Genomic DNA, 54,605 nt, shown 5'->3' with positions numbered 1-54,605 from the left:
GCTTCAATCGTTAATGTTCTCTGACCCCATTCAGCGCAGACCAAGATGGGCGTCGCCGCCGGCCACCAGGGGCGCGGCATCGGCCGCCGGCTTCTGGCGACGGCCATCGCAGGCTTTCGCGAACTGGGCGGACGCGAACTGTTCCTGGAGTCGAGCAGCAAGCTCGGGCCGGCACTGAAGCTCTACCAGAGCATGGGCTTCGAGCTGCAGCCGGGCATCAAGCCCGGCAGCCACTACCAGCGCGCCGACGTCTACATGATCTGGCGGGGCTAGCTACTGGGGACAGGTGCCATTTTTCAGTGTTAAATTGCCCCCTGCCCCACACCCCCCCACCCGGCAGCTAGGCCGCCAGCCCATAGCTGCGCAGAAGCGCGTCCGGATCGGGCTCGCGGCCGCGGAAGGCGACGAAACTTTCCAGCGCGGGGCGCGAGCCGCCGACGGCAAGGATCTCGCGGCGATAGCGGGCGCCGGTGTCGGCGTCGAACACGCCGGCCTGCTCAAAGGCCGAAAACGCGTCCGCGCTGAGCACTTCCGCCCACAGGTAGCTGTAATAGCCCGCCGAATAGCCGCCCGCGAAGATATGCGTGAAGGCATGCGGGAAACGGTTGAAGGCCGGCGGCCGGATCACGGCGACCTCGTCGCGCACCTCGTCCAGGATCTCGAGCGTGCGCGGGCCACGCGCCGGGTCGAATTCAAGGTGGATGCGGAAGTCGTAGAGCGCGAACTCGAGCTGGCGCACCAGGAACAGGCCGGCGTGGAAGTGCCGCGCCTTGAGCATCTTCGCGTACAGGTCGTCGGGCAGGCGTTCGCCGGTCCGGTAGTGCCTGGCGAACATGTCCAGCGCCTCGCGCTGCCAGGCGAAGTTCTCCATGAACTGGCTGGGCAGCTCCACCGCGTCCCATTCGACGCCACTGATGCCGCCGACGCTGGGCCAGTCCACCTCGGTCAGCAGGTGGTGCAGGCCGTGGCCGAATTCGTGGAACAGCGTGACCACGTCGTCGTGGGTCAGCAGCGCCGGCTCATCGGCGTTGGGCGGGGAGAAGTTGCAGGTGAGGTAGGCCACCGGCTTGTGCGCGCTGACGCCGTCATTCAAGCGCGCGCGGCACACGTCCATCCAGGCGCCGCCGCGCTTGCCGGCACGGGCGTAGTGGTCGAGGTAGACGCCGGCACGCACGCTGCCGTCGGCATCGACGACGTCGAAGAAATGCACGTCCTTGTGCCAGGCGTCGACACCCTTTCTTTCGACCAGGCGCACGCCGAACACGCGTTCGGCGACGGTGAACAGGCCCTGCATCACCGCCGGCAGCGGGAAGTAGGGCTTGAGGTCTTCCTCGCTGAAGGCGAAACGCGACTCGCGCAGTTTTTCCGACGCGTAGGCCACGTCCCAGGGCTGCAGGCCGGCGATGCCCAGCGTGCCGGCGGCGAAGGCGCGCAGCTCGTCCAGCTCGCGCTGCGCCACCGGACGCGCCTTGGCGGCGAGCTCGCGCAGGAAACCCAGCACGCGTTCGGGCGTGCCGGCCATCTTGTCGTCCAGCGATTCATGCGCGGCCGATGCGAAGCCCAGCAGCTGCGCGGCTTCGTGACGCAGCGCGAGGATCTGGCCGATGCGTTCGCTGTTGTCCCAGCTGCCGGCGTTCGGCCCCTGGTCGGAGGCGCGGGTGTTGTAGGCGGTGTATACCTCCTCGCGCAGCGCGCGGGTGTCGGCGAAGGTCAGGATCGCCTGCACCACCGGGCCCTTCAGCGTCGCCAGCCAGCCCTCGGCCTGCTTTTCCCGGGCCATCGTGCGCAGCATGTCGCGGGCGGAGGCCGGCAGGCCGGCGAGTTCGCTTTCCGCCACCGGGCGGGTCCAGGCGTCGGTGGCGTCGAGCACCGCTTCCTCGAACGCCGTCTCGAGCTTGCTAAGCTCGTTCTGGATCGCCTTGAATCGCGAGCGCGCCGGCTCCTCCAGCGCCACGCCGCTGAGCCTGAAGCCGCGCAGGCTGTCTTCGACCAGCGTGCGCTGCGGGCGGTCCAGCGTTTCGAAGGCCGGCGATTCGCGCAGCGCCTTCACCGCGGCGTAGAGGCCGCGGTGCTGGCCGAGCTCGGTGGAATGTTCGGTCAGCTTCTCCAGCGCCGCTGAATACGCTTCGCGCAGTTCCGGCGAATCCTTCACGCCGTGCAGGTGCGAGACCGGCGAGAACGTGCGGCCCAGGGTTTCCTCCCAGCGCTCGAGCGGCGCCATCAGCGTGGCGAAGTCGCGCGCCTGCGGGTCGGTGGCCAGGCGCTCGACCTCGGCGCGGAAGCCCGCCAGCACCTCGTCGATGGCAGGGTTCACGTGGTCGGGCGTGATGGCGGAGAACGCCGGCAGTTCGGCGTCGGCGAGCAGGGGGTTGGTGTCGTTGGTCATGGAAGCCTCATGGCGTCGGCGACGCCTCAATTCAAGCCTGTAGGAGCGCCTTCAGGCGCGAATTTGTTCTTTGCTGCAGGCAAAGCCAAAAGATTCGCGCCTGAAGGCGCTCCTACACAAATCCTCAGCGGGTCAGGAACTTGACGACGAAGTCGGCCAGCTTCCCGAACGGCGGGTCGAAGATCTTCATGCCGTTGAGCCGCGACTGGTACATCACCGGCATCGGCTTGGTGAAAGCCATGAAACCGGCCTCGCCGTGGTACTGGCCCATGCCGCTGGGCCCGACGCCGCCGACCGGCAGCGAGTGCTGGCCGAACTGGATCAGGGTGTCGTTGACGCAGACGCTGCCCGTGACCACGCGCTCGAGCGTGTTGCGCAGGCGCCGGCCCTGGTTGTCGAAGGGATAGAACGCCAGCGGCCGGTCGCGGCCCAGGATGTAGTCGATCGCCGCGTCGTGGCTGTCGTAGGACTTCACCGGCAGCAGCGGGCCGAAGATTTCCTCCTGCATCACCCGGGACTCGTCGGGTGGGTCGAGCAGCACGGTCGGCGGGATCACTTCCACGCCCGGCGGCGGCGGATCGCCGTCGGGCCGGTGCTGGACGACGCCGACGCCGCGCTCGCGGGCGTCATCGAGCCAGCTGCGCAGGCGTTCGGCCTGGCGCGGATTGACGATCGCGGTGTAGTCGGGATTGCTCGCCAGGTTCGGGTAACGGCGGCGCACCGAGGCCATGTAGGCACGCACGAAGGCGTCGCGCTGGTCGCGCGGCACCAGCACGTAGTCCGGCGCCACGCAGGTCTGGCCGCTGTTGAAGCACTTGCCGGCGGCGATGCGGTCGGCCGCCTGTTCGATCGGGTAATCCGGCGCCACCAGGGCCGGGGACTTGCCGCCCAGCTCCAGCGTCACCGGCACCAGGTTGGGCGCCGCGGCCGCCATCACCGCGCGCCCGACCGTGGTCGAGCCGGTGAACAGCAGGTGGTCGAAGGGCAGCCGGCTGAAGGCCGCGCCGATTGCCGCGTCGCCCTGCACCACCGCCACGCGCTCGGCCGGGAACACTTCGGCCAGCAGCCGGGCCAGCAGCTGCGAGGTGCGCGGCGTGTGCTCGGACGGCTTGACCATGACGTGGTTGCCGGCGGCGATGGCGTCGGCCAGCGGGATCAGGGCCAGCTGGATCGGGTAGTTCCAGGGCGCCACGATGCCGACCACGCCCAGCGGCTGCCGGCGGATCTCGGCCCGCGCCGGCAGGAAGGCCAGGTTGACGCCGCGGCGCTCGGGCCGCATCCAGCGACGCAGGTGGCGGCGCAGGTGGCTGATCTCGTCCAGCGTGACCATGACGTCGGCGGCCAGCGTTTCGTGGCGCGAACGGCGGCCGAAATCGGCCGATACCGCCTTCACCAGTTCGTCCCGGTGCCGGCGCACGGCCTCGCCGAGACGCTGGAGATCGTCCATGCGCTGGCGGTAGCCGGGCACCTGGCGCTGGTGGGCGGCGCGCAGGTGGGCCAGCAGCGGGCGCAGGTCCTGGTCGGGGTGCGGGGGCGTGTCCATGGGGCCAGTGTAAAGCCTGCCATCCCCCTGTAGGAGCGGCTTCAGCCGCGAAGCCCCTCCTGGCCGAAGGCCAGGCAAAGATTCGCGGCTGAAGCCGCTCCTACGGGGCGCCCGGGCTAGAATGGCGGCATGAACCTACGAGCTTTCAAGGGCATCGTGCCCACCCTCGGCGCCCGGGCCTACGTGGACCCGGCCGCCACCGTCATCGGCGACGTTCACCTGGGCGAGGACAGCTCGGTCTGGCCCGGCTGCGTGGTGCGCGGCGACGTCAACCACATCCGGATCGGTGCCCGCACCAATATCCAGGACGGCACGATCATCCACGTCACCCACGAAGGCCCGTTTACGCGGCCGGGCGGCTGGCCCACGCTGATCGGCGACGACGTCACCATCGGCCACGGCGCCATCGTGCATGCCTGCACGATCGGCAACGCGGTGCTGATCGGCATGGGCGCGACGGTGCTCGACGGCGCCGAGGTGATGGACCACGGCTTCGTCGGCGCCGGCGCCGTGGTGCCGCCGGGCAAGAAGGTGCTCAGCGGCGAACTCTGGCTGGGCAACCCGGCCAAGCCGGTGCGCAAACTCAGCGACAAGGAAATCGAGCAGCTCTACTACAGCGCCAAGCACTACGTGAAGCTCAAGGACGCCTACCTGGCGCCCTGAGCCCCGCGGGCCGCGGCTCAGTCCGCGGTCTGCAGCGAATCGGCGCGCGCGGTTAGCGAGGCGAACACCGGGTCGGTGTCCGGGCGCTGCCCGTGCCAGATCGCGAAACTCTCGGCCGCCTGTTCCACCAGCATGCCGATGCCATCGAAGGCGTGTTCGCAGCCGGCGGCGCGCGCCCAGGCCAGGAACGACACCGCCGCTTCGCCGTAGCTCAGGTCCACGGCCAGCGTGCGGTTGCCCGCCAGCGAGAACGGCAGCTCGATGCCGCCGCCGCGTCCGGCCGAGGTGGCGTTGACGATCATGTCGAAGGCGCCCAGGTTGCCCAGGTCGGCCCAATAGCGCGTATGCACGCGGCCCGGCTCGCCCAGGGCGTCGGCCAGCGCGTCGGCGCGCTCGGCGGTGCGGTTGACCACCCACAGTTCCTCGATGCCGGCATCGAGCAGGGCCGGCGAGACGCCGCGGGCGGCGCCGCCGGCGCCCAGCATCAGCACCCGGCGGCCGCGCAGGTCCAGGCGACGGCGTTCGGTGAGGTCATGCACCAGGCCGGTGCCGTCGGTGTTGTCGCCATGCCACTGGCCGTGGCGCCGGCTCAGGGTGTTGGCGGCGCCGGCGCGGCGGGCGCGGTCGCTGGCTTCGGTGCAAAGCGCCAGCGCACGCTCCTTGTGCGGCAGCGTGATGTTCGCGCCCAGTCCGCCGCTGGCCGCGAAGGCGCCCAGGGCGTTGGCGAAGTCTTCGGGCGAGGCATCGATGGCGGCGTACTGCATCGGAATGCCCAGCTGGGTGCCGAAGGCGGCGTGGATGCGCGGCGACAGCGAGTGCACCACCGGGTGTCCGAACACGGCGTAACGGGCAGTCATGTCAGTCCTCCTTGAGCCAGCGCGCGGCATCGAGCGCGAAATAGGTGAGCACGCCGTCGGCGCCGGCGCGCTTGAAGCCCAGCAGCGCCTCGAGCACGCAGGCGCGTTCGTCCAGCCAGCCGTTCATCGCAGCGGCCTTGAGCATCGCGTATTCGCCGCTGACCTGGTAGGCAAACGTGGGCACGCCGAAGTGGTCCTTCACCCGGCGCACGATGTCCAGGTAGGGCAGGCCCGGCTTGACCATCACCATGTCGGCGCCTTCGTCCAAGTCCAGCCCGACTTCGCGCAGGGCTTCGTCGGAATTGCCCGGATCCATCTGATAGGTCTTCTTGTCACCCTTGCCCAGCGCCCCGGCGCTGCCGACCGCATCGCGAAAGGGCCCGTAGAAGGCCGAGGCGTACTTGGCCGAGTAGGCCAGGATGCGGGTGTTGACGTGTCCCGACTCTTCCAGCGCTTCGCGGATGGCACCGATGCGGCCGTCCATCATGTCGCTGGGCGACACCACGTCGGCACCGGCGTCGGCGTGCGACAGCGCCTGCTTCACCAGCGCGTCGACAGTTTCGTCGTTGGTGACGTAGCCGTCGGCGTCCACCAGGCCATCCTGGCCGTGCGAGGTGTAGGGGTCGAGCGCGACGTCGGTGATCACGCCCAGCTGCGGGAACTCGCGCTTGAGCGCGCGGATGGCGCGCTGGGCCAGGCCGTCGTCGGCCCAGGCCGCGGCGGCATCGAGCGACTTGGCCTCGGGCGCGGTGACCGGGAACAGCACCAGCGCCGGGATGCCCAGCGCCACGGCGTCAGCGGCGGTGCGCAACAGCTCGTCAACCGATTGGCGTTCGACGCCCGGCATCGAGGCCACCGGGGCGCGGCCCTGGGCCTCGTGGACGAACACGGGAAGGATCAGGTCGTCCGCGTGCAGCCGGTTTTCGCGCACCAGGCGGCGCGAGAAGTCGTCACGGCGAAGGCGACGCGGGCGGGTGTAGGGAAATGGCATGGCGGGAAACCGGTACGGGCGCCCTCGGCGCGACCCGTCGATTCTACCCCTGCCGAAAAGAAGACGGGGCCGGCAAGCCGGCCCCGTCGGTGACGCAGGTGTTGCCTTGGGATCAGCGCGGGAACAGGCGGTAGCCGTTCTGCACCGAGCACACCACCACGCGCGAGGCCTGCGTGTTGGTCAGCAGGCCTTCGGCCGCCGCTTCCTTGGCGTAGTCGAGCAGGCACTGCGAGTACTGCGCGCGGGTGCTGGACGTGGCTTCGCACAGTGCGGCCTGGCCGGCGACGCTGCCGCCGATCGAGACGCCGTCGGCGGACACGGCCGGGATACCCGTATCGCAGTTGCCGATGCGCGAGCTGGTGTTGAAGTTCCAGCCGATGTCCTTGAACAGCGCCGGCGTCAGGTCGACGTCCACGTCGGCCCGCAGGGTCGAGGTGATCGACGGCTCCATCAGCGCATTCGGCGTCAGCACGGTGTCGAAGTGCGAGAACGTCGAACCCGGGGCGACGGCGGTCGGGGCGTACAGGCGCACGCGTCCGTTGGCGTCGGCGCCCGCGCGGCGGGCCGGGTTCAGGCCGGTGGTGATCATCACGCCCGGGGACGCCGCGCGGATGGCCGCGCCCGCAGCCTGGGTGATGCCCAGGGTCGGGATGGCCACCGCCGGATCGAAGCCACCCGGCAGGGTGACGCCCGGCTGGTTGTTCGCGATCAGCACCGCCGTGGCACCCGCCGCCTGCGCGTTCAGCGCCTTGAGGGTGAAGTTGCAGACGCCACGGTCGACCAGGGCGACCTTGCCGGCCACCGCCGCCGAATTGGTGAACGGCGTGCAGCCGTCCGCCGGCGTCGCCGGGACCACTTCGCCGCGGAAGTTCGCCGACGTGGCCTCCGGACCGAAGCTCGCCGCGCCCACTTCATAGGCACCCGCGATGCCGGCCGGCGCGGTCACGTTCATCGTGAACAGCGGGGCCAGGAACTGCGTGGCCGCGCCGTTGACGTTGGCACCGGTCCAGACCGTGTTGCCGTTGTCGCGGAACGCCGCCTGGCGCTGCACGTCGGTCAGCGCCGGGATGCTGGCCGCGAACGTGTTGTTGTAGGCGTTGCGGTTGTAGACGTCCGGCAGGCCCTGGAACAGCGTGCCGCTGCTTACGTTGGAGAAGGCCGAGAAGCCCAGGCCGTGCGCGATTTCATGCATCACGACGTTGAGGAAGTTGATCTGGCCGGCCGGGGTCTGGCCGTCGAGGCCGTAGTACCAGCTCGAGCCACCCAGGCAGGCCGGGTCGCCGTTGATGCGGCTGTTGAACTGGGAAATGATGTCCAGCTGGCCCGGGGCCAGGTCGACGCCGGCACGGGCGTCGGCCAGTGCGGAGTGGTACCAGGTGCCGGCGACATGCGCGCCCGGGAAGTCGCGGAACACGAAGGTCGTACCGGCCGAGCCAAGCGTCGCGCTGCTGACGGTGCAGGTCTGCGGGATGAAGCGGGCGCCGACGAACACGGGCACGTTGCTCTGCAGCATCGAACCCCACATGCGCGCCGCGTACTGGTAGGCGAGCTGGCGCTGTTCACCGAGGGTGGTGCCCGGGTTACCGCCTTCCGGCGCCTTCGGCGTCGGGTCGTCGAGGCCGGCGCCGGTGCCGGCGTCGAGGTTGACCAGCACCAGGTCGGCGGCGCTCGCGGAACCCGCCGCGAAGGCGAGCGAAAGGGCCAGGGCCAGGAGGTTCTTATTCTTCATGCGCGTGCTCCGCGGCCGCTTCGCCGTGTCCGAGGATGATCTCGCCGTTGGCGCCGATGGTGGCGGTGGCGGAGGTGTGCAGGTTGGTCGGCAGGCGGGCCTGCACGGTGCCGTCAGCACGCTTGACGATGGTCAGCGCGGCTTCCTGTTCGTTGCGCGGGTCCATCACCTTGCCGCGCTTGCCGGGAGACGGCAGGGCGGGAGCGGCGGGGAGATTGGCGGCGTCGGCTTCAAGCGCGGCGCGCTCTTCGGCGGTCGGCGCGCGGAACTCGCCGGTGGCCTTGTCGTAAGTGACAACAGACGAATTGGTCGTGGCTTCTTCAGCCGCGACGGCGGCGCCGGCACCGGTCGCGAGGACCAGCATCAGCGGCAAAGCAAGGGAACTATGCATTTGAAACTCCGGACATGATTGAATGGCGCAGAGCCACCCTGCCCGGGAACCGGCACGATTATTCCGCCGCCCCCGAACGGCTGACCTCCACAGGTGTGAAGTACGACGGTCGATGTGAGCGCGTCGTGACCGGAGCATAACTTGAAATCTGGGAACTGGAAGACCCGCCTCGCCGCCATCCGTCGCTTCCCGCCGCTGGCGTCGGTCAGCCTTGTGATGATCGGCCTGCTGGTCGCGTTGTGCTGGGGCTTGCCCTGGCTGGTGCCGGGCCTGGACCCGCACCGTCCCGACTGGACTGCACTCTCGTCGCCGCCGTCGCTTTCCGGCGGGCACTGGTTCGGCACCGATGCGATCGGCCGCGACATCCTCGCGCGCACGCTGGCGGGCGGCCGCCTGTCACTCACCATCGGCGCCCTGGCCACCGCGGTCGCGCTGGTGATCGGCCTGGCCTACGGCGCGGTCGCGGGTTATGCCGGCGGTCGCACGGAGCGCGCGATGGTGCGCGCACTCGACGTGCTTTCCGCCCTGCCCTTCCTGCTGATCGTGATCCTGCTGCTGGCGCTGTTCGGTCGCTCGCTTTGGCTGCTGCTGGCGGCAATCGGCGGCTATGTCTGGATCGACCTGGCCCGAGTCGCCCGCGCCGAGGCCGCGCGCCTGCGCGAGATGCCCTTCGTGCTGGCCGCGCGCGCCGCCGGCGCCCGCTTCGACCAGGTGCTGCGCTGGCACCTGCTGCCGAACCTGCTGCCGCTGGGCCTGGTCTACCTGGGCCTGATCCTGCCGCAGGCGATCCTGGTGGAAAGTTTCCTGGGCTTCCTCGGACTGGGCGTCGACGAACCCGCCGCCAGCTGGGGCAGCCTGCTGGGCGAAGGCACCCAGGAGCTGGACGTCGCACCCTGGTCGCTGCTGTTCCCGGCCGGCTTCCTGGTGGCGACGCTGGCGGCCTTCCAGTTCCTGGGCGACGGCCTGCGCGACTGGCTCGACGAACGCCGGGACGTCGCGTGAGTTCCTTCGCGCTCAATGACCTGGAAGTCCACGCCGGCGAACGGCGGCTGCTGGGGCCGGTCAGCCTGTCCCTGCCGGCCGGCGAATGCCTCGGCCTGGTCGGCGAAAGCGGCAGCGGCAAGAGCCTCACCATCACCGCCCTGCTCGGCCTGCTGCCTCCCGGCCTTCGCGCGCGCGGCGAACTCGAACTCGACGGCCGGCGCATTCCGCTCGGCAGCGCCGCGCACGCCGCGCTTCGGGGCCGCGTGCTCGCCTGGGTGCCGCAGGACCCGCAGGCGGCGCTACACCCGCTGCGCACGGTTGGCGCGCAGCTGGAGGAATCGCTGCGGCTGCTGCAGGCCATCGACGCCGCCGCGGCGCGGCGCGAGGCGGTGGCCCTTTTCGAACGGCTGCAGCTGCCCGATCCCCCGCGCCTGCTTTCGCGTTACCCGCACCAGCTGTCCGGCGGCCAGCGCCAGCGCGTGCTGCTGGCCCTGGCCCTGGCCGGCAAACCACGCGTGCTGCTGGCCGACGAACCGACCTCGGCGCTTGACCCGCGCCTGGCCGACGAAGCGCTGGCGCTGCTGGACACGCTGCGCACCGACCTCGGCGTGTCGGTGCTGCTGGTCAGCCACGACCTGCCCCTGGTCGCCCGCCACGCCGGCCAGCTTGCAATCCTGCGCGCGGGCGAACTGGTCGAACACGGCGACAGCGCCGCCATCTTCGCCGCCCCACGCCACGCCTATACCCGCGAACTGCTGGCCGCCGACCAGCTGCCCGCCGCCGAACCCACGTCGCCGGGCGCCGAACTGCTGCGCCTGGAGGCCGTGCAGGTGACCTATCCCGGCCAGGCCCGGCCGGCCGTCAGCGGCGTCAGCCTCAGCCTGCACCGCGGCGAATGCCTGGCCCTGGTAGGCGAGAGCGGCAGCGGCAAGTCCAGCCTTGGGCGGGCCCTGCTGCGGCTGCTCCGGCAGGGTGCTTCGGGCCGCATCGAACTCGACGGCGAAGACCTGCTGTCGGCCGGCCGCGGCCGGCTGCGCGCGCTGCGCCGGCGCATCGGCGTCGTCTTCCAGGACCCCTACGCGTCGCTCGACCCGCGCATGCGGATCGCCGACCTGGTGGCGGAACCGCTGCGCATCCACGGCATCACCCCGGCCGGCGGCCGCGAGGCGCATGTCGCGGCCCTGCTCGAATCGGTGGGCCTGGCACCGGCGCTGGCCGCCCGCTTCCCGCACCAGCTGTCCGGCGGCCAGCGCCAGCGCGTGGCCATCGCCCGCGCCCTGGCCACCGGCCCCGACCTGCTGGTCTGCGACGAAGCCGTCTCGGCGCTCGACGCCCAGCACCGCGCCGGCGTGCTGGCCCTGCTGGCCCGGCTCAAGCGGGAACGGGGCCTGGCCCTGCTGTTCATCACCCACGACTGGCCGGCGGCGCGGGCGCTGGCCGAGCGCTGCGCGGTGCTCGAGGACGGACGCCTGGTGGCCATGGGTCCGACCGCCGCCGTACTGGCCGGCGGCCGCGCGACGGGCTGATATAGTCGGTCGACCTTCAGGGGAAGGGTTCGTCGTTTGAAGCCTCGCAGTCCGCTTTCGTCCAGCGCCGCCACCGCCTTGCCACCCGCCGGCCCCGTGCGCCTGCGCGCCGACGACCCCGCCGAGCTCGCGGCCGAGGTCCAGCGACTGCGCGTGGACGTCGAGCGCCTGGGCCGGGCCGAACGCCTGCAGCGCGCGCTGTTCGCCATCTCCGACCTGGCCAGTTCGGGCGAGGACACCGCGACGGTGATGCGCGGCCTGCACGAGATCGTCGGCCGGCTGATGTACGCCGAGAACTTCTACATCGTGCGCTACGCCCCGGAAACGGACACGATGCGCTTCATCTACTTCGCCGACAGCCAGGACCCGGTGTGTCCGGACCCGGACGAGGAAATCCCTGCGTCGGAGATGGGCAACAGCCTCACCCTGGCGCTGATCCGCCACGGCAAGCCGGTGCTGGGCCCATCGGTCGACGTGCGCCAGGAAATGGGCGTCGGCCGCGACGAGGCCCTGGGCCCGGACAGCGAGGACTGGCTGGGCGTGCCGATGGTGGACGAGGGCGTGGTGCGCGGCGCCGTCGTCGTGCAGAGCTACGACCCGGACACCCGCTACAGCGAAGACGACCGCGCCCTGCTCGGCTACGTGGCCCAGCACATCCTGACCGCGCTGGCCCGCCGCGACGCCCAGGAGGAACTGGAGCGGCGCGTCGACGAACGCACCAGCGAACTGCGCCAGCAGGTCGCCGAGCGCGAACGCAGCGAACGGCTGCAGGCGGCGCTGTTCCGCATCGCCGAACAGGCCGGCCGCAGCGAAAGCATCGAGGTCTTCTACGCCGAGGTGCACGGCATCGTCAGCGCCCTGCTCGACGCCCGCAACTTCTTCATCGCCCTGCTCACGCCCGACGGCCAGGAGCTGGACTTCCCCTACTCGGTGGATGAACGCGACCAGGCCCGCCCGCGCCGCAAGCTGGCCCGCGGCCTCACCGAATTCGTGCTGGCCACCGGCGAACCGCTGCTGACCGACCGAAACGGCATCCACAGCCTGGTTGCCGAGGGCAAGGTGCAGTCCTTCGGCACGCCGTCGGTGTGCTGGCTGGGCGTGCCGCTGCAGATCGAAGGCGCCGTCGCCGGCGTGATCGCGGTGCAGAGCTACACGCCCGATTACCTGTACACCAAGCGCGACCAGGAACTGCTGAGCTTCGTGTCCTTCCACATCGCCCAGGCGCTGGAGCGCCGGCAGGCGCATGAATCGCTGCGCGAGGCCTACGCCGAACTCGAACAGCGCGTGGCCGCACGCACCAGCGAACTGGCCGACGCCAACCGCGAACTGCTCGACCAGATCTCGGTGCGCGAGCGCATGGAGCACAAGCTCAAGCACGAGGCCATGCACGACACCCTGACCGGCCTGCCCAACCGCAGCCACCTGCTGGGGCGCATGGGCCTGGCGCTGTCGCGCTACCGCCACGACCCGAAGCAGCTGTTCGCGGTGCTGTTCCTCGACCTCGACCGTTTCAAGGTGGTCAACGACTCGGTCGGCCACCTGGTGGGCGATGAGTTGCTCAAGGAAGCCGCCCGACGCATCAGCCGCTGCGTGCGCGACCCCGACATGGTGGCGCGCCTGGGCGGCGACGAGTTCGCCATCGTGCTCGATTTCATCCATACCGCCGACGATGCCGTGGCGGTGGCCGAACGCGTCATCTCCTCGCTGGCCGAGCCGATGCGCATCGCCGGCAAGGAGCTCTACACCTCGGCCAGCATCGGCATCGCGCTGGTGGACGCGCGCTACCGCAGCCCGGAAGAACTGCTGCGCGACGCCGACGTCGCCATGTACCGCGCCAAGGCCAACGGCCGCCAGCGTTTCGCGATCTTCGACGAACACCTGCACGAGGCGGCGCTGAAGCTGCTGGAGCTGGAAGGCGACCTGCGCCGCGCGCTGCACCGCCAGGAGTTCGTGCCCCACTACCAGCCGATCCTGAGCCTGTCCGACGGCCACCTGGTCGGCTTCGAGGCGCTGATGCGCTGGCACCACCCGCAGCGCGGCCTGCGTGGCCCCGACGAATTCCTCGGCACCGCCGAGGAAACCGGCAGCCTCGAACTCATGGACTGGCAGCTCTACGACCTGGTGTGCCGGGACATCCGCCGCCTGTCGGTCGGCCGCGCCTACACGACGCTCAATGTCTCGCCGCGGCACCTGCGCGCGCCGGACTTCGACGAGCGCATGCTCGAACTGATGTCGCGCCACGGCGTGCGCCCGTCCTGCCTGCGGCTCGAGGTGACCGAGGGCGCGCTGCTCGAGCAGCCCGAACAGGTCCAGGCCTGCCTTGGCCGCCTGCGCGACGCCGGCGTGCTGACGCTGCTCGACGATTTCGGCACCGGGTATTCGTCGCTGAGCTACCTGCACCGATTCCCGCTGCACGGACTGAAGATCGACCGCAGCTTCGTGCATGAACTGCGCAGCGGCGAAAGCGGCGGCAGCACCGCGATCGTGCGCGCGATCCGGCTGCTGGCCGATTCGCTGGGCCTGGAAGTGATCGCCGAAGGCATCGAATCGGAAGAGCAGCGCTACCAGCTGCGACTGCTTGGACTCAGCCTGGGCCAGGGTTACCTGTTCTCGAAGCCGGCCTCGGCCGACGAGATCCTGGAACGATACGGTCTATCCGTGGACTGACCCCGCCGCGGCCGGCGCGTTATGGTCCGTGTATTGGTTCAGGACACGGAGAAAACCATGGGATTGCTCGTCGACGGCAAGTGGCAGGACACCTGGTACGACACCGACAAGAGCGGCGGCCGCTTCGAGCGGTCGCAGGCGAAATTCCGCAACTGGGTCACCGCCGACGGCGCACCCGGGCCTGATGGCGAGGGAGGCTTCAGGGCCGAACCCGGGCGCTACCACCTGTATGTCTCGCTGGCCTGCCCCTGGGCCCATCGCACGCTGATCTTCCGGCGCCTGAAAGGCCTGGAGAAGATGATCGGCGTGTCGGTGGTGAACTGGCTGATGGGCGACGAAGGCTGGACCTTCGAGCCCGGCCCCGGCGTGGTGCCCGACCCGCTGTTCGGCGTGGACCGCCTGTACAAGCTGTATCTCAAGGCCGACCCGAATTATTCGGGCCGCGTCACCGTGCCGGTGCTGTGGGACCGCGAGCGCGAGACGGTGGTCAGCAATGAATCGGCCGACATCATCCGCATGTTCAACAGCGCCTTCGACGGCGTCGGCGCCGCGCCCGGCGACTTCTACCCCGAACTGCGGCGCGCGGAAATCGACCAGGTCAACCGGCGCGTCTACGACGACATCAACAACGGCGTGTACAAGGCCGGCTTCGCCACCACCCAGGAGGCCTATGAAGACGCCGTGGTGCCGCTGTTCGCCGCGCTCGACTGGCTGGAGGAAAGGCTGGCGAAAACCCGCTACACCTGCGGCGATACGCTGACCGAAGCGGACTGGCGGCTGTTCACCACGCTGGTGCGCTTCGACGCGGTGTACGTGGGCCACTTCAAGTGCAACCTGCGCCGCATCGCCGACTACCCGAACCTGTCGGGTTTCCTGCGCGAGCTCTACCAGATGCCCGGTATCGCCGAGACGGTGGATTTCCGGCACATCAAGGGCCACTACTACCAGAGCCACGACATGATCAATCCGACCGGCATCGTGCCCAGGGGGCCGATCCTGGACCTGGAGGCGCCGCACGGGCGGGGGTGAGGCCGGGCCGTGGGCAGATGGGTGAAGTCCGTACCCGGGAGGAACCATAGGGTGCCCCGGATTTAGGCTTGTCAGTACGGACTATGCTTCTCTTGAAGCGGCATATTCCGTACGGGCCTTTTTATTCAATGGGTTAGGCGCCTTCCCAGTTCGAACTCCGGGATGCTGGCCGGCATAGCCCGTACGTTTTCGCCCCTCCCGCGGGCGCCTACCTGCCCGTCGAGATTCGATCGCCTCCGGACGAGTCGCAGCCGGTGAGAGTTCGACCAGCCAGTCTGAAGCACGCGGAGACTCTCCAGTGCGTCTCGCGGGCCGATGATACGGGGTCAGCTTCCTGAGCACGGCACGCTCTTCTTTCTCTCAAAGTGCGAAATCGGAGCAACATCATGTCAACACCAGAAGAACGGTTACGTGCGTTGGTCTGGGCCGGCGGGCTTCTCGTCGAGTTAGCGAAAGACGACAGCCTTCCTCGCTCTCTGCGGAGGCGGGCGGTTGTGATCGCCCGACACTTCCCGACCATCGAAGAACTGGCCGGCGCAGCTCGAGCAAACAAAGTGTTCGGAGGCGGACTGAACCTTGAGTCGCCAGATAAGATCCCTGAATGGTCTGAATCGCTGACCTCTGGCCCATTGCAGAATTCAACGCGGCTCGCAATTCCCGAGTGAAACGAACGAAGTCACGCTTATGGCGTCCGCTACCGGCCAGGTGCGGACCGGTGTGGAATCTCGGAGCGTCCATCTGCCGCAGTGTTGTCGCGGCACAAGATGCGAATTCAGGAGTGTCAACGATGGCGAACTATCGAATTGCCGTAACCGTTTCGGATGAAATCATTCGATCCCTTGACTCTGTAGCTCAGCCTCGCTCCATCGCTTTCGCTGAGCTACTACGGAAGGCGCTCACTCTCTACACCGCCGCGAAGAAGGCTCAACGAGATCACGGATTTGAAGTCTGTTTCTACGATCCAGGGAGCATGAAGATTGAAGTTGAAGTGATCAATCTTTAGTAGGAAGGACGCACGGGGGACAAGAATGCCTCTTGCCTGAATTCCAGTCTCCAAGGCGAATGGCTCTCGAAGTCGTCGCCGAGCAGATTGTTAGTTCGCGAATCCGGCGCCTCAAGAATCGTCCCACAGGAGCAGGTCACCGCCTTCGATTTGGGGGTCTCCGATGACTCGTAAACCTTCGCCTCGGGTTGGGATCCGACCAAGCAACATGGCTGGAATCGGCCAAGAGCGGACCTTGATCGCCCGCAACCAATGGCGATTCTTCAGATGGGGCGATGAACATCCTCGCGCTTTCTTGAGGAGGCTCGCGGCGCCGACTGTTGCAGCGCGCCCAAAATCGCGCAGGCCGCCCGGCGTCCGCCAGCGCATCCGGCGATGGTCCGCTCCAGTTCCCGGGCGATGCGGCGAAGCTCCTTCTGCCTCGCCTGGATCTCCGCCAGATGGTGGCGAGCGAGAGAGTCCACCTGTTCGCAGGAAAGCTCCGGATCTTCGGTCAACCGCAGCAGGCTGCGAATTTCGTCCAGGCTGAATCCCAGTTCCCGGCCTCGGCTGATGAAGCGGATGCGCGCAACGTCCTCGGCGCTGTAGGCCCGGTAGCCGCTGCCGGTTCGGCTCGGGCGGGGCAACAGGCCGATCCGCTCGTAGTAGCGAATCGTTTCCAGATGGCAGCCGCTGACGGCCGCCGCCTCACCAATCTTCATGGGACCCTCCAAGAGGCCTTGACCCTGTAGCAGCTACGGGCTTTACGGTAGCGCCAACAAGGAGAAGCCGCCATGTCTGGTTGCCATTGCAATGACGCCCCCTCGACACCTCAGGACAGGCCGGATCGCGCCCGACGCCGGGTGCTCTGGACCGTCCTGGCCATCAATGCCGGCCTTTTCTTCGGTGAATTCACGGCAGGCTGGTGGGCGGACTCCAGCGCGCTGCAAGCTGACTCGCTCGACGCCCTGGGCGATGCGGGCGTCTATGCCCTGAGCCTGGCGGTGGTGGGTGGCAGCCTTCGCCAACGCAATGGCGCCGCCGTGCTGAAGGGCGTACTGCAGGGCCTTTTCGGGCTGCTGGTGCTGGCCGAGGTTGTGCGCCGGCTCGTGGCCGGGGCCGAGCCATTGGCGCCGATGATGGCGGGCGTGGCAGCCATCGCGCTCCTGGCCAATCTGGCGTGCTTTCTTCTGCTGATGCGCTTTCGGGGAGATGACCTGAACATGCGCTCCGTGTGGCTGTGTTCCCGCAATGATCTGGCCAGTAACGCCGGCGTGATCGCCGCAGCGGGCATCGTGGCGCTCACGGAAAGCCCCTGGCCGGACGCCGCGGTAGGTACGCTGGTGGCGCTGCTCTTCCTGCACACCTCATGGCAGGTCCTGCGCGAAGCCTGGCCGGGGTGGCGAAACGCTGGAAACAACGATCCTCAGGACGTAAACCCATGAACATCCTCGCCTCCGCATTTTCCAAAGAATGGTCGCTCGCGGAAGCCGCGCGACGGGCGGGCGACCTCGACCTCGCCTTTCATCACCTCGAGCGCGCGCACATCCTGGGACAGCGCCGCACCTGGCTGCATGTGAAGAGCCACCTGGGCATGCTTCGGATTGGCTGGCAACGCCATGACTTCAAGGAGATCGCCGGGCAACTCACCCGAATCGCTGCAGCGGCGATTTTCTCGAGGATCTGGGTGCCGATCGGAAATACAGGCGGTGCGAACGTCAGCCCAACCCGGCCGATGCCGATGCCGGCCGACCTGCAGGTCGTGCTTGACGCGCAAGATCCCTGAAATTGTGTAACCACGACATGAGCCGGTACCCTCACCGCCGATGATCTCCCTGTTCCGCCCATCCCTGCGAGTCGCCAAAGCTCTTTTCTTCGGCCTGGCGCTCCTCTGCGTACTGGCGCAGCCCGTGCTCGCTGCAGGCCACGAGCTGCATGAGGCCGAACACGAGCGCGCGGCGTCGATGGCGGCGGAACATGGCGTAGCCCTGGAAGTAGATTCGTCCGAACCGGGAACCCTCGACGGTTTGCTGCACGTCTTCGACTGCTGCCTGCACGCCACGGCCGTGCCGGCGCCGGCCCTGGACTGGATTGCCCAGCGCCTCGAGGCATTGCCTCCACGGGAATGTTTGCCAACGCATACGCCATCACAGCCTTCCCGGTTCCTGCGTCCTCCGATAACGGCCTGACGCCCTGACGTCACCGGGGCCATGCCCCGCTTGCCCGTTTCCGGAGATTTCCAATGTCGAAGACCAAGGCGGCCCTGGCCGTCCTGTGGTGCTGCGCCGTGCTGGCCCTGCCGGCCCACGCAACGCCGTTACAACCGCCCCTGGACCTGCGCCAGGCCTTTGCGCTCACCCTGGAACGCCATCCCGACTTGCGGCGATTGCCGCTGCAGCAGGCCGCGCTGGGCGCCCAAGTCGACGAAGCGGCACAGAAGCCTGCCTGGGTGGTCGGCGCGAGCCTGGAGAATGCGCTGGGCTCGGGCGCATACCGCGGCGCCGACGAGACCGAACTGACCCTGAGCCTGGGCTCGGTGATCGAGTCGACGGCGCGGCGCGAAGCCCGTGTCGAAGTTGCCCGGTCACGCTTGTCCGCCCTCGACACCGAGCGCGAGGCGCGCCGCCTGGACCTGTTGGCTGAGGTCGCCAGGCGCTATCTCGACGTGCTCGCCTTGCAGGAGGAAGCGGCGGCATGGGACGCCACCTTGGCGCAGCGTCGTGACGCCGCTGATGCGGCCGGTAAGCGGGTGGCGGCTGGCGCCTCGCCACGGTCGGTCCAGCTCGGCGCCGAAGCGGCGGTCGCCCGCGCTGTACTCAGCCGCGCGCGCCTCGAGGCCGCCACCGACGCGGGCCTTCGTCGCCTTGCCCTCATGTGGGGCGGCGAAACGACCGGCCCTGTCGCCGGCAACCTGCTGGCCCTGCCCGAAACGCCGGGCTTCGAGCAGCTGGTGAAGCTGCTGGACAGCACGCCGGAACTGAAAGGGTTCGCCAGCGAAGCGCGGCTGCGCGAGGCCCGCCTTCGCCTTGCGCGTGCGCAGGCACGTCCGGACATCGAGTGGGAGATCGGCGTCCGCCGGCTGCAGGGCTCGGGCGATTGGGCCCTGATGGGCGGCGTATCGGTGCCCTTGGGCAGCCGACGCCGGGCCGAACCCGCGATCCGGGGTGCACAGGCCGAACTCGACGCGCTCTCCCTGGAACGGGAAGCAGGCGCCCTGGACCTTCGCGCCACCCTTGCCGACGCTCACGGCCGCATGCAGGCCGACGGCATCGCAGTCCGGCAATCCGCCTCGAAAGTGCTGCCTGCACTCGAACGCGCCGAGCGGGCGGCCGCCCAGGCTTATCGCGCCGGCGCCCTTAGCTACCTGGAATGGGCGCAACTGCAGTCGGAACTTCTTGACGCGCGCCGCGAACGCATTGCCGCCGCGCGCGACTTCCACCTCGCCCTGATCGAAATCCAGCGCCTGACCGCCGAGCCGTTCGTGCTTGCGGAAGTCGCCCCGAACGAGACCACGCCATGAGCCTGTACCGGATTCTTTTCCCCCTCCTGATCGGTCTGGCCGTGTCGGCCTGCGGCGGCGGCGACGACCACGCCCACGACGAAGATGGCGACCACGACGACCATGCGGCTGCCGAACCAGCCAAGGGCGAGCACAATGGCCGCCTGCTCACGGACGGACCCTACACCGTCGAGCTCGCCATCTTCGAGGACGGCGTGCCGCCCGAGTACCGCGCGTGGCTCTACAAGGACGGCGAACCGTTGCCGCCCGAAGCCGTCGAGCTTAGGGTCGTGCTCGCGCGCCTGGGTGGCACGACCGACACGCACGCGTTCACGCCCCGGGGCGACCACCTTGTGGGCAGTCTCGAGGTGTACGAGCCGCACTCGTTCGATGTCACGGTGACGGCACGCATCGACGGCAAGAACCTGTCCTGGACCTATCCGAGCTACGAGGGCCGCACGACGATCGCCGCCGCGGTGGCCGAGGCGTCCGGCATCGTCGTTGCGCCCGCCGGCCCTGGCGTGATTCGCGATGAGCACGAGGTGCAGGGCCTGCTGACGCCCATCGAAGGCCGCTATGCCCGGGTGGTGGCACGCTTCCCTGGGCCGGTGAAGGCGCTGCGCGCCGGCGTCGGCGATACCGTGCGGGCAGGCGAAACCCTGGCGACGGTCGAGAGCAACGTCAGCCTTTCGGATTACGCCGTGGCCGCGCCGCTGGCCGGCACCGTGCTGGCGCGGCACGCCGCGGTCGGCGACCTGGCGGGCGAGCAGCCGCTGTTCGAAGTCGCCGATCTGTCGGAGCTGTGGGTCGACCTGCACCTGTTCGGCACCGACGCGCAGCACATCACCCAGGGCCTGCCTGTCGACGTGACTCGCCTGAGCGACGGGGTATCCGTACAGACCACGCTCGACCGGGTATTGCCGGGCACCGCCACCGCCAGCCAGAGCACCGTGGCGCGCGCCACCGTTGTGAACGCGGACGGCCGCTGGCGGCCTGGTGCCGCCGTGCGTGCCCGCGTCACCGTGGCCGAACAGCCGGTGCCGCTGATGGTGCCGCTGGCGGCGCTGCAGCGCTTCCGCGACTGGGACGTCGTGTTCGTGCGCCATGGCGACGACTACGAGATCCGTCCACTCGAACTTGGCCGACGCGACGGCGTAAACGTTGAAGTGCTTTCGGGCCTGGAAGCCGGCGATCCGGTGGTGGTGGCGCAGAGCTACCTGGTGAAGGCCGACATCGAGAAGTCGGGGGCCTCGCATGACCACTGAAGAGCCAGGACTGCTTGAACGCTTCATCCGCCTATCGATCGCGCACCGCTGGCTGATGCTGCTGCTCACGCTGGCGCTCTGTGCGCTGGGTGCGTGGAGCTTCACCAAACTGCCGATCGATGCCACGCCGGATATCACCAATGTCCAGGTGCAGATCAACACCGAGGCCCCGGGCTACTCGCCGCTCGAAGCCGAACAGCGGGTCACGTTCCCGATCGAAACCGCGCTGGCCGGCCTGGCCCGGCTGGACTACACCCGCTCGCTGTCGCGCTACGGGCTGTCGCAGGTGACGGTGGTGTTCGAGGACGGCACCGACATCTGGTTCGCGCGACAGCAGGTGGCGGAGCGGCTGCAGCAAGCCAAGTCGCAGCTGCCTGAGGGGATCGAGCCCGAGATGGGTCCCGTGGCCACGGGCCTGGGAGAAATCTACATGTACACGGTGGAGGCCGAGCCTGGCGCCACACGGCCTGATGGAACCCGCTGGACGCCCACTGACCTGCGCACCCTGCAGGACTGGGTGGTGCGGCCACAGCTCCGCAACACCCGGGGCGTGACCGAGGTCAACACCATCGGCGGCTACGCCCGGCAGATCCACGTCACGCCCGCCCCGGCCAAGCTCGTCGCCTTCGGCTTCACCCTGCAGGACGTGGTGGATGCGGTGGCGCGCAACAACCAGAACGTTGGCGCCGGTTACATCGAGCGCAATGGCCAGCAATACCTGGTGCGCGTGCCCGGCCAGGTGGCTGATCTCGACGCGCTGCGCCGGATCGTGCTCGACCGTCGCGACGGCGTTCCAATCCGGGTCGGCGACGTCGCCGAGGTCGGCGAAGGGCCCGAGCTGCGCACGGGCGCCGCCACCCAGAACGGCGAGGAAGTCGTGCTGGGCACGGTCTTCATGCTCGTCGGCGAGAACAGCCGCGAAGTCGCCCACGCCACCGCCGATCGCCTGGCCGAGATCTCGAAATCCCTGCCGGACGGCGTCCGGGTCTCGCCGGTTTACGACCGCACTGCGCTGGTGGACCGCACCATCGCCACCATCAGCAAGAACCTGGTTGAAGGCGCGCTGCTGGTGATCGTGGTGCTGTTCCTGCTGCTGGGTAACTTCCGCGCCGCGCTTATCACCGCCGCGGTGATTCCCATCGCAATGCTCATGACGATCACCGGCATGGTGCGGGGCGGTGTTTCTGGAAACCTCATGAGTCTGGGTGCCCTGGACTTCGGCCTGATCGTGGACGGCGCGGTGATCATCATCGAGAACTGCATCCGGCGCTTCGGCGAACGACAGCATGCGCTTGGACGGATTCTGGACCGCCAGGAACGTTTCGAGCTGACGGCCTCCGCCACGGCGGAGGTCATCCGACCCAGCCTGTTCGGCGTTGCCATCATCGCGGCGGTCTATCTGCCGATTTTCGCGCTCACCGGTATCGAAGGAAAAATGTTCCATCCGATGGCCTTCACCGTGGTCATCGCGCTGACGGCGGCCATGCTGCTGTCGCTGACCTTCGTGCCGGCGGCGGTGGCTGTTTTCCTCGGCGGGAAAGTCGAGGAGAAGGAAAGCCGGGTGTTGCAGGCGGTCCGCCGCGCCTACGCACCGGCCCTGGATTGGGCGCTTCGTTTCCGATTGCCGGTGGTCGCGGCGGCCGCCGGCCTGGTCGTGGTGTTCGGACTGCTTGCCGGTCGCATGGGCTCGGAGTTCATTCCCAGCCTGGATGAGGGAGACATCGCCCTTCACGCGCTACGCATCCCGGGCACCAGCCTGGGCCAGGCCGTGCAGATGCAGGGCACGCTGGAGGCGCGCATCAAGCAGTTCCCAGAGGTCGAGCGCGTATTCGGCAAGATCGGCACGGCCGAAGTCGCCACCGATCCGATGCCTCCGTCCGTGGCCGACACCTTCATCATGCTCAAGCCGCGTGATGAGTGGCCCGACCCGCGCAAGACCAAGGCTGAGCTCGTAGCCGAAATCGAGACGGCGGTAAGGGCCCTGCCGGGAAACAACTACGAGTTCACCCAGCCTATCCAGATGCGCATGAACGAGCTGATCTCGGGCGTGCGTGCCGACGTGGCCATCAAGCTCTTCGGCGATGATCTCGATACCCTGGTCGAGGTCGGCGAACGACTCGAAGCCGTGGCCCGGACGGTTCCTGGAGCGGCTGACGTGAAACTGGAGCAGGCCACCGGCCTGCCCCTGCTGACCATCACGCCCAAGCCCGAGGGACTCGTGCGCTACGGCCTGAACCAGATTGCGGTGCAGGACGCGGTGCAGACAGCCGTTGGCGGCACGGTGGCCGGGCAGCTGTTCGAAGGCGACCGACGCTTCGACCTTGTGGTTCGCCTGCCCGAAGCCCTGCGTGCGGACCCGGCGCGCCTGGCCGACCTGCCGATCCCACTGCCCGGCCACGACGACGGCGACGAGGCCAGCCGTGGCGCCAACTGGACCACCGGCACGCCGCGCACGGTACCTCTACGCGAACTGGCCACCCTGGAGGTAGTGGAAGGCCCCAACCAGGTCAACCGCGAGAACGGCAAGCGACGCATCGTGGTGACCGCCAACGTGCGCGGCCGTGACCTCGGCAGTTTCGTCGAGGAGCTGCGCCAGCGCATCGATGCCGAGGTGGAGGTGCCGCCGGGGTACTGGGTGGACTACGGCGGGACCTTCGAGCAGCTGATCGCCGCGAGCCAGCGGCTGTCGGTGGTGGTGCCGGTGACGCTGGTGCTGATCTTTGGCCTGCTGTTCATGGCGTTCGGCTCGGGTCGCGATGCCGCGGTGATCTTCAGCGGCGTACCGCTGGCGCTGACTGGCGGCGTACTGGCGCTGTGGCTGCGTGACATTCCGCTATCCATCTCGGCCGGCGTCGGATTCATCGCACTGTCCGGCGTGGCGGTGCTCAATGGCGTGGTGATGATCGCCTTCATCCGCAAGCTTCGGCAGGAAGGAGACCGCTTGGACGACGCCATCCGCGACGGCGCGCTCGGACGCCTGCGACCGGTACTGATGACGGCGCTGGTGGCCTCGCTGGGCTTTGTCCCCATGGCATTCAACGTTGGCGCCGGAAGCGAGGTGCAGCGGCCGCTGGCAACCGTCGTGATCGGCGGTATCGTTTCCTCGACACTGCTGACGCTGCTGGTATTGCCAGCGCTGTACCGGCTACTGCATCGTGACGACGACGGACCGGACGTGGTCTCCTGAGGCGCCGCCATGAGCCTGCCTGCCGCCCTCGGATTGTTCGCACTGACCGCGCTCGCGGAGATCGTCGGCTGCTGGCTGGTCTGGCTCTGGGCCCGGCACCAGGCTTCGGCCTGGTGGCTTGTTCCCGCGGCGCTGGCGCTGGCGGCCTTCGCCTGGCTACTCACCCTGCACCCGGCAGCCTCGGGCCGCGTCTACGCGGCCTATGGCGGTGTTTACGTCACGCTGGCACTGGGCTGGCTGTGGGCGGTCGACGGCATCCGCCCGGATCGCTACGACTTGCTGGGCACCGGACTGATCCTTGCAGGCGTCGCGGTGATGCTGGTGGCCCACTGGCAGAGGTAGCCAAGTCGCCCCCGCTGCGACCAAGCCGGCGCACGATTGCAGTCCCGCACAGGTGACTGCCATGTCAACCCAGACCATCGCTCGGCGCCAAGTCTGGAACAAAGGGAGGCTGGTAGGACAGAAGGCCCCGCTTCGTCTCAATGAAATCTATGCCATTCGGGTCAGGCTGCAGATCGCGGATCGCTCCAGGGATCTGGCGCTATTCAACCTCGCCATCGATTCAAAGCTCCGCGCCTGCGACCTCTTGGGCTTGCGCGTCAGGGATATCAGCCACGGCGCGCAGATCCTTCATCGCGCAATGGTGATGCAGCGCAAGACGCAGACGCCGGTACAGTTTGAGATTACTGAACAAACGAGGTTAGCGCTGGCCAGATGGATTACCGAGAAGTCGCTCGACCCCTGCGACTTCCTGTTCCCGAGCCGGAACGCCGGATCGACACACCTCACAACCAGGCAATACTCGCGCATCGTCCATCACTGGGTGCGTCAAATCGGGCTCGACGATTCGCGCTACGGGACGCACAGCCTGAGGCGGACCAAGGTGGCGCTGATCTACAGACGCACACGGAACCTGCGGGCTATCCAGCTCCTGCTGGGTCACTCCAAGATTGAAAGCACCGTCCGCTATCTTGGCGTCGAGTTGGATGATGCGCTTGAGCTCGCGGAGCAAACCGAGGTCTGATCAACGAAGGTCCGCTTTGGGTCTATTCTGTTGAAAAACTCGCTTTCTGGCGGGCGGCTGGGTCTAGCGGTTCGGCCGGATCAATGATTATTTGGCCAGGGGCGACGAGAAAATGGGCGCGCAAGCGCCCTTTGTCCTCAAAGGGCCGTTGCCATTGCCGCTTCGGGGCTTTTCGGCATCAACCACGCTGCCATTCTTCGTAAATTCTGTGCCGTTGCGGCCAGTAGGAACTCGTCTCTAGCGCCCTTCAGGCCGCGTAGACGCAATCTGTCCAACCGCAGGATGCGTTTGAGGTGCGCGAACAGCATCTCGACCTTCTTCCGATGTCGCCGTGACTGGGCATATCTCTTCGTCGTCGACAGCTGGCGCGCCACGTCCCGTGCGGACTCGTTCACCTGGCGGGCGATCCTTCGATGCGTCGTGTTGGGGCAGCACCGCGCCTTCAGTTCGCAGTTGGTGCAGTCGTGAAGGCTGCTGCGATAGATCAGCGTGTTGTCGGCGGTTGGCTTGCCGCTCGATAGCAGTGGCTTGCCCTGGGGGCAGCGGTACTCGTCAGCTTCCGCGTCCCAACTGAAGTCGGACCGCCCCAGCGACCCATCCTTGCGCTCGGCTTTGTCCCAGACCTGCACGTGGGGCTCGATGCCCTTCTCATCCACCATCCAGCCCAACATTTCCGACGTGCCGTAGGCGGTGTCGCCGATCAGCCGGGTCGGCTTGAGGTCGAAGCGCTGCTCGACCCTGTCGACCATGGTCCGTGTCGCTTGGACCTCGTCGGTCCGATACGCAGGCGTGGCTTCCACATCGACGATGACGCCCGCCTTTACATCGATCAGGTAGTTGGTCGAATAAGCGTAGAAGGCCGGGCCGCCGGGCGCGGCGGTCCACTGCGCCGCCGGGTCGGTCAGCGACACATTCTTGGGTGGGGTGCGCGGCGTCTCAGCGTCGTCCAGCGCCTGCAGATACTCCCGGACCGGGCGCGCGAGCGGCGACTCCCGGTCCCAGGCCGCATCGGCACCCGGCACGCCCCGCTGCCGGTTAGCATCGGCCTTGATCACGCTGGCGTCGATCGCGAAGCCCTCGCCGCCGACCAGGCCTTCGGCCAGGCAGCGCTCGAGCACCTTCTCGAATACGAAGCGCAGGGTGTCGTTGTCCCGGAAGCGGCCGTGGCGGTTCTTGGAGAATGTTGAGTGGTCCGGCACGGCATCTTCCAGGCCCAACCGGCAGAACCAGCGGTACGCCAGGTTCAAGTGGACCTCTTCGCACAACCGACGCTCCGAGCGGATGCCGAAGCAGTAACCCACGATCAGCATCCGGATCAGAAGGCCCGGATCAATCGAGGGGCGGCCGGTGTGGCTGTAGTGCGGGGCCAGGTGCTGGTGCAGCTCGCCCAGGTCCAGGAAGTGGTCGATGCCGCGGAGCATGTGGCTCGCCGGGACGTGGTCTTCGAGGTTGAACGCGTAGAACAGGGGCGCTTGCCCGGCTTCCTGACGTCCCATCATCGCTGCGATTTCCGCTGGATCGATGGGAAATAATTTGACCACTTCAGTTGCGGTCAATCAATAGCATTACGTAGCTACTGGCGAGATATGGCGGCAATTATGTCGGTGCGCTTAGCACGTTAGCCACAACACGACTTCTGTTCCTGGATCGGCGGACAGGCAACCGTGCCGTATGAGCAGAACACACAGCAGTCACCCGGTTTCGGGCGCAGCAGTTGGCCGCAGCCGAGGCATTCGTAGAAGAACTGACAGGCGTTGGTCGGCATCGTCTCTGTCGCCTGATGACCACAATGGGGACAAGTCAACGTACTTTGTAACTCCAGCTCAGCCGCCATCTGCGCGAGCCTTGGCCGGGAAGCCTGCATCAGTGATCGCACGGCTGACCGCGCTTATCGATGTGCGGCTTGGATCGAAGACCACCGTCACCGTCGCCGCCTCGGCATCGACGTGGTTGCTTTGCACGCCGGGAACCTTGTCGAGCGCCTTGCTGATGGTGATGCTGCACGCGGCGCAGGTCATGTTCTGCACGTCCAGCACCGCCTTCTTCGGCGCCGCGGCGGCCGCTAGGCCAGCCGACAACGCCAAGGTAAGGCCAACTATCCATTTGTTGCGCATCGGGACTCTCCTAGAGGAACCAGACCACGTAGTAGGGAAACAACAACAGTACTGCGATGCCGATGGCGGCCAGCCACAACCAGCGCCGCCGCCGGGCGAGGACCTGCGGGCTGACGCAGACGCCGTCGCTGCGGCATCGCGACGACGGGCCATAGAGATTCCAGAAAGCCAGCGCCAGGCACAGCAGTGTGGCGGCGCTGAACCAAGGCCGCCAGGCGTCCATGGCCGTCAGGTTGGCAATCCATGCGCCGCTGATGCCCATCAAGACCAGCACCAGCGGCACGACGCAGCATACTGATGCGCCGATGGCGGCGAGGGATGCGACCAGGATCGCCGGTGTGGTCGACTTGGGGGGATTACTGGACATGGGCGCATAATACCTTCCGTACCCAAGTACGGAGTCAAGCCATGGACTTGCAGGCCCTCACGATCGGTCAACTGGCTGCCTCGGCGGCAGTAAACGTTGAGACAGTGCGCTATTACCAGCGGCGCGGGCTGCTGTCCGAGCCCAAGCGCCCTGCTGGCGGCATCCGTCGCTACACATCGAGCGACCTCGCTCGCCTCCGCTACATTCGCCGTGCCCAGACCATGGGCTTCAGCCTCGATGAGATTGTTGGCCTGCTGGAGCTCAATGGCAGACGCGCTTGCGAGCAAACCAAGCGACTAACCGAAAACAAGTTGCTCGACGTTCGAAAGCGGCTCGGCGAACTACGCAAGCTCGAGCGTCAGCTATCGCAATTGGTCGCGAGCTGCGGCGAGGCCAGCGTAGGCGCGTTTTGTCCCACTCTCGAACTGCTTGAGCATGCGGGTACCGAGCCGTTGCCGCGGTCGCGGGGGCAGCACGTCAGGTCGAGCCGTGCTGATGCGGCCTGAGTTGGAGATAGTTTTTCAACACAATAGGTCGGTAGCGGAAGTTGGCCTGCCTAAGAGGTGCCGGTCGCTGCCGCCCCAGCGGGCTGGCTCAGCAAGCACCAGAACCGCTTTTTAGCACTTGCCGCCACAGAGGTCCCAGTCGTAGAGCGCCCGCTGGATAACCTGAAAGCTAATCCACCGGCTCCAAGATTGCGACGTTTTTGCTCACCTTGCGGCGCGCTGCTTCCCCCCTGTGGAACCCAAGCTTCGCGCTTTCACGCAGCGTACGGTTCGCCTCCTCCCACGACGTTGATGTCAGGCCTAAAAGCACTTCTGAGACAACTTCCGTTAGCGCGCTGACCGAAAGCCTGCGCATGGGCTTGCCCGGGAGCATATAGAGCGAGGCCCCAGCTTCGGCCTCCCGAATGAAGGCACATGCGAAGTCCATAGCATCCTCATGGAATCGAACCCTGTGCCCGCTCACTTTCAGCCCGCGCACGTAGGTGAAACCGAAATAGGACCAGATTTCCCGTGCCATTGGGGCAAACAGATCATCAACGGCTAGCATGTGGAGTGAGCGGGCAAGCCTCATCGAAAGCAGACCCGCAAGCACGTCGAATCGCTTGAGTTTGGCTAGTCTGGTCGCGCAGATGTAGGTGACTACAAGCCCGAGGTCGTAAGGGCCGGACTTCAGCGATCGCTTCGCGAGAGCCTCGAGCAATTGCTCCAGAGGAAGAAGGTTGACCTCGCTGCCGACGAGCGCTCGAAGCTTGGACTCAAGCGGCCCCTGTGTCTCGGCCTGGTCGAGGCACAGCCAAGCGGAGGAGTTCCAAGCGAGGCTCACCGCTGGAAGCTCGACGATCAGCCGGTAAAGCAGCTTCGGCGATATCGCTCGGTCGCCTAGGCAGTAGAGGCCCCTCCTCTGTGGACCCATTCCCATCCAGGTGGGCGACACCGGACAGAGATGGCCCGCCCGCTCAAATCCAGGATTGAGGCGCGCCGCCTCCAGCAGCCCAGCGGTCGCTCGGATTCTCGCTCGCCTAAGGGAGTTCGGGCTTGGCACTGACCGCCCCTCGCATCTTGGGCGGAACAGTGTCTCCTGAACGCGCTTCGCTGAAAAGGAACCCCCGAGGCTATATGACTCAATGGGTTACAGAACTTTGGCGTTCAAAATTGGGGGTGCCCGGGAGCCGATTCAGCCAGTAGGCTCGATCTAGCATCCTCCAGGGAGATCGCATGTAGCCCAGCCCCCAGATCGAATTGAACCGACGGAAAGTAAAACGGCCCAGGGGGCGGCAACCCCCTGAGCCGGCTCGTTCATGCAAGTAGTGAATCCCTGCAGGTCCGAGATTACTCCGTCCCCACCCCTTGTCAACTTGGCCCCTCCGGGGCCCTTGGTCGCGCCTTTGCGCCGGCCTAGGGACCCGTGCGCCTATGACGGAAAGGACCAATCTCATGACGACCCTCGACGATCCGGTCTTCGTCTGCGAACCCCATGCCACCGGGCAATCGACCACAAATGGTTCCAACCGAATAGAGGCTGAGAACGCGCAACAGCAAAACACGAACCGGCTTCTCTCCGGGCTCCTCGCACCTGCCTTCGTACCGCCCCCTTCGCCCTGTGGGCCTGATGATCGGCGAGCCATCTATGCCAAAGCCGGAATACCTAGGGAGAACTGGCCTGAGCTAGAGCGGATCATCCAGGAGGCCCCGGCCCGACCTGTTGGGAAAGGGGCTCTCGACAATGTTGTAGGTGGGCTGTTCTCGCAGAAGTGCCTTGATGTATGGCCGTTCGAAAGCCATACCGTTGAACGCGCATATTTTTACATGCTCGAACTCGACCCAACGGTCATTGCGTACCGAACACAGGTGCGGCTTCCCAACGTAGAAGGCAGGGATCGAACAGACAAGCGCTACGTCACATCCGTAACCACGGACGTTCTCGTACTAAGGGAGAACTCTGTCACGCTCGTCGAATGCAAATCCGCAAGCTGGCTGGAAAAGCAAGCCAGAAAAGCACACTCGCAATGGGAGCTAGAGGACGGGAGCTGGACAAACCCGACCCTCGCGAACTGGGCGGCGACTAGAGGACTCCGGTTCGACGTCTTCGCCCAAGCGAATGTTTTCGGAGTGGAGCTCCAGAACCTGGAGTTCATCTACGCGATGTCCCGTGAAACCACAACGGTGAGAGACGAATCGCTTCTCAGAAGAGCGACGAATGTCCTCGCAGAGGGGCCGCGGACGACTCTCGAAATCTGCGCAAATGTGCCTGGTTTCAATAACCGGCACACCGGCCTCATGCTCGCTCGCGGCCTCGCCCATGGAATGCTTAGGAGTCAGTCGATAACACTGGAAGACCACTTCCTGCTCTTTGAGGATGCATCTCATGCTGCCGCCGCAGACGAGCTTATATTCGACAGATCCGTTGCCTCCCTCGCGCCCATTGACCTTTCGCGGCCAATCCTCACAGCCACCACCAACGACGTCGCAATAGCCAAGAGGAGACTTAAGAAGATCAAGGCCATGCGAAATGGCAAAGGACCGGTGAGTGAACGGACGATACGCCTAGAACGCATGATGCGACGCAAGGTGAAGGATGGACTTACTGAAATTGAGGCACTGCTAGGAAACACGCACAGATGCGGAAACCGTCGGCCACGGCTAGATAGCCAACATCCGGAGATCCTGACCGAAGTCATTCACAAGTTCTGGGAATCCGGAAAAGTAACCGACCTCGACGAGCTACACGTCGAGTTGACGCAGGCCTGCCAATCGAAGGGGTTCGCCCCTTGCTGCAAGTCCACTCTTCGAGTTGCCGTCCAGGCATCTAACGCATTGAAGCGAGCACTCGCGTTGGGCGGCATGCGCGCCTACCAGGCATTAAAAGGAATCACGCCCCCGGATAGACGCTCGCTGCCGCCAATTGCCTACGGACACACCCTGCACATTGACTCTTCCTCCCTGGACAATCGGTCTGCGCCAAACCTGGCAACGAACTTCCCAGCAGAGAAAGCACGATTCTACGTTGGGATCGACGGCGCGACGAAGAAGCCAATGGCACACGCGCTCATTTTCGGTCCTGCGCGGACAGATGGACTAGCCATCTTACTGAGGGAGTACGTCTCACGAAACGGATTCCTGCCTTCTCTCATCCTTCTCGACCGTGGATGTGAGAACACCTCCAACTGGTTCAAAACTTTTTGCTGGGAGGTAGGCATCAGCTGGATGTATAGCCCCACCGGGGGAAGCAGATACAACGGCCTGGCCGAGAATGTGATCGGAAGAGTTAATTCCCAGTTCGCCCACAAGCTTGCCGGGTCTACGAAACCAGACCAATTTGGGCGCGCAGTCGATGGGAAATTCAAAAGCCGTCGGACTGCACGGATAGCTTTTACCAGCATTACGGAGGAGTTCACGAGATTCCTCTACGTAGACCTGGCCAACAGCCCAAACGAAGACAACATCTCCCCCAATGCGCATGCGGACGAGCTACGAAGTTTTGGCGAGTTCGCAGGTCGCATTGCGAGCCTCGACGCCGCACTTCTCGTTTGCACGTCTATCTCGACCGGCACAACGCCGCGAATAGAGCGCGGATACGTTCGTACCTCTAACGGCAGGTTCTCGTCCATTGAGTTTCAGGCAGCGGCGCAAGGCGTCAAGCAGGTGGATGAGCTTCGCCGCGACTGCGTCAATCCGTCGGTTATGTATGCCCGTCTTGACACGAAATGGTACCAAGTCTTCAACCGAGCGGTTCTCACGTATCTCCAGGTTCCGGACCCCGAGAAGCTCTGGATGCTTCTGACTCAGCCCATCACCTCTTCGGAGGCACGCGCCACAAAGCGCGAGGAGAAGAAGGAACGTTATAACCGCCACAAGGCGATAAACGAAGCTGCGTCAGCACATGTAAGTGTCGCCCCTCCCATCGGGGAAGACGATGGTCGCGCCGGCTCCCAAGATTATCCTGCGGACGACGACGACTGGGAGACGCTAGATGGATTCGTTTGAAAGCGCTAGTCCCCTGCTCGTCCCTCACCCAGAGTTCTGCGGACCATGCAAGGCACTCAGGAAGTACCTACTCCAGGCTGTTCCAGGCCGAGTAATCTTTCTGGTTGGAGTCTCGGGCTCGGGCAAAACCTGGGTTCGTCATACGGTCGCCCGGGAGCTCTATGGGCAACCTGAGAATTGGCCCCCTGGAAGGGTTCCTTTTGTCGAAATAATGAGCCTGCTTGGCGATCGCGGCTTCTTCTCGCCAAAGGATCTCGCTGTCTCACTTTTTGAGCAGATTCACGTCCCAAAGATTGATTGGCTTTACAAAGAGCCGGAGGCTGATCGCTCTCCCTTCCTGAGGATGGAACGGGAGATTGAGGTTCTGGAGGAGACATGGAGAAAAGAGCGGCTGCCTCGCACCGAATGGGAGACGTGGCGCGCAAACATCTCTTCCGGAAGCCATCGGATGACGCAAGTCGTCTCCATTGAACACGCTTCGCTGATGGTGCAGAACAGAGTGAACGGAAGCGCTGTTCAACACACGCTCAACCTGATGTCCGCGGCAACGGGCATGGGGTCCAGCATAATTCTCACCACCACGCCTGAGGGCTGCGGTCTCTGGTCCACGTACGCAGAGATTAACCGGCGATCCCGCCATGTCTTCATAAACCCTTACGACCTAAACGAGCCCTCCGGTCGAAGAAACTTCGCGTTTCTAGTGAAGTCGCTTTCGAAAGGTCTCAAGTTCGAGCCGAAACACCTTCCCTTGCAGCTTCTGGCCGCCATTGGCGAAGCCACGCAGACGGCCATTGACGGAGTCAGCAGGATTCTTTACGGCGCCCGTGACGAGGCGCTGGCTCGAGGCTCCGAAGTGATCAGTAGGAAAGACTTGCAGCAATCTTTCCCCAGCCCATTTGAGGTGATGAACTTGCGCAAGAGCGCGCAGAGGCTCAAGGAGATCCAAACGCGATATACCCACCCCACATTCAAAGATTGTGATGGGGTGGAAACGTGACGCCTTCGCAACGGTTTAAGTTCACGCTCTTCCCTCCCGTCCCCTTACGTGAGGACAACGAAGGCAACGTCGAGTCCCTTGACCATTACCTATCGAGGCTTGGCGGCTGCCTCGGCATGTCCGTATTTGCCGTAACGCGCCTAATAGCGAACTGCCCAGCCACGGCCGGCCCAATGTTTCGTGATTTGCGCAATAGGAATGCCCTGATCGGCCCAGGACCTAGAACCGAGGGGTGCGTTTCCAGCATAAGGGCCGCGACCGGTGTGCCGGACCTATATCGGGGCAGCTTCCTGAACCTGTCTCCTGTTTTGACGGGGATCGGATTCGCGAACTGCAACAACTCAGCCAGCGCACGCAAATGGTGCCCACGCTGCTACCTCGAGTGGGATGATGACTACAGCTTTGAGCCTCTGTATTGGGCGTTCGGAGCGCTCACGGTGTGTCCAATCCATCGGTGCCAGATGGCGACGCGCTGCGCTAGATGTGGCTCTAAGCAGAACCATGGCGCGAAGTACAGCAAGCGCCGGAAATGCCGTTCCTGCCTGCACACACTAGGTTCGCGGCCTCAGGCGATGGATATTGGCCACTACGAAGACTGGGTCAACCTGCAGTGCGTACTGACTGCACGGGTGGCCTCGGCCACGGAAGCGCCGCTAAGGGCAGATACGTTTGACCGCTATTTTCAAAGAGTTCTTGCCCGTTGGCAGGAGGGCGAGCCGATTTCCGGCTATGTGAAAGCCAGCATGTTGAATCTTGAGTTGCGCTGGAAGAAGGGGGATCGACAGCTCAAGCCCACGATGACGCAGTACTTGAATTTTGCTTCGTTTCACGGAACGAGCGTCGAGGAGATACTGCTTTCACCTGAGTCAGCAGCGGCCGAACCCTTGATCGAGGGTGCGCGCAGGTCATTTACCCATTTCTCGCTACGCCGGCCGTTGAAGCAAACACTTGAGAGCCTGAAGCTGGCCATGGAGAGATTGGTCGAGAGCGATATAGCTCTGCTTCCGTCTGCTTCAGCAATCACTGATGCTTTCGAGGTTGATCTTTCGTATGTGCGTGAGCGGATGCGCGACGTTGTGGAGAGCTATTCAACCGCAAGAGAGCAGAGTGGCAAACGTTACAGCAAGCAGGAGTTGCGCCGGGCCTTTTGCTGTGCGGTATCGCTGATTCGAGAACAGGGGGCGGATGCGAGCGCATCCGCTCATGACGAGCTAGTGACGCGTGTGGCAGCTGCGGCGCGCTGCAGTGAGGATGTTGCTCTATGTGCAACTCAGGCGGGGTTTATCGCTGTCTCGAGCTAACCATGGGGGTCTATTCCGTTCAGGACCGGTGTCGCAAGCTTCCCCGGTTGGCAAACGCCCAGTAGTTAGAAATCTTTGGCGTCTTTCACCAACCTTGATGTCTACCCAACGCACCAATCAGTTCGATGAATAGATTGGCGACGGCACAGTTGGATAGACCCGCCAAACGTGTTCGTACACAGCATCTGTTTTCAGCTCCACGTCCTCCTCGTCGTACTTGTCTACCGGCAGGCCCGTTGCGTCCGCGAACAGGTAGTCGTGGATAGTGATGCGCACGGTGTCGCGGTTGGTTTCGGTGGCCTGCCAGTCGGCGATCTCGGCCAGCCGCACCTTGATGGTGGCCAGCAAGCCCTTGGAGACGTTTTTCAGCTTCTCGATGCCGGCCTTGTCCAGATCCGGCTTGCGCAGCAGGTCGTACATCGCCAGAGACTCCTCATCGAGCCCCATCTCGACCGCACGCTGCTCCTCTTCGCTCAGCCCCTGCGTCAGCAATAGCAGGCGCTGAAACGTGGCCTCGATGGTGGCGCGATCGACGTCGCGGTTGTAGTCAGCCACGATCTCCTCATAGCGCTCCTGGTAGTCCTTGCGCATGGGATTCATCGCAAGCAGCTTGGCCAGACGCGATTCGATGACGGATTTCAGGCTCTGGACCGCCGTCTGCTTGCGCTTGCTGCGCTGGAACTCGGCCAACAGCTTTGCGAAGTCGATCTTGCTGATATCGAAAAGCCGGCTCTCCTCGACGCGATATCCGCCCTCGGCAGTCTGCTCACTCGTAGTGACGATGGCCTGGTTCACCTCATTGCGCAGCGCCTGGATGATGTGGCTGATGTCGGCACGTTCGATGTCCTCGCGTAGACTCTTGTAGAGAATCTTCACTGCATCCACTCGCGCACGCCGGTCATTGACCCCGGCCACATGCACGCAGGACTTGAAGCGGCCCAGCACCGCGCGCGCCATCAGCTCGAAGCGTTTGCGGGTCTCGTCGTTCTCGTTGATCGACTCCTTGGCGTCCAGAATCGCCTTGTTGCGCTGGAAGCCGGTGCTGTCCACGATCGCGGACAGCGGCACCTGCCGCTGGTTCAGCCACACCGTCACCTCGGACAAGGCCCCGTCCAGCAGCTCCAGCAGTCGCTCCTCGGGCTGCGCGGGGTCCACGCCCTCGCCGCCGGGTTCGCCCTCTCCCGTCGCCCCGGCGAAGGTCGCCAGCGCGCGGCGCAGGTTCTTCAGTATCCCGCAGTAGTCCACGATCAGGCCGTTGGTCTTGCCCTCCGCCACGCGGTTGGCGCGGGCAATGGCCTGCATCAGAGTGTGCGCCTTGAGGGGCTTGTCCAGGTACAGCGTGCCCAGCGTCGGCACGTCGAAGCCGGTCATCCACATCGCGCAGACAATCGCCACGCGGAACGGGTGGTCGGCCTTCTTGAAGGCATCCTCCATGCTCAGCGGCTTGGGCGCGCCGGGCATGCTCCAGCCTTCCTTGATCAGCCGGCGGTGCGGCTGGATGTCCAGCCCCAGCCGGCGGAAGCGGTCCACCTCGCCCTGCTCCTCGCTGACCATCACGGCGAAGCGGGTCTCGCCCATCCACTTGAGCTGGCGGGTCCGCTCCGCCAGCGTCTGGTCGTCGGTCTCGCTGTTGTTCCGGACCGTCAGCGCATGGATGTGTTCGGTCCAGTACTTCTCGATCAGCCCGTGCATCCGCACGCAGGTGGGCTTGTCGATGCAGACGAACATCGCCTTGCCGCTTTCCCAGCCCTCGGCGTAATGCCGGACAAAGTCGCGGGCGATGCGGTCCAGGCGCTCATCGGCGGTGATGACGTGGTAATCGCGGCCCATGGCCGCCTCCAGCCGCCGCTGCGCGTCCGGGTCGGCGTTGAGCTCGTCCTCGAACTCGGCCAGCTTGTCGGCGATGCGCTGGTTCAGGTCATCGGTGGCGACCTTGAGCTTCTCGCCGCGGGCGTCGTAGTACAGGGGCACGGTGGCGCCGTCGTCCACCGCGCGCCGGAAGTCGTAGGTGGAGACGTAGTCGCCGAAGACGCGGCGCGTGACCTCGTCGTCGCCCATCAGCGGGGTGCCGGTGAAGCCGATGTAGCTGGCGCCCGGCAGCGCGTTGCGCATGTTCAGCGCCAGCGTGCCGTACTGGGTGCGGTGCGCCTCGTCGCTGATCACGATAATGTCGTCGCGCCGCGAATAGGGGTTGTCCGGGTCCACCTGCTCGTTGAACTTCTGCACCAGGCTGAAGACGTAGCCCTTGTGCTGGCCCAGCAGGGCCTTCAGGTGCGCGCCGCTGGCCGCGCGGGCGTCGTCGCCCTCGCCCACCACGCCGCAGCCCACGTAGGTCTGGTAGATCTGGCCGTCCAGGTCGTCGCGATCGGTGACGATGACGAAGGTGTAGTTGCCGCCCACCCGCCGGTGCACCTTGCGGGTGAAGAACAGCATCGAATAGCTCTTGCCGCTGCCTTGCGTGTGCCAGAACACGCCCAGCTTGCCCTGGTTTTGCGCGCGGTTGGCCACGGCGCGGATGGCGCGGTTCACACCCAGGAACTGGTGGTTGCGCGCCACGATCTTGATGGTGCGCTCACCCACGTCGTCGAACAGGATGAAGTTCTCGAACAGGTCCAGGAAGTTGCGCTTGTCGCAGACACCTTTCAGCAGGGTTTCCATGTCCACCACGCCGGGCTCGGCTTCCTCCAGCCGCTTCCAGTTGTGGAAGTGCTCGTATTTGCCGCCCAGCGCGCCGACCTTGGCCTCGCTGCCGTTGGCCAGCAGCAAGAAGGCGTTGTGATGGAACAGATGCGGGATGGTGTCCTGGTAGTCCTTCAGGTTCTGATCGAAGGCCTTGCGCAGGTTCTTGTGGATGGTCTTGCATTCGATGAACAGCAGCGGGAGGCCGTTGACGAAGCCGATGATGTCCGGCCGACGGCGGTACAGCTCGCCCTTGACCCACAGCTCGCGCACGGCCAGGAAGTCGTTGTTCTCCGGGGTGTCGAAGTCGAACACGCGCAGGGTGCGCGCTTCCAGCGTGCCGTCGGGCTTGCGGTAGCTGACCTTCACCCCGTCGCGGAGAAGCTGGTATTTCTCGCGGTTGGCCGCCATGCCGCGCAGGCCGGCGCCCACCTCCACGATCTGGCGCAGCGCATCCCGGTAGGCGGCGTCGGGCAGGCCCGGATTCAACGCGATCAGTTTCTCGCCCAGGATGCGGGTCAGCACCACCTCCTGTTCGCTCTTGCGGCCGAAGCTGCCTTCCGGGCCCAGCGCCTCGGTGTTGTACGCATACTCGCTGCGCCAACCCAGCACATCGCGCAGGTAGTCGGCGGTGGTCTGCTGGACCAGCGTGTCTTCGTTCAACGCCATGCGGAAGCCCCCTGTGCCCAGCCTATCAAACCACCAGGTCGCCACTCATCAGCCGGGGGAGCAGGAGATCGCGCGCTAGGCTGAGAGCTTCATTCTGATCGAGGAGGTTGACGATCAGCCTGATAACGGGCGACATCTGATCCTCGAACTCACTTGCGATTGATGAACTCGGAACCAAAATCGAGAGCGCAGATACGTCATCACGCGAAAGTTCGGTTTGATTAGTTGCGCCACGCCCCATTGTCTTCAGCAACTCTTCGAACTCGGAAATAGCTCGACCTAAATAAAGCGATCCAATACGTCCAGATGGGCGAACGATGGTGACATGGGAATCCACGGTGCAGTTGGGAACCTCCTTCAGGACCTGTGCCACTCGCCCCAACGTACCTTCCCCTGTTGAGTTGATTAAAACATCCCCAAAACGAACAATTTTCTGATCAGGCACAACCTTCGACTGCCTTCTTGCTTGATTCAAATTGAGCAGACGATCCCTGATGCACTTTTGGTTGATCACAAGCCCATCGGCCTCGTCGTCATACGCGGGCGTGATGCCCCGCCCGACGAAATCAGCCTCCTGGCCGACATTTGAATTTCGCCACCCCTCCGGCACGCCATCCACCACCTTGACGTGCTCGTGGCCGGGGAAGCGCAGGTGCACGAACCATTCGCGGTACAACAGGCGGGCGGATTGCTCCAGCAGCGCAATGCGGCGGCGGTTGTTTTCAATGAGGTCGTCGTAGGCGGAGAGCGTGTCGGCGATTCGTTGCTGGGCGGACAGGCGCGGAAGTCGCACCTCAAAACGAGGGAATCTGGCAATCGGAATGCGGTCGACCGTCGCACCCGTCATGACATTGGAGAGCATTAGCGCCTTCCAAGCAGGCGACAGAAAATAGTAGTGAAGATACCGAGGAACCACTTTGGTTGTGTCAGGGCGAACCAGAGCCATTCGCCTACCCAGGCAGCCGCGGAACCCTTCCGGAATCAACGCATATAAGTGCAGCGTCGCTTCGTAAGAAAAAACAATGTCATCTTTACGGGGCACGACACGCCGAGTCCACTGCGTAAACTCCTGCTCGGAAACATGCCTGATTTCCGACAGGTCTAGACGGCCGTCCTTGGTGACATTCTTGATTCCAAGAAACACCGGACCAACATCAGACTCTTTCGGAGTAGCGTGCGGTCCATCATAGATACCCAGGCAGACGTCTTTGATCGGACCAACAAATTCGATCACGCCCCCAACTCCTCAAAGTTGCGCGCAATCTTCGCCGCCAGCGCAACAGCCTCCTCGTTCAAGCCCGTCAGCTCGACGTGGATGTCGCGCAGTGCGGCCTCGAAATCGAAGTCCTCGTCCACGTCTTCCGGCGCCACGCCGACATAACGACCGGGCGTCAGCGACCAGTCGTTGGCTTCGATCTCGGCGCGGCTGACCCGCTTCACCAGCCCGGGCACATCGCGCAGCTCGGCGTCCGGGAAGCGTTCCTGCAGCCACAGCGCCTGCCGGTGGAAGTAGCGCACCGGCTTCAGCGCGTCCACCGCGGCCTTGCGGGCCTCGTCCGCGGCCTTGCGCTGGCGGTTGAGGTCGCGGCCATTGGCGTCGCCCTGCCTGGCGTCCAGCGCATGCCCGGCGAGCTTGTAGAGGTGATCCACCGCCTTGACCAGGTCGCGGCTGGCGTCGGCCAGCGGCGCCAAGCGCGCTGCGGCTTTATGGAGCTCGGTGTTGCCCGCACCGTCCGGGATCCCGTCCGCGGCGACGGTATTGGCCTGGGCGTTGAAGGCCACGAAGTCCCGGTTGAACTGTTCGACGGCATCATCCAATGCCCTTTGCGCCGCGAATGCCTCTCCCTCTTGCAGTTGGCTGCGCAGCAGGTTGGCCCACGCGGCCAGCGCCCCGTACGCCTCGCGCAGCGGGGCCTGGCTGGCCAGGGCGGCCTGGATGCTGGCATACAGATGCTCCCGCACCAGCGCCAGGAAGCGGCCCTGCTGGCCGCGGTAGAGCCAGACGATGCTGGTCAGGTTGGCCAGTTGCTCCGGGCTGAAGTCGTAGATCTTGCGCGTCACCTTGCGGTAGACGTTGCGGGCATCCAGCATCAGCACGTGGTCGCGGTGCTGCGCGGGCTTGGCCTTGTCGAAGAACCACAGTTCGCAGGGCACGGTGCGGGTGTAGAAGAAGTTGCCGCGGATGGCCACCATCACGTCCACGTCGCCGGTTTCTACCAGCTTCTGGCGCACCTTGGCTTCGTCGCGCCCGGCGCTGGACGCCTGCGAGGACATCACGAAGCCGGCGCGGCCGCGCTTGGACAGGTAGCTGTAGAAGTAGGAGATCCACAGGTAGTTGCCGTTGCTGACCTTGCCCGCCTTGTTCACGCCGGGCAGGCCGAACGGCAGGCGCGGGTCGTTGCGGACCTTTTCCGCGTCCACCTCGTCCACGTTGAACGGCGGGTTGGCCATCACGTAGTCGGCCTTGCCCACCAGCTCGTGCGGGTCGCTGTAGTAGCTGATGGCCTCGGCGATGTTGCCCTGCAGCCCGTGCACGGCCAGGTTCATCTGCGCCAGCTTAATGGTGGTGGCGTTCTTCTCCATGCCCCAGAAGGTCAGCGCCTTGCTGGGGTCGCCGTGGTTGCGCTCCACCAGGTTGGCGCTCTGCACGAACATGCCGCCGGACCCGCAGGCCGGATCCAGCACGCTGCCGCGCTCCGGCTCGATCAGGTTGGCGATCATCTGCACGATGGAGATTGGGGTGAAGAACTCGCCACCGTCGTGCGCGCCCTGGTCGGCGAATTGGGTCAGGAAGTACTCGTAGATGCGGCCGAAGATGTCGCCGTTGGCGGACTTGAGCTCTTCGGGGTTGAGCTTGCGCAGCAACTCGCCCAGGTCGTCGTTGCCGATCTTCTGGTAGTCCGCCTTGGGCAGCACGCCGCGCAGGGCGGCGTAGTCGGCCTCGATGCCCTCCATTGCATTGATGATCGCCGCCGCACGGTCGGCCGAATCCGGCAGGGACACCAGGTAATCGAACTGGGCTTCCGGGCGAAGGAAGATAGCGCCCTGCTGGCTGAAATCCTCCTTGGTCAGCGCGCGGACCTTGCCGCCCCGGGTGGGCAGACCCGCCTCGATCTGCGGCTTAACCGCCAGGTAGCGGCTGTAGGCATGGCGGAGGAAGATCAGGCCCATCACGGGCATGAAGTACTCGTTGCTGGCCAGGCCGGAATTGGCGCGCAGGAGGTCGGCGGCGCTCCACAGGCGCTTCTCGATAGCTTCGATGTTCTGGAGTTGGCTCATTGGTATTTACGTGCGCCCAAAAAATGACCACCCCTGCGCGCTGAAAATTGCCCAGGGAATGGACCGGGGGAATCCAGCCCCGGGTTTGGTCGCAGTGTAGCCTCAGCCACCAAGTCCCTTGGCTGGTTCGGCGCTCTCCCTCGCCTTTTGCACCCGGGCCCGGATCTTAGTTTTTGCTGTGCGGCTGCTGTACCGGAACCAGCACGAGTCGTTCCCGGCCTCGACGATGTGTCAGTGGTGGGTCAGCCGGTCAAGCGGCGTCGCGGTCATCCTGGCGTCGAATAAGGCTTGAGATCCACGGACAACTCCAAACCTCACCCCCTTCCGGCCGCCGCGAGGCAGGACGCGCCTTCCCCTTTGAGCAGGTCCTGCTGAAAGTCCGCCCACCGTACTGGAATACAGCAGGTCGTTGATTCTGAAGCAATTTGGGCCTTCTTAAAAACACCATAGTCCGTACGTGGGCAAGAAATGACCAGAAACACCATAAGCCGTATTTCCAGTACGGACTTTGGTGTTCTGCCCAGCCGGCCAGGTCCGGCAGCGGGGTGGCCGAATTCCGGGAACAGTCACGTTAACTAGACTATGCTTCAGAAACCCCGGCTAAGTAACTGGCAACCATGACATTCATGTCCCCGCTCTTGCCCCTGCCGATGCCCCTCGCCCCCCTGGCCTGGCTGACCGGCTTTCGCCGGGTGCCGGACAACAGCGTGGTCACCGTGCACCGCTTCGGGCGCTTCGTCCGCGCCCTGGGGCCGGGCTGGCGCTGGACCCTGCCGGGGCTGGACCAGCTGGGCCAGCCGGTCTGCCTGATCGGCCACCACCTGTCCGTGGTCGGCGCCAAAGGGGCGCAAGCCGAGCTGTACTACCAGATCCTCGACCCGGCGCTGGCCGGCGAGGCCCTGGACGACATCGACGCCCTGGTCATCCGCGAGGCCCTGCCGCTGCTGGATGCCCCCATCGCCGCCGACGCCCTCAAGACCGCCATGAACCTGCAGCTGGCCCCCAAGGGCCTGCGCGTCATCCGCTGCCGCGTCGCCTGAAACCGGGAGTCCAAAACCGGGGTCAGAGTCGAATTTCGCGCGAAGTGGGACCTCGGTGCGACGCGACGCGAGGGAAATTCGACTCTGACCCCGGTTCTACGCCGATAATGGCGGCATGAACCAGCTTTCCCACCTCCTGCCCGAGCTTGAAGCCGGGCTGGCCGCGCTTGGCCTGCCGGCGCAGCCGCTGACCGGCCGGCTGCTGGACTACCTGGCCCTGCTCGACCGCTGGAACCGCACCTACAACCTCACGGCCGTGCGCGACCCGCGCGAGATGGTGGCCAGACACCTGCTCGACTCGCTGTCGATGTGGCGCCACGTGAAGCCCGGCACCCTGGCCGACCTGGGCACCGGCCCCGGCCTGCCCGGCATCCCGCTGGCCCTGGCCGTGCCCGGCCTGCAGGTCACGCTGGTCGAAAGCATCGCCAAGAAGACCCGCTTCCTTCGCGAAGTCGTCCGCAGCCTGGGTTTGGACAACGTGCGGGTGCTGGAATCCCGCGCCGAAGCCGTGGACGAGCCCGGCGCCTTCGACCAGATCACCGCCCGCGCGATGGACACCCTGGCCGGCATTCTGGAAGTCGGTGGCCACCTGCTGGCGCCCGACGGCCGCCTGCTCGCCATGAAGGGCCAGCGCCCCGACGCCGAAATCGCCGCCATGCCGCCCGGCTGGCGGGTCGAGGCCCTGGAAACCCTGGTCGTCCCGGGCCTGGAAGGCGACCGCCACCTGGTCACGATCACCCGTGACCCGGCCAAGCCGGCATAATCCCCGGTCCGGGCCGCGCAAGGAGACCCCATGGGTCGCATCATCGCCATCGCCAACCAGAAGGGCGGGGTCGGCAAGACCACCACCGCCGTGAACCTGGCCGCCGCGCTGGCGCAGACGCCCCGGCGTGTGCTGCTGGTCGACCTCGACCCCCAGGGCAACGCCACCATGGCCTCGGGCGTGGACAAGCGCGAGCTCGCCAATTCGGCCTGCGAAGTCCTGCTGGGCGAATGTTCGGCCGAATCGGTGGTGGTGAAGTCGCCCGAAGGCTACGACCTGCTGCCGGGCAACATCGACCTGACCGCGGCCGAGATCCGGCTGATGGACGAAACGGCCCGCGAACAGCGCCTCAAGACCGCGCTGGCGCCGCTGCGCGAGAAGTACGACTACCTGATCATCGACTGCCCTCCCTCGCTGTCGCTGCTGACGCTCAACGCGCTGGCCGCGGCCGACGGCGTGATCGTGCCGATGCAGTGCGAGTACTTCGCGCTCGAGGGCCTGAGCTCGCTGGTGGACACCATCAACGCGCTCAAGGGCAAGCTCAATCCGCAGCTCGAGATCGAAGGCATCGTGCGCACCATGTTCGACGTGCGCAACAACCTCGCCAACGCGGTCTCGGGCGAGCTGACGCGCCACTTCGGCGACAAGGTGTTCCGTTCGATCATCCCGCGCAACGTGCGCCTGGCCGAAGCGCCCAGTCACGGGCAGTCGATCGTGGGTTACGACCGCTCGTCGCGCGGCGGCATCGCCTACCTGGGCCTGGCCGGCGAGATCGTGCGGCGCGAGAAGAAGATGCACAAGGAGATGGCATGAGCAGCAAGAAGCGCGGCCTCGGCCGCGGCCTCGACGCCCTGCTGGGCACCGGTAACAAGGGCGCGGCGCCTGAAGGCGAGGCCTCGTCCGGCGGCGAAGGCCTGCACACGCTGCCCATCGACCAGCTCCAGCCCGGCAAATACCAGCCGCGCAGCGGCATGGACCCGGACAAACTCACCGAGCTGGCCGAGTCCATCAAGGCCCAGGGCCTGATCCAGCCGATCGTCGTGCGCGCCATCGGCAAGGACAAGGCCGGCGTCGCCCGCTACGAGATCATCGCCGGCGAACGCCGCTGGCGCGCCGCCACCCAGGCCGGCCTGACCGACGTGCCGGTGGTGCTGCGCGAGGTCGACGACCGCGCCTCGATCGCGATGGCGCTGATCGAGAACATCCAGCGCGAAGACCTCAACCCGCTCGAAGAAGCCTTGGCGCTGAGCCGGCTGATCGACGAGTTCTCGCTCACCCACCAGCAGGCTGCCGAAGCCGTCGGCCGTTCGCGCGCCTCGGTGTCGAACCTGCTGCGCCTGCTCGAGCTGCCCGAGGGCATCCGCAAGCTGCTCGAGGAGCGCCAGCTGGAAATGGGCCACGCCCGCGCCCTGCTCACGCTGGCGCCGCAGGCCGCGCTGGCCCTGGCCCGCGAAGCCGTGGCCGAAGGCTGGTCGGTGCGCGAGGTCGAGCGCCGCGCCCAGCTGATGGCCAAGGGCCAGATCCCCGGCAAGAAGCCCGCGAAGGGGCCGGAGAAGAAGTCCGACGCCGACATCGCCGCGCTCGAGCGCGAGCTGTCGGAAAAGCTGGGCGCCAAGGTCGCCGTGCAGCACGGCCGCGGCGGCCGCGGCAAGCTGGTGATCAGCTACCACGGCCTGGACAGCCTCGAGGGCATCCTCGAGCGCCTGCGCGGCTGACGGGCGTAGCCAAGTCTTAACGGGCGACCTGCGAGAATCCGCCATCGATCCGCACCCAGGCCCGTCCACCCCGTGAGTTCCCCGCAGCTGTCGGTCGTCATCCCCGCCTTCAATGAAGAAGGCAACGTGCTGGCGCTGCTGGCCGAAACCGTGGCCGCCCTGCGCGGCGTGCTGGACTTCGAAGTGATCTTCGTCGACGACCACAGCCGCGACGGCACCCTGGCGCTGCTTCAGGGCGCCCGCGCGACGACCCCGGAGCTGCGGGTGCTGGCGCACGAAACCCAGTCGGGCCAGAGCACCGCCATCCGCAACGGAGTGAAGGCCGCACGCGCGCCTTGGGTCGCCACCCTCGACGGCGACGGCCAGAACGACCCCGCTGACCTGCCCAAGCTGGTGGCGGCCCGCGACGCCGGCCCGGCCGACGTGAAGCTCTACGCCGGCTGGCGGGTCAACCGCCAGGACACCGGCAGCAAGAAATGGGCCTCGAAGTGGGCCAACGCCATCCGCTCGCGCCTGCTGCGCGACGCCACGCCCGATACCGGCTGCGGCACCAAGCTCTTCGAGCGGGCCGCCTTCCTGGACCTGCCTTATTTCGACCACATGCACCGCTACCTGCCGGCGCTGATGCAGCGGGCCGGCTGGCGCACCACCAGCGTGCCGGTGAACCACCGGCCGCGCGGCGCCGGGGCGTCCAAGTACACCAACCTGGGCCGCGCCCTGGTCGGCGTCCGCGACCTGATGGGCGTGGCCTGGCTGATCGCGCGCAGCCGGCGCACCGCCGTGCGCGAACTGGAGTAAGTCCATGATGAACCAGGAAATCATGTGGCTGGACTGGTCCGGCCTGCACGTCACCCCGTGGAAGCTGATCGGCTACACCGGCGCGCTGATGTTCGGCGGCCGCTGGGTGGTCCAGTTCTTCGCCTCGCGCCGGGCCGGCAAGCCGGTCATCCCGCGGGTGTTCTGGTACATGAGCCTGGTCGGGGCGCTGATGACCCTGAGCTATTTCCTGTTCTCGTCCAAACAGGACTCGGTGGGCGTGCTGCAGAACCTCTTCCCCACCTTCACCGCGGCCTACAGCCTGTACCTCGACATCCAGCACCGCGGCTGGCACCGCGACCGGGCCGGGCATTAGCCCCCCTGTGGATAAGTATTGCCCCGGGGCCCGCCTGCGGGCATAATGCGCGGCTCGCTCCGCATCTGCCCCCAGGCCCTGGCCCCGGTAGTGCGATCCCGGCCCCTGGCGGAGCGTTCGCTGTATCCCGCATCGCATGCGCCTGCAGGCCACCCGGCCCGCCGCGCGGGGCCGCCGCCGCCCGGGCTATGGGCGGCCAGTCCTGACCCAGGAGTTCTACAATGAGCCGAGTTTGCCAAGTTACCGGCAAGGGTGTGCAGAGCGGCAACAACGTCTCGCACGCCAACAACCGTACCCGCCGCCGTTTCCTTCCCAACCTGCACGAGCGCCGCTTCTGGGTCGCCTCGGAAAACCGTTGGATCAAACTGCGTGTTTCCATGAACGCCCTGCGCACCATCGACAAGAACGGCATCGACTCCGTCCTGGCCGAAATGCGCGCCCGCGGCGAAAAGATCTGAGGAGGACTGAACCATGGCATCCAAGCGCGACAAGATCCGCCTGACGTCTTCTGCCGGCACCGGTCATTTCTACACGACCGACAAGAACAAGAAGACCACCCCGAACAAGATGGAGATCAAGAAGTACGATCCCGTCGTCCGCAAGCACGTGATGTACAAGGAAGGCAAGATCAAGTAAGCCCCACGGCTTCGATCGCTTCCTGGAAAACCCGCCCTCGTGGCGGGTTTTTTCATTGCAGCGGTGAATCCAGGCGCAGGCCGATCATGAAGGTGCGCCCCGGCGCCGGCTCGAAGTAGCGTCCGTTGCCTTCGTTGACGATCACCGAGCCGATGACCTGGCGGTCGGCCAGGTTTTCGATGCGCGCCCAGGCGGTCCAGCGGCCGTCGCCGAAACGCTGTTCGGCGCCCAGGCCCAGCAGGGCGTGGCCCGGCGCGGCGGCGGTGTTGGCATCGTCGGCGTAGAAATGGCTGCTGGCGCGGGCCTCGAGCCACAGGTCGGTGCGCTCGCCGGCCTGCCAGCGCAGTTCGGCCCAGGCCGTGCGTGTGGCGATGCCGGGCAGGCGGCGGCCGGCTTCGATGCGCAGGCCGTCGGCGCAGGGCGGCGTGTCGCAGGCCGGCACGTCGCGCCGGTAGCGGGCGTCGAGCCAGGTGGCGCTGGCCGCCAGCGACCAGGCCGGCGCCAGCTCCATTGCCAGCGAAAGTTCGGCGCCGCGGCGACGGGTCAGCCCGGCGTTGGCGAACACCGTGCGCCCGCCCTGGCTGGCCGCCACCACCAGTTCGTCGGTGGTCGTGGCCTGGAACAGCGTCAGGTCGCCCTGCCAGCGCGCCTGCTGCCAGCGCAGGCCCAGTTCGACGTGGCGGCTGAGCGCCTGCGCCAGCTCGTTCAGGCCGCTGGCGCCGTCGCTGCGGTAGGCCAGCTCGGCGAAAGTCGGGGTTTCGAAACCGCGGCCGGCATTGGCGTAGAGGCTGGTGCGTTCGCTGGCCCGGTAAAGCACGCCCAACACCGGCGACACCCGGGAATACCGGCGCGTGCCGCTGTCGTCGGGATTGCCGGCGCGCACGTAGCGGTCGAGCGAATCGAAGCGCACCCGGCTGCTGCGCAGGCCGCCGTTGAAGCGCCAGCGATCGGTGGGCTGCCAGTCCAACTGCGCATACACGTCGTCGCTGCGCACGGCATTGTCTTCGTCGCGACGCAGCGCACCGACCACGCCCAGCTGGCTGCCGATGAAGTTCTCGAAGCCCAAGCGGGTTTCATCGGCGCGCTCCTGGCTGGCGCCCAGCACCAGCGACAGCGTGTCCGTGGCCTGCCAGCGCCAGCGGGCGTCGAAGCCGCGGTAGTCGCGATCCAGGTCGATCACGCCGCCGCCCGAGCTGGGGCTGGCCTGCACGAACACCGGGACCGACAGCACCTGGAAAGTCTGGCGACGGCCGGTGTAGGCCACCAGGGCCAGTTCGTGGCCGTCGCCGACCGGCTGCGCGAAGCGTGCGCCCAGCTGCTGCTGGGAGACGGTCTTGCGGGTGTCGAACAGCAGCGCGCCCTGGCTCGAAGCGCGGCGGTCGCCGGCAAGCTGGGCGGCGGTCAGGCCCTGCGGGTCGTCCGCGGCCAGGTCGAGATGGTTGCCCAGCACCGTCCACTCGCCGCCGTGCGAGGTCTGGCCGCGCAGCTGCAGCTGGGCCCCGTCGCGGCGCCAGGCCGAATGCCGGCGGTAGCCGTCGGCGGCGGCGCGCTGCAGGTCCAGGCGCAGCCCGGCATTTCCGGCCACCGGCCCGCGCCAGGAGGCCGATGCGCGCCACAGGCCGTCGGAGCCGGCCAGGCCTTCGGCGCCCGCCCCGGCCTGCGCCGGCGGCGCCTCGCTGAAAACCGACACCACGCCGCCGCTGGAGTTGCCGTAGAGCACCGAGAACGGCCCGCCCAGCACCTCGATGCGTTCGGCGGCCGGCAGCAGGAAGTGCGACACCTGGCCCTGGCCATCGGGCATCGTCGCCGGGATGCCGTCGGCGTACAGGCGCACGCCACGCACGCCGAAACTCGCGCGCGCGCCAAACCCGCGGATCGAAAGCTGCACGTCCTGGGCCTGGTTCTGCCGCTCGCGCACCACCACGCCCGGGATGCGCGGCAAGGATTCGGACAGCGAAAGCGCGGCGCGGGCACCGCGCAGGTCACCGGCGTCGAGCACGCTGATCGCCGCCGGCACCTCCAGCCGCGGCAACGGCTGCCGCGTGGCGGTCACCACCAGGGGCTCGAGCTGCACCGTCGGTGCCTCGGCCGGCGCCGGCTGCGCCGAAACCGCCGGCGCGGCGGCCAGGCCCGCCAGCGCGGCGGCGAGCAGCCGGCGGACGCCGCGACTCACAGCTGCGAACGCAGCGGGATGATCGCCGTTTCCATGAACTTTTCGGTCCAGGGACGTTCGCTCCACTTCTGGTGGTCGTAGGTTTCCGTGCGGCGCAGGTCCCGCTCGAACACCTCGCGCATCGCCAGCGCGAACTCGCGGTTGTAGATGTTCAGGCTGGCCTCGTCGTTGAGCTGGAAGCTGCGCTCGTCGAAGTTGGTCGAGCCCACCGACACCATGAAGTCGTCCACGATGATCATCTTCACGTGCATCATCGTCGGCTTGTACTCATAGACTTCCGCGCCGGCCTCGAGCAGTGGGCCCCAGAGTTTTTTCGAGGCGATGCGCACGGTTTCCGAGTCGATGTGCTTGCCGGGTACCAGGATGCGCACCTTCACGCCCCGCCTGATGGCGGCCTGGAGTGCGTCCACCGCCAGCTCGTCGGGCACGAAGTACGAAGCGTGGATGTCCAGGCTCTTTTCCGCCGCGGCGATGGCCATCAGGTACATCAGGTGCATCGTCGCGCCGCCGCCCACCGGCGAACTGACGAAAACCTGCGCGTCCATGTCGCCGGCTTCCGGCTGCGGCGGGAAATAGGCCGGCCCGTGCAGGACCTCGCCGGTGGACTTGATCCAGTTGTCGTTGAAGGCCGCTTGCATCTGCGACACCACCGGGCCACGCACGCTGAAATGCATGTCGCGCCAGTGCTGGGGATCCTCCGCATTGCCGCTCCAGACGTCGGCGATGCCGACGCCGCCGGTGAAGCCGACCTTGCCGTCGATGACCAGCAGCTTGCGGTGGGTGCGGTTGTTGAGGCGGCTGATGTTGTACCACTCCAGCGGCCGGTAGAGCTCCACGCGGGCGCCGGCGTCTTCCATCATCGCCAGCAGCTCCTCGTCCATCTTCAGGCCACCGACCCAGTCGATGATCACGTTCACCTTCACGCCTTCGCGGGCCTTGGCGGCGAAGGCCTCGGCGAACTGGCGGCCGACGTCGCCCGACCAGTAGATGTAGGTTTCGAAATTGATGGTCTGCTCGGCCGAGTTGATCGCCTCGAGCATGGCCGGGAAGATTTCCACGCCGTTGTTGTAGGCCTCGACATGGTTGCCGTTGACCACCGCGGGGCCCAGCAGCGAAGCCACCTCGCGCCGGAACTGGGCGCTGCCCACCCCGTGCAGGTGCTCGATCTTTCGTTCCAGCTGCTTTTCTGGGACGTCGAAGTTGGCGCCGATGGCGATCGCGACAATGGTCGCCGCCACGGTGTACAGCACCCATTTGAGTTTCCGACGGCGTCGGGGGTCCATGCGCGGTGCTCCGGTGGGGGGCGGCCCACGAGTGTGCCAGCCCCCGGGGGCTGCCGGCCAACCCGCCGTCGCTAGGCGGCCGGCAGCTCCAGGCGCGCGCACAGTCCGGACGGCTCCACCGGACCCAGCACGAGGCGGCCGCCGTAGCCTTCCGCCAGGTCGGATGCGATGGCCAGGCCCAAGCCTGAACCGGGCTGCCGCTGGTCCATGCGGACGCCGCGAGCCAGCGCCTGCTCGCGTTCCGACTCAGGCAGACCCGGGCCGTCGTCGCGAACCTCCAGCCACAGGCTGTCCCGGGAAGCGCCCCAGGCCACCCGGACGCAGGACCTCGCCCACTTTCCGGCGTTGTCGAGCAGGTTGCCCAGCATTTCCTCCAGGTCCTCGCGGGATCCGGCGAACACCAGGTCGTCGCCCGGCAAGCGCTCAAAGCGTAGGCCGCGTCCGTCGTGCACCCGCCGCATCAGGGCCAGCAAAGCGTCCACCACCGGTGCCACCGGCGTGCGCCCACGCTGGTCGATCGCCACGCCGCGCCCCAGGTGGCGGTCCACGGAGGCATGCATCCTCGCCACCTGCTCCGCCACCACCTCACCGGTTTTTTCACCCGGATGCGCGGCTTCCAGCGACAACACCGAAAGCGGTGTCTTCAGCGCGTGCGCCAGGTCCTGGGCGGCAGTGCGGGCGCGACGCACGCTGCGGTCGTGGTGGTCGAGAAGTTCGTTGAGATGGCGAGCCAGCGGCGCCACTTCGCTGGGCAGGCCCTTTTCGGGGAATCGGTCGGTGGCGCCGCGGCGCACGCGGTTGGCGGTGTCCGCAAGTTTGGTCAGTGGCCGCAGCGCGAACATCATCTGCAGAGCCAGCAGCAACAGCAGGCAAACCGTCACCAGCGCCACCGCGCCACCGGCCAGCCAGCGGAACTGCGCGGCTTCGGCCTCCAGCAGGGTCCGGTCCGCGGCTACCACGACCACCACCGGCGAGCGAACGCCTTCGAACGCCACCGCCTGCACCATCGCGCGCAGCGGTGTGTCGCGTGGACCCGGCATTTCAAGCACCTGCGCAGGTCCCGGAGCCGTGGGTACGGTCAGTTGCAGTTGCGCATCCCAGACCGATCGCGACCGGAACTGCAGATCGCCGGCCATCACCCACCAATAGTGGCCCGAAAGCGGCTGGGCGTAATGCTGGTCCTCGGGTTCGGCCTGCAGGAATATCCTGCCCTGTTCGTCGGCTTCCAGGGCCACCAGCAGGGTGTGCAGCTCCTCCTGCAGTTCCCGGTCGAACGTCCGCTGTGAAGCCTCGCGAAAGGCCTGGCCCAGCCACAAGGCGAGCAGCAAGGCCGCCACCGCCACGCCTGCAAGCCCGACCAGCAGAAGACGCAGGCGCAGCGAACGGCGGAAGCTCATGGCAGGTCCACCAGGCGGAAGCCCTTGCCGCGTTCGGTCACGATGCGGCCGCCGCCGATCTTTCGCCGGACCCGTCCGATCAGCACGTCCAGTGCGTTCGAATCCGGGTCGTAACCCTGCTCGTAGACGTGTTCACCCAGCTCGGCGCGACTGACCACCGCGTCGCCGCGATGCACCAGGTAGGCCAGGATGCGATGCTCCTGCGCTGTCAGCAGGACCGGGGCGCCGTTGATCTCGAATCGCCCTGCATTGTCGTCGAGCACCAGCGCGCCACGCTGGATGCGCGGGTGGGCGTGGCCGCTGGAGCGGCGGATGAGGGCACGCAGGCGCAGCACCAGCTCCTCGACCGGGAAGGGTTTGACCAGATAGTCGTCGGCGCCGGCATCGAAGCCCGCCAGCTTGTCGTGCCAGCGCCCACGCGCCGTCAGCACCAGCACCGGCAAGCGGCGCCCCGCGCCGCGCCAGGCGTCGAGCACGGCCAGGCCGTCCATGCCGGGCAGGCCCAGGTCCAGCACCGCAGCGTCGTAATCCTCGGTCTGGCCCCGGAACTCCGCGTCCTGGCCATCTTCGGCATGGTCGACCGCGTATCCGGCCGCGGCCAGTGCGCCTGCCAGCTGCGATGCCAGCGCGGCATCGTCCTCTGCCAGCAATACGCGCATCAGTCCTCGACCTCGACCTCGAGCAGCTCGCCGGTGCGCGCGTCGTACTCGAGCTCGCGAACCACCCCGTCGGCGCCCAGGATCTCTACTTCGTACTCGTCGTGCTCGAGCTCCACTTCGAGCACCCGGCCCGGGTGCCGACGCTGCGCGTCCGCCAGGATCGTTTCCAGTGGAACCATCTCGCCGCGCGCCACCGCATCGCGGACGCGCTCGTGGTCGCGCTGGCGCAGGACCGGTGCCTCCGCAGGCGCGGCCGTGACCGCGCGACCACCGGCGGCCGGCGGACTGGCCGTCAGGGGCTGCGCAATCGCAGCCAGGCTCAGCAGGGCAAGGGTTCGCAGTCGCATGCGCGCAGCATGCCCCAGCTCATTAACAGCAGCGTGAACGGCTCGATCATGGCCGCGTTAGGCCGGCTCCGGAAACTGGCCCCCGACGCGTCATCCGACGCCACCAAGGAGCCCCATCATGAAAACCCTCATCCTCACCTGCGCCGCGACCCTGGGTTTTGCCGGCCTCGCTGCCGCCCAGGCCACCATGCCCGACAGCCAGCAGGCGCTCGACGCCCTGCGCGCGGCCGGTTACGGGGAAGTGCGCGAACTGGAATTCGACGACGGCCTGTGGGAGGCCGAAGTGCAGCGCGACGACGGCCGCTGGGGCGAAGTATCGGTGGATCCGGCCAATGGCGAGATCTTCGACGCCCGTTCCCCGCGCCGCCTGATCGAACTCAGCGAAGTCCTGGCGGCGCTTGAGTCGGCCGGCTACCGGGAAATCCATGACGTCGACCGCGATGGCGCCCTCTGGGACGCCGACGCCATGGGCCCCGACGGCCAGCTGATGGAGCTGCGCATCAGCGGCTACGACGGTCGCATCATCGACGCGCGCCCCGACCACGACTGATGCCGTTCACCACAGACGACGCCCGCGCCCCCGTGGCGCGGGTTTGGCCCTGCCTGCTGGCGCTGGCCCTGGCGGCCTGCGCCGGCGACCCCGCTCCGGTGCTGCCGACGGGCGCGCACTGGCTAGAGGATCGGTCCCTCACCGAACTCAGTGGCCTGGAAACATCCCCGGGCCACGCCGGCGAACTCTGGGGCATAAACGACAGCGGCAGCCTGCCGCGCCTGTTCCGGCTCGACGAAAATGGGCGGGCCCTGGGCAGGGTCTGGGTCACCGGCGCCTGGCTGCACGACACCGAAAGCCTGGCCAGCTGGCGCGACGGCGGGAACGCCTGGCTGCTGCTTGGCGACACGGGCGACAACCGGGCACGCCGCGAATCCGTGGTCGTGCACGCCGTGCCCGAGCCCGGGCCCGGGCAGGCCAGCGTTGGCATCGCATGGTCGCTGCGCCTGCGGTTCCCGGATGGACCACGGGACGTCGAAGGCATGGCGGTGGACGCCCGTTCCGGCGACCTGCTGCTGGTGAGCAAACGCGACCCGGTCCCGCGCTTCTACCGCGTGCCGCTGTCCGCACGCGACGCAGCCGCGCCCGTCACCGCGACCTTTCTGGCATCGCCACCCGCGGGCAGCGTGCAGGGCGCAGCCACGGCGATGGACATCAGCGCCGACGGCCGCGACCTGGTACTGCTCACCTACACCGGGATGTACCGCTGGCAACGCGCCGCCGGCGAAGACTGGCCGCAGGTACTCGCGCGCCCTCCGAAGGCGCTGCCGCGCCCGGACATCCACAAGGCTGAAGCACTGGTGCTGTCGGCCACCCCGGGGCGGGTATTGGTCGCCGGCGAACGCCAGCCGGCGCCCCTGTGGGCCGGAACCTACGACGCCGTCGAAGCCGGGGCCGACGAACGCGGCGGACGCGGATGAGGACGCTGCGACAGCGTCCGCTCCGGCGGCCCGAACAGCTGGCCCAGCCGCGCCCGCGGCCCGCGCGCACGCCAGGCGTCGCGCAGCATGTCGCCCCACTCATGGAAGGTCAGCACCAGGGGGTTGTGGCTGCGCACGGGTTTGACCAGGCCGTAGCGGCAGGGCTCGCCCGCGTCCTCGGGTTCGAAGGTGCCGAACAGCTTGTCCCAGACGATCAGCACGCCGGCGTAGTTGCGGTCGATGTAGCGGCCGTTGCTGGCGTGGTGCACGCGGTGGTGCGAAGGCGTGTTGAAGACGTGTTCCAGCCAGCCCAGCCGCCCCACCGCCTGCGTGTGCACGAAGAACTGGAAGGCCAGGTTGATCGCGACCACGGTGACGATGTGCGTGGGCGAAAACCCGACCCAGGCCAGCGGCAGCCAGAACAGCCACATGCCCGAGATCGGATAGGTGATCGATTGCCGGAACGCCGTGGACAGGTTCAGACGCTCGGACGAATGATGGGTGACGTGCGAAGCCCAGCACCATCGGATGCGATGCGCGGCGCGGTGGAACCAGTAATAACAAAAGTCCTGCGCGACAAAGAGCAGCGCGATCGTCCACCAGGTGGTCGGGATCTCGAACAGCCGGAACTGGTGCACCCACCAGAACACGCCGATCAGCAGCAGCCAGGCCAGCGCGTCGGCGCCCTGGTGCATCAGCGCCAGGCTGGCGTTGGACAGCGTGTCACGCCAGCTGTACATCGCCGGCTGCCGGCGGCGCCAGTACCAGGCTTCCCAGATCACGAACCCCAGGAACACCGGCGCCAGCGCCAGCAGCAGCCATTCGCCCATCAGGGCGCGGCTTCCAGCGGGGCTTCGAGCGAACGGGCCATGTTCTTCAGGCAGCGGTGCATGGCGCGGCGCATGAACAGGTGCAGCACGACCACGGCCACCGGCGCCAGCCAGCGCCTGGCCAGCGTGAATTCGTAGTCCCAGCGCACGCGGCAGCCGAACTCGTGGCCGGCCAGGCTCCACATGGCCTCGCCCTGCGACACCAGCCAGGCCATCGGCGGGCGGAAGCCGCTGAGCGTGTAGCCGTGGCGCACCGGCGGGTCGTGTTCGACCACGCGTTCGGTGAGCACGCTGCCGTCCACCAGATGCACGCGGCGCTGGCTGCCGACCGCCAGGTCGGAGTGCAGGCGGATGCCGCTGATGCCGCGCACCGGGCCAAAGCCGGTGAAGAACACGGGGAAACGGTCGGGATTGGTCGCCAATTCGAAGGCGACTTCAGGGGTGCAGGGCAGGCTGCGTTCGGCGGAGACGGTGAGGCGCATGGCCTGATTTTGACCCGCGGCGGCGGGGGTGTCCACGGGAGGGGGAGAAGCTTCGCGGC

The 54,605-nt window shown here is 66.5% G+C and carries 52 protein-coding genes and 1 pseudogene; 31 read left to right on the top strand and 22 right to left on the bottom strand.

Annotated elements, in window-relative coordinates; all coding sequences use genetic code 11:
• The first annotated feature begins 45 nt into the window (after window positions 1-45).
• Window positions 46-273, top strand: a complete 228-nt coding sequence (locus tag ACE3TE_RS02925) for a GNAT family N-acetyltransferase (protein ID WP_374602023.1) — start codon at window positions 46-48, stop codon at window positions 271-273.
• A 67-nt stretch (window positions 274-340) separates the two neighbouring features.
• Here the strand turns inward: ACE3TE_RS02925 and ACE3TE_RS02920 are convergent, their stop codons facing one another.
• Together ACE3TE_RS02920 and ACE3TE_RS02915 are read right to left on the bottom strand one after the other, a co-directional pair.
• Complete coding sequence (locus ACE3TE_RS02920; RefSeq protein WP_374602021.1) at window positions 341-2,386, bottom strand: M3 family metallopeptidase; 2,046 nt, start codon at window positions 2,384-2,386, stop codon at window positions 341-343.
• A gap of 124 nt (window positions 2,387-2,510) precedes the next feature.
• Complete coding sequence (locus ACE3TE_RS02915; protein ID WP_374602019.1) at window positions 2,511-3,929, bottom strand: coniferyl aldehyde dehydrogenase; 1,419 nt, start codon at window positions 3,927-3,929, stop codon at window positions 2,511-2,513.
• A 129-nt stretch (window positions 3,930-4,058) separates the two neighbouring features.
• Here ACE3TE_RS02915 and ACE3TE_RS02910 point away from each other — a divergent pair, with 129 nt between their 5' ends.
• Window positions 4,059-4,592, top strand: a complete 534-nt coding sequence (locus ACE3TE_RS02910; protein ID WP_374602017.1) for a gamma carbonic anhydrase family protein — start codon at window positions 4,059-4,061, stop codon at window positions 4,590-4,592.
• Between the two features lie 17 nt (window positions 4,593-4,609).
• On the opposite strand, the gene aroE is transcribed toward ACE3TE_RS02910, so the two are convergent.
• From aroE to ACE3TE_RS02890, 4 genes are all read right to left on the bottom strand, one after another.
• A complete protein-coding gene (gene aroE / locus ACE3TE_RS02905; RefSeq protein WP_374602015.1) occupies window positions 4,610-5,449 on the bottom strand; it encodes a shikimate dehydrogenase in 840 nt (279 codons plus the stop codon).
• 1 nt (window position 5,450) lies between these two features.
• Window positions 5,451-6,440 carry a porphobilinogen synthase gene (gene hemB / locus ACE3TE_RS02900; protein WP_374602013.1) on the bottom strand — a complete coding sequence of 330 codons (990 nt, stop codon included), beginning with the start codon at window positions 6,438-6,440 and terminating at the stop codon, window positions 5,451-5,453.
• Window positions 6,441-6,552: 112 nt separating this feature from the next.
• Window positions 6,553-8,169 carry a PA domain-containing protein gene (locus ACE3TE_RS02895; RefSeq protein WP_374602011.1) on the bottom strand — a complete coding sequence of 539 codons (1,617 nt, stop codon included), beginning with the start codon at window positions 8,167-8,169 and terminating at the stop codon, window positions 6,553-6,555.
• Window positions 8,159-8,560: a post-PEP-CTERM-1 domain-containing protein gene (locus ACE3TE_RS02890; RefSeq protein ID WP_374602009.1), complete on the bottom strand. Its 402-nt coding sequence runs from the start codon at window positions 8,558-8,560 to the stop codon at window positions 8,159-8,161. The genes ACE3TE_RS02895 and ACE3TE_RS02890 overlap by 11 nt, the downstream gene beginning before the upstream one ends.
• A gap of 141 nt (window positions 8,561-8,701) precedes the next feature.
• Between ACE3TE_RS02890 and ACE3TE_RS02885 the strand changes: the two genes are divergently transcribed.
• The 6 genes from ACE3TE_RS02885 to ACE3TE_RS02860 all read left to right on the top strand — a co-directional run bounded on the left by ACE3TE_RS02885 (window position 8,702) and on the right by ACE3TE_RS02860 (window position 15,769).
• Window positions 8,702-9,562 carry an ABC transporter permease gene (locus ACE3TE_RS02885; protein ID WP_374602007.1) on the top strand — a complete coding sequence of 287 codons (861 nt, stop codon included), beginning with the start codon at window positions 8,702-8,704 and terminating at the stop codon, window positions 9,560-9,562.
• Window positions 9,559-11,070 carry an ATP-binding cassette domain-containing protein gene (locus ACE3TE_RS02880; protein WP_374602005.1) on the top strand — a complete coding sequence of 504 codons (1,512 nt, stop codon included), beginning with the start codon at window positions 9,559-9,561 and terminating at the stop codon, window positions 11,068-11,070. Before ACE3TE_RS02885 ends, ACE3TE_RS02880 begins: the two co-directional genes overlap by 4 nt.
• A 36-nt stretch (window positions 11,071-11,106) precedes the next feature.
• Entirely contained in the window at window positions 11,107-13,737 is a 2,631-nt protein-coding gene (locus ACE3TE_RS02875) for an EAL domain-containing protein (protein ID WP_374602003.1), read from the top strand.
• A gap of 57 nt (window positions 13,738-13,794) precedes the next feature.
• Window positions 13,795-14,766, top strand: coding sequence for a glutathione S-transferase family protein (locus ACE3TE_RS02870; protein ID WP_374602001.1), 972 nt, complete (start codon window positions 13,795-13,797; stop codon window positions 14,764-14,766).
• A 386-nt stretch (window positions 14,767-15,152) separates the two neighbouring features.
• On the top strand, window positions 15,153-15,431 hold the full coding sequence (locus tag ACE3TE_RS02865) for a BPSL0761 family protein (RefSeq protein ID WP_374601999.1): 279 nt from the start codon (window positions 15,153-15,155) through the stop codon (window positions 15,429-15,431).
• Between the two features lie 122 nt (window positions 15,432-15,553).
• Window positions 15,554-15,769: a hypothetical protein gene (locus ACE3TE_RS02860; RefSeq protein WP_374601997.1), complete on the top strand. Its 216-nt coding sequence runs from the start codon at window positions 15,554-15,556 to the stop codon at window positions 15,767-15,769.
• A gap of 263 nt (window positions 15,770-16,032) precedes the next feature.
• On the opposite strand, the gene ACE3TE_RS02855 is transcribed toward ACE3TE_RS02860, so the two are convergent.
• Window positions 16,033-16,470, bottom strand: coding sequence for a helix-turn-helix domain-containing protein (locus tag ACE3TE_RS02855; protein ID WP_374601995.1), 438 nt, complete (start codon window positions 16,468-16,470; stop codon window positions 16,033-16,035).
• Window positions 16,471-16,611: 141 nt separating this feature from the next.
• Here ACE3TE_RS02855 and ACE3TE_RS02850 point away from each other — a divergent pair, with 141 nt between their 5' ends.
• From ACE3TE_RS02850 to ACE3TE_RS02815, 8 genes are all read left to right on the top strand, one after another.
• Window positions 16,612-17,193, top strand: coding sequence for a cation transporter (locus ACE3TE_RS02850; RefSeq protein WP_374601993.1), 582 nt, complete (start codon window positions 16,612-16,614; stop codon window positions 17,191-17,193).
• Window positions 17,190-17,534, top strand: coding sequence for a DUF3703 domain-containing protein (locus ACE3TE_RS02845; RefSeq protein ID WP_374601991.1), 345 nt, complete (start codon window positions 17,190-17,192; stop codon window positions 17,532-17,534). The genes ACE3TE_RS02850 and ACE3TE_RS02845 overlap by 4 nt, the downstream gene beginning before the upstream one ends.
• A gap of 40 nt (window positions 17,535-17,574) precedes the next feature.
• Window positions 17,575-17,937, top strand: coding sequence for a hypothetical protein (locus tag ACE3TE_RS02840; protein WP_374601989.1), 363 nt, complete (start codon window positions 17,575-17,577; stop codon window positions 17,935-17,937).
• 53 nt (window positions 17,938-17,990) lie between these two features.
• Window positions 17,991-19,268 carry a TolC family protein gene (locus ACE3TE_RS02835; protein ID WP_374601987.1) on the top strand — a complete coding sequence of 426 codons (1,278 nt, stop codon included), beginning with the start codon at window positions 17,991-17,993 and terminating at the stop codon, window positions 19,266-19,268.
• Window positions 19,265-20,512, top strand: a complete 1,248-nt coding sequence (locus ACE3TE_RS02830; protein WP_374601985.1) for an efflux RND transporter periplasmic adaptor subunit — start codon at window positions 19,265-19,267, stop codon at window positions 20,510-20,512. The genes ACE3TE_RS02835 and ACE3TE_RS02830 overlap by 4 nt, the downstream gene beginning before the upstream one ends.
• On the top strand, window positions 20,502-23,699 hold the full coding sequence (locus ACE3TE_RS02825; protein WP_374601983.1) for an efflux RND transporter permease subunit: 3,198 nt from the start codon (window positions 20,502-20,504) through the stop codon (window positions 23,697-23,699). Before ACE3TE_RS02830 ends, ACE3TE_RS02825 begins: the two co-directional genes overlap by 11 nt.
• 9 nt (window positions 23,700-23,708) lie before the next feature.
• Window positions 23,709-24,041: a YnfA family protein gene (locus ACE3TE_RS02820; RefSeq protein ID WP_374601981.1), complete on the top strand. Its 333-nt coding sequence runs from the start codon at window positions 23,709-23,711 to the stop codon at window positions 24,039-24,041.
• A 61-nt stretch (window positions 24,042-24,102) separates the two neighbouring features.
• Window positions 24,103-24,723 (top strand): tyrosine-type recombinase/integrase, encoded by a 621-nt coding sequence (locus tag ACE3TE_RS02815; RefSeq protein ID WP_374601979.1) that lies wholly within the window; start codon window positions 24,103-24,105, stop codon window positions 24,721-24,723.
• A 137-nt stretch (window positions 24,724-24,860) separates the two neighbouring features.
• Here the strand turns inward: ACE3TE_RS02815 and ACE3TE_RS02810 are convergent, their stop codons facing one another.
• The 4 genes from ACE3TE_RS02810 to ACE3TE_RS02795 all read right to left on the bottom strand — a co-directional run bounded on the left by ACE3TE_RS02810 (window position 24,861) and on the right by ACE3TE_RS02795 (window position 27,204).
• Window positions 24,861-26,222, bottom strand: a complete 1,362-nt coding sequence (locus tag ACE3TE_RS02810) for a transposase (RefSeq protein WP_374602263.1) — start codon at window positions 26,220-26,222, stop codon at window positions 24,861-24,863.
• Between the two features lie 119 nt (window positions 26,223-26,341).
• Window positions 26,342-26,557 (bottom strand): GDCCVxC domain-containing (seleno)protein, encoded by a 216-nt coding sequence (locus ACE3TE_RS02805; RefSeq protein WP_146908791.1) that lies wholly within the window; start codon window positions 26,555-26,557, stop codon window positions 26,342-26,344.
• Window positions 26,547-26,837: a heavy-metal-associated domain-containing protein gene (locus ACE3TE_RS02800; protein WP_374601977.1), complete on the bottom strand. Its 291-nt coding sequence runs from the start codon at window positions 26,835-26,837 to the stop codon at window positions 26,547-26,549. Before ACE3TE_RS02800 ends, ACE3TE_RS02805 begins: the two co-directional genes overlap by 11 nt.
• Before the next feature lie 10 nt (window positions 26,838-26,847).
• Complete coding sequence (locus ACE3TE_RS02795) at window positions 26,848-27,204, bottom strand: mercuric transporter MerT family protein (RefSeq protein WP_374601975.1); 357 nt, start codon at window positions 27,202-27,204, stop codon at window positions 26,848-26,850.
• Between the two features lie 41 nt (window positions 27,205-27,245).
• Here ACE3TE_RS02795 and ACE3TE_RS02790 point away from each other — a divergent pair, with 41 nt between their 5' ends.
• The gene (locus ACE3TE_RS02790; protein ID WP_374601973.1) at window positions 27,246-27,710 is read left to right on the top strand and encodes a MerR family transcriptional regulator; all 465 of its coding nucleotides are present in this window, start codon (window positions 27,246-27,248) and stop codon (window positions 27,708-27,710) included.
• A gap of 169 nt (window positions 27,711-27,879) precedes the next feature.
• Here ACE3TE_RS02790 and ACE3TE_RS02785 read toward each other — a convergent pair whose 3' ends face one another.
• Entirely contained in the window at window positions 27,880-28,623 is a 744-nt protein-coding gene (locus tag ACE3TE_RS02785; RefSeq protein WP_374601971.1) for a hypothetical protein, read from the bottom strand.
• Window positions 28,624-29,144: 521 nt separating this feature from the next.
• Here ACE3TE_RS02785 and ACE3TE_RS02780 point away from each other — a divergent pair.
• From ACE3TE_RS02780 to ACE3TE_RS02765, 4 genes and pseudogenes are all read left to right on the top strand, one after another.
• Window positions 29,145-31,694: a hypothetical protein gene (locus ACE3TE_RS02780; protein ID WP_374601970.1), complete on the top strand. Its 2,550-nt coding sequence runs from the start codon at window positions 29,145-29,147 to the stop codon at window positions 31,692-31,694.
• A 211-nt stretch (window positions 31,695-31,905) separates the two neighbouring features.
• Window positions 31,906-32,691 (top strand): hypothetical protein, encoded by a 786-nt coding sequence (locus ACE3TE_RS02775; protein ID WP_374601968.1) that lies wholly within the window; start codon window positions 31,906-31,908, stop codon window positions 32,689-32,691.
• Window positions 32,688-33,140, top strand: a pseudogene (locus ACE3TE_RS02770) (TniQ family protein); the annotation flags it as partial. The gene ACE3TE_RS02775 and the pseudogene ACE3TE_RS02770, both read left to right, overlap by 4 nt.
• A gap of 123 nt (window positions 33,141-33,263) precedes the next feature.
• Complete coding sequence (locus ACE3TE_RS02765) at window positions 33,264-33,992, top strand: hypothetical protein (RefSeq protein ID WP_374602268.1); 729 nt, start codon at window positions 33,264-33,266, stop codon at window positions 33,990-33,992.
• A 117-nt stretch (window positions 33,993-34,109) separates the two neighbouring features.
• Here the strand turns inward: ACE3TE_RS02765 and ACE3TE_RS02760 are convergent, their stop codons facing one another.
• Genes ACE3TE_RS02760 through ACE3TE_RS02750 form a run of 3 tightly spaced genes read right to left on the bottom strand, consistent with a single transcriptional unit; the run spans window position 34,110 to window position 40,619 of the window.
• Window positions 34,110-37,340 (bottom strand): type I restriction endonuclease subunit R, encoded by a 3,231-nt coding sequence (locus ACE3TE_RS02760; protein ID WP_374601966.1) that lies wholly within the window; start codon window positions 37,338-37,340, stop codon window positions 34,110-34,112.
• A 25-nt stretch (window positions 37,341-37,365) separates the two neighbouring features.
• The gene (locus ACE3TE_RS02755; protein WP_374601964.1) at window positions 37,366-38,574 is read right to left on the bottom strand and encodes a restriction endonuclease subunit S; all 1,209 of its coding nucleotides are present in this window, start codon (window positions 38,572-38,574) and stop codon (window positions 37,366-37,368) included.
• Entirely contained in the window at window positions 38,571-40,619 is a 2,049-nt protein-coding gene (locus ACE3TE_RS02750) for an N-6 DNA methylase (RefSeq protein WP_374601962.1), read from the bottom strand. The genes ACE3TE_RS02755 and ACE3TE_RS02750 overlap by 4 nt, the downstream gene beginning before the upstream one ends.
• 650 nt (window positions 40,620-41,269) lie before the next feature.
• Between ACE3TE_RS02750 and ACE3TE_RS02745 the strand changes: the two genes are divergently transcribed.
• The 8 genes from ACE3TE_RS02745 (at window position 41,270) to rpmG (ending at window position 45,905) form a co-directional block, all read left to right on the top strand.
• Window positions 41,270-41,659 (top strand): hypothetical protein, encoded by a 390-nt coding sequence (locus ACE3TE_RS02745; protein ID WP_374601960.1) that lies wholly within the window; start codon window positions 41,270-41,272, stop codon window positions 41,657-41,659.
• A gap of 115 nt (window positions 41,660-41,774) precedes the next feature.
• On the top strand, window positions 41,775-42,422 hold the full coding sequence (gene rsmG / locus ACE3TE_RS02740) for a 16S rRNA (guanine(527)-N(7))-methyltransferase RsmG (protein ID WP_374601958.1): 648 nt from the start codon (window positions 41,775-41,777) through the stop codon (window positions 42,420-42,422).
• 30 nt (window positions 42,423-42,452) lie between these two features.
• On the top strand, window positions 42,453-43,235 hold the full coding sequence (locus tag ACE3TE_RS02735) for a ParA family protein (protein ID WP_374601956.1): 783 nt from the start codon (window positions 42,453-42,455) through the stop codon (window positions 43,233-43,235).
• Window positions 43,232-44,137, top strand: a complete 906-nt coding sequence (locus tag ACE3TE_RS02730) for a ParB/RepB/Spo0J family partition protein (protein ID WP_374601954.1) — start codon at window positions 43,232-43,234, stop codon at window positions 44,135-44,137. The genes ACE3TE_RS02735 and ACE3TE_RS02730 overlap by 4 nt, the downstream gene beginning before the upstream one ends.
• A 72-nt stretch (window positions 44,138-44,209) precedes the next feature.
• Window positions 44,210-44,935, top strand: a complete 726-nt coding sequence (locus ACE3TE_RS02725) for a glycosyltransferase family 2 protein (protein WP_374601952.1) — start codon at window positions 44,210-44,212, stop codon at window positions 44,933-44,935.
• A 7-nt stretch (window positions 44,936-44,942) separates the two neighbouring features.
• Window positions 44,943-45,269, top strand: a complete 327-nt coding sequence (locus ACE3TE_RS02720; RefSeq protein ID WP_374601950.1) for a lipid-A-disaccharide synthase N-terminal domain-containing protein — start codon at window positions 44,943-44,945, stop codon at window positions 45,267-45,269.
• A gap of 221 nt (window positions 45,270-45,490) precedes the next feature.
• Window positions 45,491-45,727, top strand: a complete 237-nt coding sequence (gene rpmB, locus ACE3TE_RS02715) for a 50S ribosomal protein L28 (RefSeq protein WP_339824784.1) — start codon at window positions 45,491-45,493, stop codon at window positions 45,725-45,727.
• Window positions 45,728-45,740: 13 nt separating this feature from the next.
• Complete coding sequence (gene rpmG / locus ACE3TE_RS02710; RefSeq protein WP_034224346.1) at window positions 45,741-45,905, top strand: 50S ribosomal protein L33; 165 nt, start codon at window positions 45,741-45,743, stop codon at window positions 45,903-45,905.
• Window positions 45,906-45,957: 52 nt separating this feature from the next.
• Here rpmG and ACE3TE_RS02705 read toward each other — a convergent pair whose 3' ends face one another.
• From ACE3TE_RS02705 to ACE3TE_RS02685, 5 genes are all read right to left on the bottom strand, one after another.
• Entirely contained in the window at window positions 45,958-48,078 is a 2,121-nt protein-coding gene (locus ACE3TE_RS02705) for a TonB-dependent receptor family protein (RefSeq protein WP_374601948.1), read from the bottom strand.
• Window positions 48,075-49,361 carry a phosphatidylserine/phosphatidylglycerophosphate/cardiolipin synthase family protein gene (locus ACE3TE_RS02700; RefSeq protein WP_374601946.1) on the bottom strand — a complete coding sequence of 429 codons (1,287 nt, stop codon included), beginning with the start codon at window positions 49,359-49,361 and terminating at the stop codon, window positions 48,075-48,077. Before ACE3TE_RS02700 ends, ACE3TE_RS02705 begins: the two co-directional genes overlap by 4 nt.
• A 71-nt stretch (window positions 49,362-49,432) precedes the next feature.
• Window positions 49,433-50,758, bottom strand: coding sequence for an ATP-binding protein (locus tag ACE3TE_RS02695; protein WP_374601944.1), 1,326 nt, complete (start codon window positions 50,756-50,758; stop codon window positions 49,433-49,435).
• Window positions 50,755-51,417: a response regulator transcription factor gene (locus ACE3TE_RS02690; protein ID WP_374601942.1), complete on the bottom strand. Its 663-nt coding sequence runs from the start codon at window positions 51,415-51,417 to the stop codon at window positions 50,755-50,757. The genes ACE3TE_RS02695 and ACE3TE_RS02690 overlap by 4 nt, the downstream gene beginning before the upstream one ends.
• On the bottom strand, window positions 51,417-51,764 hold the full coding sequence (locus ACE3TE_RS02685) for a PepSY domain-containing protein (protein ID WP_374601941.1): 348 nt from the start codon (window positions 51,762-51,764) through the stop codon (window positions 51,417-51,419). The genes ACE3TE_RS02690 and ACE3TE_RS02685 overlap by 1 nt, the downstream gene beginning before the upstream one ends.
• A gap of 118 nt (window positions 51,765-51,882) precedes the next feature.
• Here ACE3TE_RS02685 and ACE3TE_RS02680 point away from each other — a divergent pair, with 118 nt between their 5' ends.
• Window positions 51,883-52,314, top strand: a complete 432-nt coding sequence (locus tag ACE3TE_RS02680) for a PepSY domain-containing protein (protein WP_374601939.1) — start codon at window positions 51,883-51,885, stop codon at window positions 52,312-52,314.
• The gene (locus tag ACE3TE_RS02675; RefSeq protein ID WP_374601937.1) at window positions 52,314-53,234 is read left to right on the top strand and encodes a hypothetical protein; all 921 of its coding nucleotides are present in this window, start codon (window positions 52,314-52,316) and stop codon (window positions 53,232-53,234) included. The genes ACE3TE_RS02680 and ACE3TE_RS02675 overlap by 1 nt, the downstream gene beginning before the upstream one ends.
• Here ACE3TE_RS02675 and ACE3TE_RS02670 read toward each other — a convergent pair.
• Window positions 53,186-54,064, bottom strand: a complete 879-nt coding sequence (locus ACE3TE_RS02670; RefSeq protein WP_374601935.1) for a sterol desaturase family protein — start codon at window positions 54,062-54,064, stop codon at window positions 53,186-53,188. The genes ACE3TE_RS02675 and ACE3TE_RS02670 overlap by 49 nt on opposite strands.
• Window positions 54,064-54,546, bottom strand: coding sequence for an SRPBCC family protein (locus tag ACE3TE_RS02665; RefSeq protein WP_374601933.1), 483 nt, complete (start codon window positions 54,544-54,546; stop codon window positions 54,064-54,066). The genes ACE3TE_RS02670 and ACE3TE_RS02665 overlap by 1 nt, the downstream gene beginning before the upstream one ends.
• Window positions 54,547-54,605: the final 59 nt, after the last annotated feature.

Origin of the sequence: Arenimonas sp. (assembly GCF_041919775.1) — a bacterium.
Lineage (GTDB): Bacteria > Pseudomonadota > Gammaproteobacteria > Xanthomonadales > Xanthomonadaceae > Arenimonas.
This window is presented reverse-complemented; position numbering and strand designations above follow the sequence as displayed.

What these genes read in the sequence shown, in the direction of transcription:
- ACE3TE_RS02890 (WP_374602009.1), bottom strand. Translation starts at nt 8,560, where the DNA reads ATGCATAGTTCCCTTGCTTTGCCGCTGATGCTGGTCCTCGCGACCGGT.
- rpmB (WP_339824784.1), top strand. Translation starts at nt 45,491, where the DNA reads ATGAGCCGAGTTTGCCAAGTTACCGGCAAGGGTGTGCAGAGCGGCAAC.
- hemB (WP_374602013.1), bottom strand. Translation starts at nt 6,440, where the DNA reads ATGCCATTTCCCTACACCCGCCCGCGTCGCCTTCGCCGTGACGACTTC.
- ACE3TE_RS02680 (WP_374601939.1), top strand. Translation starts at nt 51,883, where the DNA reads ATGAAAACCCTCATCCTCACCTGCGCCGCGACCCTGGGTTTTGCCGGC.
- ACE3TE_RS02790 (WP_374601973.1), top strand. Translation starts at nt 27,246, where the DNA reads ATGGACTTGCAGGCCCTCACGATCGGTCAACTGGCTGCCTCGGCGGCA.
- ACE3TE_RS02700 (WP_374601946.1), bottom strand. Translation starts at nt 49,361, where the DNA reads ATGGACCCCCGACGCCGTCGGAAACTCAAATGGGTGCTGTACACCGTG.
- ACE3TE_RS02765 (WP_374602268.1), top strand. Translation starts at nt 33,264, where the DNA reads ATGGATATTGGCCACTACGAAGACTGGGTCAACCTGCAGTGCGTACTG.
- ACE3TE_RS02805 (WP_146908791.1), bottom strand. Translation starts at nt 26,557, where the DNA reads ATGGCGGCTGAGCTGGAGTTACAAAGTACGTTGACTTGTCCCCATTGT.
- ACE3TE_RS02825 (WP_374601983.1), top strand. Translation starts at nt 20,502, where the DNA reads ATGACCACTGAAGAGCCAGGACTGCTTGAACGCTTCATCCGCCTATCG.
- ACE3TE_RS02720 (WP_374601950.1), top strand. Translation starts at nt 44,943, where the DNA reads ATGAACCAGGAAATCATGTGGCTGGACTGGTCCGGCCTGCACGTCACC.
- ACE3TE_RS02830 (WP_374601985.1), top strand. Translation starts at nt 19,265, where the DNA reads ATGAGCCTGTACCGGATTCTTTTCCCCCTCCTGATCGGTCTGGCCGTG.
- ACE3TE_RS02810 (WP_374602263.1), bottom strand. Translation starts at nt 26,222, where the DNA reads ATGATGGGACGTCAGGAAGCCGGGCAAGCGCCCCTGTTCTACGCGTTC.
- ACE3TE_RS02665 (WP_374601933.1), bottom strand. Translation starts at nt 54,546, where the DNA reads ATGCGCCTCACCGTCTCCGCCGAACGCAGCCTGCCCTGCACCCCTGAA.
- ACE3TE_RS02730 (WP_374601954.1), top strand. Translation starts at nt 43,232, where the DNA reads ATGAGCAGCAAGAAGCGCGGCCTCGGCCGCGGCCTCGACGCCCTGCTG.
- ACE3TE_RS02685 (WP_374601941.1), bottom strand. Translation starts at nt 51,764, where the DNA reads ATGCGACTGCGAACCCTTGCCCTGCTGAGCCTGGCTGCGATTGCGCAG.
- ACE3TE_RS02695 (WP_374601944.1), bottom strand. Translation starts at nt 50,758, where the DNA reads ATGAGCTTCCGCCGTTCGCTGCGCCTGCGTCTTCTGCTGGTCGGGCTT.
- aroE (WP_374602015.1), bottom strand. Translation starts at nt 5,449, where the DNA reads ATGACTGCCCGTTACGCCGTGTTCGGACACCCGGTGGTGCACTCGCTG.
- ACE3TE_RS02910 (WP_374602017.1), top strand. Translation starts at nt 4,059, where the DNA reads ATGAACCTACGAGCTTTCAAGGGCATCGTGCCCACCCTCGGCGCCCGG.
- ACE3TE_RS02750 (WP_374601962.1), bottom strand. Translation starts at nt 40,619, where the DNA reads ATGAGCCAACTCCAGAACATCGAAGCTATCGAGAAGCGCCTGTGGAGC.
- ACE3TE_RS02845 (WP_374601991.1), top strand. Translation starts at nt 17,190, where the DNA reads ATGAACATCCTCGCCTCCGCATTTTCCAAAGAATGGTCGCTCGCGGAA.
- rsmG (WP_374601958.1), top strand. Translation starts at nt 41,775, where the DNA reads ATGAACCAGCTTTCCCACCTCCTGCCCGAGCTTGAAGCCGGGCTGGCC.
- ACE3TE_RS02870 (WP_374602001.1), top strand. Translation starts at nt 13,795, where the DNA reads ATGGGATTGCTCGTCGACGGCAAGTGGCAGGACACCTGGTACGACACC.
- ACE3TE_RS02920 (WP_374602021.1), bottom strand. Translation starts at nt 2,386, where the DNA reads ATGACCAACGACACCAACCCCCTGCTCGCCGACGCCGAACTGCCGGCG.
- ACE3TE_RS02895 (WP_374602011.1), bottom strand. Translation starts at nt 8,169, where the DNA reads ATGAAGAATAAGAACCTCCTGGCCCTGGCCCTTTCGCTCGCCTTCGCG.
- ACE3TE_RS02760 (WP_374601966.1), bottom strand. Translation starts at nt 37,340, where the DNA reads ATGGCGTTGAACGAAGACACGCTGGTCCAGCAGACCACCGCCGACTAC.
- ACE3TE_RS02865 (WP_374601999.1), top strand. Translation starts at nt 15,153, where the DNA reads ATGTCAACACCAGAAGAACGGTTACGTGCGTTGGTCTGGGCCGGCGGG.
- ACE3TE_RS02675 (WP_374601937.1), top strand. Translation starts at nt 52,314, where the DNA reads ATGCCGTTCACCACAGACGACGCCCGCGCCCCCGTGGCGCGGGTTTGG.
- rpmG (WP_034224346.1), top strand. Translation starts at nt 45,741, where the DNA reads ATGGCATCCAAGCGCGACAAGATCCGCCTGACGTCTTCTGCCGGCACC.
- ACE3TE_RS02835 (WP_374601987.1), top strand. Translation starts at nt 17,991, where the DNA reads ATGTCGAAGACCAAGGCGGCCCTGGCCGTCCTGTGGTGCTGCGCCGTG.
- ACE3TE_RS02795 (WP_374601975.1), bottom strand. Translation starts at nt 27,204, where the DNA reads ATGTCCAGTAATCCCCCCAAGTCGACCACACCGGCGATCCTGGTCGCA.
- ACE3TE_RS02840 (WP_374601989.1), top strand. Translation starts at nt 17,575, where the DNA reads ATGATCTCCCTGTTCCGCCCATCCCTGCGAGTCGCCAAAGCTCTTTTC.
- ACE3TE_RS02800 (WP_374601977.1), bottom strand. Translation starts at nt 26,837, where the DNA reads ATGCGCAACAAATGGATAGTTGGCCTTACCTTGGCGTTGTCGGCTGGC.
- ACE3TE_RS02915 (WP_374602019.1), bottom strand. Translation starts at nt 3,929, where the DNA reads ATGGACACGCCCCCGCACCCCGACCAGGACCTGCGCCCGCTGCTGGCC.
- ACE3TE_RS02785 (WP_374601971.1), bottom strand. Translation starts at nt 28,623, where the DNA reads ATGGGTCCACAGAGGAGGGGCCTCTACTGCCTAGGCGACCGAGCGATA.
- ACE3TE_RS02670 (WP_374601935.1), bottom strand. Translation starts at nt 54,064, where the DNA reads ATGGGCGAATGGCTGCTGCTGGCGCTGGCGCCGGTGTTCCTGGGGTTC.
- ACE3TE_RS02690 (WP_374601942.1), bottom strand. Translation starts at nt 51,417, where the DNA reads ATGCGCGTATTGCTGGCAGAGGACGATGCCGCGCTGGCATCGCAGCTG.
- ACE3TE_RS02855 (WP_374601995.1), bottom strand. Translation starts at nt 16,470, where the DNA reads ATGAAGATTGGTGAGGCGGCGGCCGTCAGCGGCTGCCATCTGGAAACG.
- ACE3TE_RS02775 (WP_374601968.1), top strand. Translation starts at nt 31,906, where the DNA reads ATGAGCCTGCTTGGCGATCGCGGCTTCTTCTCGCCAAAGGATCTCGCT.
- ACE3TE_RS02860 (WP_374601997.1), top strand. Translation starts at nt 15,554, where the DNA reads ATGGCGAACTATCGAATTGCCGTAACCGTTTCGGATGAAATCATTCGA.
- ACE3TE_RS02820 (WP_374601981.1), top strand. Translation starts at nt 23,709, where the DNA reads ATGAGCCTGCCTGCCGCCCTCGGATTGTTCGCACTGACCGCGCTCGCG.
- ACE3TE_RS02780 (WP_374601970.1), top strand. Translation starts at nt 29,145, where the DNA reads ATGACGACCCTCGACGATCCGGTCTTCGTCTGCGAACCCCATGCCACC.
- ACE3TE_RS02745 (WP_374601960.1), top strand. Translation starts at nt 41,270, where the DNA reads ATGCCCCTCGCCCCCCTGGCCTGGCTGACCGGCTTTCGCCGGGTGCCG.
- ACE3TE_RS02735 (WP_374601956.1), top strand. Translation starts at nt 42,453, where the DNA reads ATGGGTCGCATCATCGCCATCGCCAACCAGAAGGGCGGGGTCGGCAAG.
- ACE3TE_RS02925 (WP_374602023.1), top strand. Translation starts at nt 46, where the DNA reads ATGGGCGTCGCCGCCGGCCACCAGGGGCGCGGCATCGGCCGCCGGCTT.
- ACE3TE_RS02815 (WP_374601979.1), top strand. Translation starts at nt 24,103, where the DNA reads ATGTCAACCCAGACCATCGCTCGGCGCCAAGTCTGGAACAAAGGGAGG.